The organism is Fictibacillus arsenicus, from assembly GCF_001642935.1.
In the GTDB taxonomy this organism is placed as follows: domain Bacteria; phylum Bacillota; class Bacilli; order Bacillales; family Fictibacillaceae; genus Fictibacillus; species Fictibacillus arsenicus_B.
Map to the genome: position 1 here is coordinate 978,636 of NZ_CP016761.1, position 57,671 is coordinate 1,036,306.

Here is a 57,671-nt window from a genome sequence, read left to right on the forward strand (position 1 = left end):
TAAAGTTTAGAGCGAGAATCGAAATGGCAAATGCAGCTAGCGGCGTGTAAATTACCCATAGATTACCTCGAATCTCATAAATATAAGCACCGATCATACTGGACCATTCGTTAATCATAGAAACGGGCAGCGTATTATTGCTTAGTGGTTCAAGAGTGATAATATCCATTCCGCCGATAAAAACCTTTAAAACTCCTAAATGAGCTACGAGCAAAAGAGTAGAAATTAATTGCTGGCTGTACAAGATGCCTAGGCGAGGTCTTAGAAATGGCAGTACATGTTTAAAGAGTGTATGAAATCTACCGCCTCCGAGTACTTTTACAGATGAGATAAATTCATTTTCTAAGAACTTTTTTGTCTCGCTCGCAACGGTAATCATGAGCGGTGGGACAGCAATTACAACAAGTATTGTTATTGCAAAAATCGTTTGTTCATCACGAGGGAGGGACCACGTGAATATCTGCAGCACTGGAAAGAGTATTAGATATGCAATGATTGTTGCCGGAGCATAATAGAATGCTTCGAAAAGTTTGTTAAACATTCTAAGTATTGATTTAGGCAGCTGACTAAACAGAAGGCCAAGCATGGTTCCGATTAAAAGTCTTGCGAATGCGATCAAAAAGGCAAAACTTAGAGTGTACTTTGCACCATCCAACACTTTATGAAGCATACTTACCCCAAAGCGGTCTGTGCCAAGGGGCATATCTTTAAATGGTGCAATCGGTACAGAATCAATGGGCTTATTATTTTCATCATAACGAATTTGCAAGACAGGCTTTTCTTTGTCGGGTACATAATAAGAATAGATAATGCTCCCGAAAAAAAGTGCGATAATAATAAGGAATCCTGTTAAGAATAAGGGGCTTTTCCATATAGACATCTATGCCGCCTCCTCTTCATTACGGCCAAGTTTAAAGTTAATCGAATAAGAGATGGCTGTAAAAATAATATAGAAAGGAACGAACATTAATAAGACACTTACTGTCACTACATCGGGCGTTGTTGGCCCATTATTCAGCATGAATTTCGTGATACCCGGGATCGCCATTATATATTCGACAATAAAGAGTGTTGATATCATTAGCCAATAGATTGTTTTTGTATGATAAAAAAGGCTGATCAAGGAATTCCTTAACATGTGAACATAAAGGATTAATGAATATTTTATTCCTTTTGCACGAGCAAACTCAACATATATTTTGGAATCTTCATCATCAAGCAAAAAGAGCAAAGTCCTCACGATAAACAATGTTGGCAGTATGGCTAAACAAAGAACAGGCAGAAAGAAAATAGGTTCTTGATTACTATGAACGATAGGCATGAGGAGTTCTCCGGTGTTTCGGTAGATAAGGATAATCATATATTGAATCATGGTTATTAAAAAAATATCCGGTAAAGATTCTAGTGAAAAGAAGAAAAAGCGCACTGCTTTTTGGATTCTGCCGGGTAAGCTTTTTATAAGGAGAGCAAATACAACAGCTGAACCAATAGCTAAGAAAAAAGCACTGACAACCAGTTTAAGTGAAAAATAAAAGTAAGGCAGTATAGTAGGGAACATGTATTTTAACTGCTGGCTTTCGTAGTATTCTACATTTGAAAAAGTCATAATCTTAACCATTAACACGCCAATTTTATGGATATAGGCATCAAAGTAAAATCCTAAGTCCTGGTTTAAAAATAGTGCGTTTTTAAGAGCTCCTGATTGCAATAACCGGGCTACAGCCTCAATGCCTTGTACATTGCTGAAAAACAGATATGGCAATGCCCCAATAAAAAATACACCGATAATAGGCAGCGAGAAATTAAGCCCATGCCGCAGGACAGAGACAACCATGAAATTTTCCCCCTCAATCTTTTTATCTATATCTCTCTTTTATCTAATAAAGTTTCGATAAAAACCATAATTTACCTTTTAAGTATATAAAAAAAAGCTGCCCCATTGACAGCGTTCTTCTTATTTCAAAATGCTTAAATACGATTGCCACGGCCCAACGTCTTTTTTATAACGTTTTGCCATGATTCTTGTAATCTGTGAGATGTGGGTTAAGTCATGAACGGCCCAAGTCGAAAGCAATTCTCTTAATCTAACAGAACCAAATTCAGGATGAAGAGCAGATTGTTCATAATCGTTTATGGCATTAAGCTCATTTTTCAGTAATGCGAGACTCTCTTCCCGGCATTGTTTAAACTCCTGCAATAGCTGCTCAATGTCTTTTTCGCTATTAGATAAATGAGCAAAACGGTCAAATGGTGGAAAGGTATAATTCTCGCCTTTTGTCAGAATCATATTTATACGCGGGATCCAGTTCACCTTTTCTCCTTCAATAAGATGAGCTACAACCTCAAGGACGTTCCATGTGTCACCGCCTTCGTTGCACGTTAACCAGCCAGGAGAAAGGCCGGTTAAAAGGCGGGAGAGCGTTTCAGGTGTACGTTCCAATAGCTCAATAGCTTCATTGATTTTGAAATTCATAGTAGGTATCCTTTCTATTAAAATTCATTGATCATTTTTACAACTCTTTTTACCAAATCAATCGATTCAAGTGTTTGTCCATCGATCTCTAAAGCGTGATTCGCCCCAGGGGGAATAAAGTAATCTATATTTTTGTTTGTCTGTAATTGTTCAAGGCTTTCTTTATTGTAAAAAGAATCCCTGTCTCCGATCATACATAATCCTTTATTTTGACTGTTCAGCATTTCTTCGAATACATTCTTTGCTCTTAATTGTGGTGTTAACCAAACCGTCTTCGCATTACGCAAAGGATAAAAGTTTAACGCTTCTGGCATCGCCAAACATCCAAAGGATTTCCCTACGAGGTAATAAGATTCAAAATCAGCGTCACGTAAAGTTTCATGAAGCACTGTCATCACATCTGCTGCCACTGCGCTTTTTAATTCCTCATATGTAAAATGGTCATAGTGATCTGTGTGGTATTCATAGTTTATATGCAGGACTTCATAACCCCTATTTAAATATGCCCCTGTGGCAAAGTGGAGTATAGGTGATCTAACGGTATAGCTTATACCTGGAAGAATGATTGCCAATCCTTTTGGTTTTTCGGTTTTATTTAAAAACGCATAAGGAACTTTCATCTCCTTGTAGCCCTTTACACTTCCTTCAAGTACGTTCATTCCTGTTGCCTCCATTAGGTTAAATAAAAGTAAAAAAAAATTTTAATTATAATATCGTATCGAACAGCTGAACCTTTAGTTGATTTTTGTTCTCATAATTAAGAAACCGTTCAATATGCCATTTGTTAAGTGCCCTTGAATAGTTATTTTTCATAATCCATTCATGCAGCCTTTCATAGCTGTTTCTGATGTCATGGTTAGATCCTTCATGCGTGATCATTGCATATTTTTGCGGCGGAACAGTGAGCGAAATCATGTCTTCTGGAATGTCCTCATATTTATCGACCTGAACACAAACCCAATAACCATCTTCTGTTTCAGAAGTGGCATCAACGATAAAGGCTCCAATTTGCTGATCAGGTGAGATGACTTGTTTAATATCCATTATCCGATCCTGTAATGCGAGAGATGCTTTCGGAATCTCATTTATGTATTGATCACCATCACACAGTACTCTAAAACCAACTAACTTTAATTCTTCTAACTGTCGAATGCTGATTTTATCTTGAAGAATATTTCTGTTCATAAAAAAAACTCCTTTCAAAGGTCTGCTTATTCTCTTCTATAAAAATGGCTCTCATCCTTTATTTTCCTTCTAGTAGCTTAAATCATAGGATTCCTTCCTTATTTTTTCATTTTAATATTACTTTTTACCTGTAAGTGTCAGAATCATATACACCAAATGACCGAATCTAGTGAAAGGTACTTATTTTGGTTAACGGTAAATGTTAAAATGTTGGTGAAACGTTTCGATTGACGATGATTAAAAAACTGAAAGGGGCAGCATTTTATGAAACCAGCAAAATTAATAAGCTTTCTTTTAATGTTTAGTCTTTTTGCGAACTTGTTTGTAACACCGAAAGCCACAGCGTCTGATCTCGGAGAAGACCTTGCTTTTCAGGTTGAATTGAAAGCGATTGCAAAGAAAACGTATAAATTTTATCAGGACCATACAGATCCTGTTACAGGATTGACGTATGACGAAACGCGTTATACAGCGGAAGGAAAGAAGGATGCAACTCACACATCTCCAACGAATATCGGGATGTACATGATGAGTACGGTTTCTGCCCAGCAGTTAGGAATTATTACAAAGGATGAGGCAATAAAAAGAATTCAAGTTACGTTGAATACACTTGAAAAACTAGAAAAATGGAATGGATTATTTTATAACTGGTACAACACGAAAGACGGATCGATCAAAAAAGATTGGGGACAATTCATCTCTCAAGTGGATAACGGGTGGCTGTCGTCTGGACTAATTGTTGTCGGACAAGCATACGATGAACTCAATCCTCAAACGAGCAAGCTGGTTGAGAACATGAACTACACAACTCTATATGACCCTGAAGTAGGTCAGTTCCGTGGTGGATATGACGTCGCTCAAGGTAAGCTAACGGATCACCATTACGGATTGTTCAATACTGAACCGCGTGTGGCGAGCTATATCTCTATCGGAAAAGGTGATGTTCCAAGTGAGCACTGGTGGAAGATGTACCGTACGATGCCGGCAAGCTGGGATTGGCAGGCTCAAACTCCAGAGGGACATGATGCTGTTTATGATGGAGTAACTGTATTTGAAGGGCATTATGAATATAACGGAGTAAAATTTGTACCGAGCTGGGGCGGAAGCATGTTTGAAAGCCTTATGCCGGGAATCGTTTTAAAAGAGAAGGATTTAGGCAAGAATGCATTAGGCTTAAACAACAAGCGTCATGTTGAACTTCAGCAGGCATTTGCAGAAGAAAAAGGGTATCCTGCATGGGGCTTCTCACCGGCAGCAACTCCTGACGGATATAGTGAATTTGCAGCAACACCGCTTGGTACATCTGGATACAAAGATGGCGCAACAGTAACAGCTCATGCTTCTTTCCTCGCACTTGATTATGATCCAGCAGCGGTTCGGGAAAATATCAAGGCATTAAAAGAGCTAGACACATACAGCACATATGGTTTTTACGATTCAGTAAACGTAGAAACGGGCGAGATCGCAAAAGCATATCTTGCACTGGATCAGGGGATGATCATGGTATCCATCGCTAACTATTTAAAAGATGGCGTAATCCGTGACTACTTCCACCAAGATCCAATCGGTAAAAAACCAGAAGAATTACTTGAAAAAGAAGTGTTTTCGATTCAATAGCTAATGTGAGCACCCGAATCCCGTGTGGATGAGGGTGCTTTTTTAAGTGAAAAAGCTGTTGGAGATCGTCTTGTGCGTGAAAGGAACAAGGTCTTGCGTGAAAAGTAGGAATTCTTGCGAGAAACTTTTTGCGTGGAAAGGATGAGATCGTGCGTGGAACGGAAGAATCTCTGCGTGAACGTGTAACAAATAAAAGAACACGTACCGTTAACAAAAGGGATAATGATAATTTAAGCGAAATAAATCATAAATACTACTAGCGATAAGGAGTGATTTTCATGAACACGGCTTCACAAGAACAAACGAAAAAAGGGAAAAACACATATACATTTGAAGAGTTTCTGCAAAAGCGTCAAAGCCTCGATTGGTACCGCGATGAACCGTATTTACAACAAGCGATGAAACATTTTACGGGGACGGAATTTGAATCCGTACATCATGCAGTCCTCTCTTTTTCTCCTGCCGTTTCTTTAAAGTGGAACCGTTTGGCAGAGCAGAATGCAAGGCCAGAGGTTCGGCCTTACATGCTTCATTATGATGCATTCAATAACCGCATTGATCGGATCGTACGCCCGATGGATTTGCATCAACTCGAAAAAGAAGTGTTCGGAGAAGGTCTTTTTTCTGGCAAAACTGCACCATGGGAAAGCTTCGTGAAACGGATGCTGATCCATCAGCTCGGAGAAGCGGGTGTTGCCTGTCCGCTGACTTGTACGATTGGTCTTATTGCTTTACTCGAGGAATATCCAAATCAAGAGCATCCTGAACTTCAAAAGATTTTGCAGCACACAAAAGAGGGTCTTGAAGGAGATTTTGCAATTGGTGCTCAGTTCATGAGTGAAATGCAGGGAGGATCCGACCTGCCAACAAATGTTCTTGAAGCAGTGCCTGACGGGAAGAACTATCGCTTGTACGGAAACAAGTTCTTCTGTTCTGTAGCACATGCAGATTATTCAGTGGTAACGGCTAAAATTACAGGGTCAGATAAAATCTCAACTTTTATTGTTCCGTCGTGGCTGCCTGGCGATAAAGAGAATGAAAAAAGAAACGGCTATCAAGTTAACCGGATAAAATGGAAGATGGGAACAGCCGAGCTTCCGACAGGTGAGATTCAATATAATGGAGCGCTTGCTTATCCGGTAGGGCCAGAAGGTAAAGGAATTGCTGTAGCGGTGGGTATTGTGCTGACACTATCGAGACTTGAGATCGGAATTGCCTGTGCTGGATTTATGCTTCGTGCTGCACGGGAGGCAAAGTTGTATGGAGATTTCCGGACGGTTTTTGGCAAGAAGGTGAAGGATTATCCTCTATCTGCTAGTACATTAAAACGAATCGAGAATGCTGCTGAACGGACGACCGCGGGTGCCTTTAAAATATACGACCTATTCCTGAAACTGGATCGGCCTTTAAATCCTGGCATACCAAAGGACCAGCCGATCGAATTAAGAAAACAGCTGTTCAACTTAAGAGAGCTCGTTTTATTGCAGAAAATTTGTGCGACCAATGAGGGAGCAGAAGTGTTAAGGGATGCAATTTCAGTGTTTGGCGGACACGGAGTGATGGAGGAATTCTCGTCACTGCCGCGCATCTTCCGGGATGTTGTTGTGAACGAACAATGGGAAGGCCCTCGTAATCTGTTATTAACGCAAATATATCGAGACATTCAAAGAGTGGCAGACTGGTATTCACCGGCAGATTTTGTAGAAAGTGTGCTTCAAGGGGCATCGCAGGAAACAATAGAAGAATATGCAGAAAAATTAACTAATTTGATGCAAAAACCAGTATGCGGGGACGTTTCAGAGGAATCCATCGAGGCTGCAGAAGAATGGGATGCATTTTGTGATGGGTTTTATAAGGTTTATCAGACGGTAGCCCTTCAAGAAATTCATACTGAAGCAAAATGAAATTGCGTTTGAGCGAAAAGTGGTGCTTTTTGAGTGTAGCTAGCTCATTTTGAGCGAAACTCAACCACTTTTGAGCGCAGATTAGAGTTTTTGAGCGTAGGTCTGAATTTTTGAGCGTACGTGTAATAAATATAAGAACACGTACCGTAAAAGTAAAAGCTCCAATATAAAGGAAGGGCTGACATTGACAAGTCAGCCCTTCTTTCTATTTCATACCTGAAATGGTATAGCCTTCGATAATGTGCTTTTGGAAGATGATAAAGATAATTACGATCGGCACGACCATGAAGGTTGAACCAGCCATCTGCAATGCAAAGTTTCCGCCGTATTGTCCCTTCAATAGACTCAAACCAACGGATAGTGTATATAGGCTTTCATCGTTCGCGATAATCAATGGCCATAGGAAGCTGTTCCATCCAGCGATGAATGTCAGGATTCCTTGGACCGCCATAATTGGCTTTGAGATCGGAAGGATAAGCTGCATGAACACGCGGAACTCACTTGCGCCATCCAGACGTGCAGCTTCAAGCAGTTCATCTGGAATCGTGGACATGAACTGTCTGAACAAGAAGATGCTGAACGCTCCAACCAATCCTGGAAGTACAACACCAGCCATCGTGTTCGTTAATCCCATCTGGTTCAAAATCAAGTAGACAGGAATCATCGTAACCTGGCCAGGGATCATCATAGTCGCCAGCACGAGATAAAAGAGCTTGTCTCTGCCTTTGAACTTGTATTTTGCAAATGCATATCCAGCCATTGCGTTAAAGAAAAGTCCGACGAAAGAACAGAGGACAACGATAATTGTATTTTTCAAATAAACACCAAAGTTCATGTTCTCAAACAGATAGATGAAGTTTTCTGTTGTAAAGGTTTCAGGCCACAAGGTAGGCGTAAGCTGAAGTACTTCACTTTCAGGTTTGAAAGCGGAAAGGATCATCCAGATAAATGGAATGGCGACTAACAGACCGCCAAGTGTTAAAACGATTCCTGCTATCCATTGTTGAGTTCTGTATGCTTTTTTAGCATCAGATACTTTTGTTTTCATGTTCTCACCTCACATCTTAAAAGTCGGTTTCTTTCTTTTGCAATCTGAACTGAATCATTGTAATGATAATAATTGCGATAAATAAGACAAATGATCCTGCAGCAGCATAACCAAAGTTGCTTAGCTGGAATCCGTTACGGTAGATAAACAGGGCAACTGAAGTCGTACTGTCTAATGGTCCGCCTTTTGTCATAACAAATGGCTCTTCGAAAAATTGGATCCAGCCGATCATTGTCGTAATCGATACGAAGAAGATCGCATAACGCAGCAATGGAATCGTGATTTTCGTAAGCTGTTTCCAATTATTCGCACCATCTAGCTGTGCTGCTTCATAATATGTTTTTGGAATTCCTTGCAGTGCAGCAAGGAAGATAATCATGTTAACTCCGATTGCGCGCCAGACAGCCAGGGCAATCAAAGAGCCTTTAGCGATCGTTGGATCTTGCAGCCAAGGAATAGCCGGTATGCCGACAAGTCCTAAAAGATAATTGAACAAACCGAATTGCGGGTTGTAAAGATACGTCCAAACAACAGCTACAGCGACTACGTTCGTAATTGAAGGCATATAAAAAACGAGTCGAAAAGCTTTGAAAATTCGTGCTGTACCAAAGTTGATCAATAAGGCAATTCCAAGCGAACATGCTATTACAAGCGGAACACCGAACACTACATAAAAGATGGTGTTTCCGATTGATTTTAAGAAGATCGGATCTTTAAATATATTTAAGTAATTTTCAATTCCTATGAAGCTGATGTTCGAGTAATCAGCTAAACCAGCCAGGTCAATATCTGTAAAACTAATCACCAATGCAACCAGAATCGGGAATAGAGAAAATAAAGCCAATAGAATAAGTGCCGGTCCAATGAAGAGGTAAGGAGTTGATTTTGAATAGCTTTTCATGTTTTTCACATCCTTCAAGGTTGCCCGAGTGTAACAATAAAAAGGTAACGAGCAGGGTTAGCTGCTCGTTATACCTATGTTAGACCGGACTTATTTCTTTAGAATCTCCTCAGACTTCTTGTCGAAAGCATCCATTTCTTTTTGAACATCTGCTCCGCCGCGATAAATTTTCTCGAAGCTCTTCAAGTACGTTTGAGCGATTTCTTCCCATTGTTTAATTACAGGCATCGGCTGTGAGTTTTCCATTTGCTCACCGAATGCTTTGTAATATTCGTTGCCAGTAAGCGACTCGTCTTCCCAAGATTTTTGGGCTGCAGGAAGAGAGTTAGTCATTTCCATCCATTTTAATTGTGTTTCTGGTTTACTCATAAATGCTGCGAATTTCAATGCTTCTTTCTCATGCTTAGTGTGTTCAAATACAGATAAGTTAGATCCGCCAAGTGCAGAAATATTGTTTTCTTTTGTCGGAAGTACAGCTGTTGACCATTTTCCTTTTAGATCAGGTGCCTGGTCGTTGATCAGCTTGATCATCCATGGTCCGCTGATGAACATTGGCAGAATGCCGTCTCCACGGAAACCTTGGATGATGTCCATGCCAAGCTCTTCCTTAGGTGCAGCTCCGCTTTCATAGAAGCTGTTCAAATAATCTACGGCTTCAACAAACTTGGGTTCATTAAATTTAGGATCATTGTTTTCCCCTAGAAGTTCAGCTCCGTTTTGGCGAGCGAACATGAAGGATAAACTTTGTTCTTTAGCATCAATAGAGATACCATATTTTCCTTCACCACGGTCAGCAAGCTTGTCCGCAGCATCTTTCAGCTCATCCCAAGTCTTTGGAGCTTCTTTATAACCTGCTTCTTCAAGCAAGTCAGTACGGTAGTAAAGTACACGTGTGTCAACGTACCAAGGTACACCAACCATTTTATCTTCGTATTTAGTCGTTTCAACAGAACCTTCAAAGAAGTTTTTCGGATCTAATTCAGGATAATCTTTTACGTGAGGCGTTAAGTCTTTTAAAGCTCCTGCTGAAGCGAATTCAGGAATCCATGTTGTTCCCATCTGAAGAACGTCTGGTCCTTTTTTAGATGCAACCGCTGTTAAAAGTTTATCGTGTGCTTGATCCCAAGGAAGAGCTTGCACTTTTACATCGATCTTTGGATTTTCTTTTTCAAATTCTTCTGCGATCTTAGGAAGGGATTTTGCTTCTTCTCCCATACCCCAGACTGTTAAAGTAGTCTTTCCTTCGCTTGAACCTTTTGAGCAGCCTGCAAGTGCACCAGAAAGTACTAATGCTCCAACCATTGAAGTAACCATTGACTTCTTAAACCAATGTTTTTTCATAAGTGTTCCCCCTAAATTTGGCTTTTGATTAGCTGTAAAAATAAATTCCCAACTAATTGAAAAAGCAATCTCGTATTATTATTTTCTTTACTTCTTTTGAAAATTATTGTTGAAACGTTTCGATAAGCACATTATAATTCAAGTTGAAATCGTTTTCAACACCAGAATTCAAAAAAATATAAAACTTCCATTATTTGTTGAAAACAAAGGGTTTTAAAGGGGATTTTTATTTTATGCCAGGGTGAGAAGAAATTGACACTCTCGCAAATACATCATATAATCGCCTTGAATTTAATAGAAACGTTTCGATGGCGTATGACTTCGTTCTTATTTAAAGATTGTTGTTTAATGGATTATTTTTTCTTTCTCCTTTCTCTTCATTGCAAGTTGATTGGAGTGAAAGGTGCGTGCCTACTACCTGAGAAGCTTCTCGCAAGGCATGCGACGAGGGGGCTCACCGCACACCCTGCGGAAAGCGAGCATCCTGAAATGGAAATCAACCCTTTCAAATAACAACAAAGAAATAGCCCTAAATTTTAATAAAACTTATAAGGAGCGCGGGTGAATGAACAATAACCGGATTACATCGTTAATAGAAAAAATGACGGTTCACGAAAAGATCTCCCAGCTGATTCAGCTTGCAACGCCATTCTATGAAGGCGCTGCCAATGGAGGTCAGATTACTGGACCGATGCAGGAGCTTGGTATACAGAAGGAAGATGTTATAAATAGCGGATCTGTATTAGGGGCTTCAGGTGCAAAAGAAGTGAGAAGCATCCAGGAAGCTCATTTAAAGGAAAACAGACTTGGCATTCCGCTCTTAATGATGGCGGACATTGTTCATGGGTACAAAACCATTTTTCCCGTTCCTTTAGCGATTGGCTGTTCATGGGATTTAGAAGACGCTGAAAAAAGTGCTGAGATCGCAGCAAAAGAAGCATCAGTAAGCGGTGTTCATGTTACTTTTGCACCGATGGTTGATTTAGTACGCGACCCCCGCTGGGGAAGAGTTATGGAAAGCACCGGTGAAGATCCCTTCCTGAACAGCGAGTTTGCAAGAGCATTTGTTAGAGGCTTTCAGGGCAATGACCTCTCAAATGAGACAGACCGTGTAGCAGCGTGTGTGAAACACTTCGCAGCATATGGGGCAGCTGAAGGAGGCCGTGATTATAACACGGTAGATATGTCAGAGCGTCAGCTTCGCGAATCCTATCTTCCTGCATATAAAGCGGCACTTGATGAAGGCTGTGAGATGGTGATGACTGCTTTTAACACAGTAGATGGAATTCCTGCTACAGGCAACAAAAGACTGATGCGAGACATGCTTCGCGAAGAGATGGGCTTCAACGGTGTATTGATTTCCGACTGGGGAGCTGTGAAAGAACAGATTCCGCACGGTGTCGCGAGAGATGAAAAGGAAGCTGCTGAAAAAGCGATTCAGGCTGGAGTCGATATCGAAATGATGACTTCGTGCTATGCACATCACTTACAGTCACTTATAGAAGAAGGAAAAGTTGAAGAAAAAACGGTAGATGAAGCTGTTTATCGTATTTTAGAGCTTAAGGAAAAGCTTGGACTCTTTGAAAATCCTTATCGCGGTGCAGATGAAGAGCGTGAGAAAGAAATCGTGCTTTCTGAAACACATCGTGAAGCTGCATACGAACTAGCAGTAAAATCAAGTGTGCTACTCAAGAATGATGGAATTCTTCCTTTAAATAAAGAAAAGAAAATTGCGCTGATCGGACCATTTGCAAAAAGCGGAGATATTTTAGGGCCTTGGTCTTGGTTAGGCTCCAAAGATGAAGCGGTTACTTTATTTGACGGGATTTCCAAAAAAGTCAGCTCCGAAAATCTTTTAGTTGAAAAAGGCTGTAACGTTGAAACAGGATCTGAAGAACTTTTTAATAAGGCGATCTCACAAGCAAAAAAAGCAGATGTCATCGTTCTCGCGCTTGGAGAAGATTCTGAAATGAGCGGTGAAGCAGGGTGTCGTGCAGACATTCGTTTGCCGGAAATTCAGCTGGAACTTATCTCAAAAATGAAAGAGCTTGGAAAACCTGTTGCATTCGTTCTATTTAACGGCCGGCCGCTTGATCTGACTGGAATCGAAGGGCAAGCGGATGCCATTTTAGAAGCTTGGTATCCGGGAACGGAAGGTGGAAATGCTGTTGCAGACCTTCTTTTTGGAGACCGTAATCCATCTGGAAAACTGACGATGTCGTTTCCACATACAGTCGGACAGGTTCCTGTTTATTACAACAATTACAATACAGGACGTCCGAAAGATGCACCTGATGCACAAATCCGTTATGTCTCTCAATACTTGGACATCCCAAATGAGCCATTATATCCGTTTGGTCATGGATTAAGTTATACGAACTATCAATACAGTGAACTAAATCTTTCATCAAACACGATGACAACAGATCAATCACTGAATGTCTCTGTAAACGTGACGAATTCAGGTGATATAACTGGTGATGAGATCGTTCAATTATACGTACGCGACATGGCAGGAGAAGTGGTCCGTCCTTTAAAAGAATTGAAAGCTTTTAAGAAGGTGACACTAGCACCTGGTGAAACAAAAACAGTAGAATTCACGTTGACTGAGGAACAGCTTCGCTATCACCATGTTGACCTCACTTTTTCAAGTGACGCAGGAGAATTTACGGTATTTGTGGGCGGCAGCAGCCGTGATGTATTGAGCGCAGAATTTGAACTTACCAAATAGAGAATTGAGGGGTAACTTATGAAAACTATGACGAAAGGAAACTTTGAAATTAAAGCTGGTGACTATCGATTCGCTTTTCTGAACTCTGGTGATATTTTTGAAGTTTCTCATAATGATACGATGATCAATCAATGGATGAGCAACCCGGTCGACGGCGCTTTGAATAACTTATATCTGCGCCTCTTTCAAAATAATGATATCAAAGTAACTCCGCTATTAGGTGTTCGTTCAAATAGTTCAGTTACTCATACAGACAGCCAAGTGTTCTGGAAAGGATCATTTGAAGGTGTTTCTTACACAGTTTCCTTTTCCTTATCAGAGAAAGGCATCTGGTTCTGGGATGTAGAGTTAGAAGGTTCTGATGTAAGAGCCGACCTCATCTACGGGCAAGACGTTGGTCTTGCTCACAGAGGGGCAGTCCGTACAAATGAGGCCTTCATCGCTCAATATGTTGATCATCGCGTTTTTGAAAAAGAAACATTAGGCTATGTAGTTTGTTCACGCCAGAACCAGCCGAACGGTACAGCATTTCCTTACCTGCAGCAAGGTTCACTGACAAAAGCAGCAGGATATGCGACTGATGGTTTTCAATTTTTTGGCCGCTCTTACAAAGAAACGGATGTACCTGAAGCATTATATAAAGAAAATCTTCCAAATGAAGTCTATCAATACGAGTTTGCTTACATCGCTCTTCAGTCAGAAACGGTTGAACTGCAGGGGAAAGAGCAGTTTGTCTTTTATGGCTGCTTTAAGGAGGATCATCCAGAAGCGATTACTTCCGTTGAATATACTTCAGAAGTGCTTGATGCCTGGAAAGACGTGCAATCTCAAAGTGTAGAAGAAACGATTTCTCTTCCAAAAGTGAGCCTGAGCGAACAGTTTGCAGGAACATTAAAAACAGCAGATCTAACGATTGAAGAAGTAGATCAGCTATTCCCGGAAAGAATTTTAGAAGAATATGAAGGAGACACGTTGCTGTCTTTCTTCACACCTACTTATGAACATATTGTTTTAAAAGAGAAAGAAAGAATCGTAGAACGTCCGCATGGTCACATTCTAGTAACAGGCAACAACGTTCATTTAAAAGAAGATACGATCTCGACAACTTCATATATGTACGGAATCTTCAACTCTCAATTAGTTGTCGGAAACACTTCGTTTCATAAGATGATGACGAATGCCCGTAATGCACTAAATGTAATGAAAACTTCCGGTCAGCGTATTTACGTTGAATTCGAAGGCAAACTTCAACTGTTGACGATGCCATCACTATTTGAAATGGGCTTCAACTATACACGCTGGTTGTATAAAACAGAAGATGAAATGTTTATCATCACAAACTTCACAACGGTTGATACACCTGAAGTAGAGCTGCAAGTGAAGTCAGAGAGCGGAAAGAAATACCGCTTCGTCGTTACAAATCAAGTATCCATGAACAATCAGGAATACGAAGTGCCGTTTAATATGGAAAAAGAAGAGAATGTACTGACGTTCACTGCAGATTCTTCATCAGACAGCGCAAAAACATATGAAAACTTAAGCTATCGTATGAAAGTAACTGGGGCAGAAATGCAAGTGACGGATGAGACGATTTTCGGTGAGAACATCGAGTCTCTGTCAGCTTCGCTCGTTGTTTGTGATCTAGCTCCAGCAAGTGAATGGACGGTTACAGTTCAAGGACTCATTGACGGACAGGCGATTCCATTTACTGAAAAAGAAGCCGATATTGAAATTGAGCGATACCGTGAATTTATCCAAAATACGAATCGCGGCTTCCATTTATCAAAGGGCGGGGAAGAAACAGCAGAACTTCAGAAGATGAACGCACTGGCACACTGGTATACGCATAACATGCTTATTCATTATTCAGTTCCGCACGGATTGGAGCAATATGGCGGTGCAGCTTGGGGTACACGCGATGTTTGCCAGGGACCGACTGAATATTTCTTGGCCACACAGCATTATGACGCAGTTAAAGAGATCTTGCTGACGGTATACTCACATCAATATGAAGAAACAGGGAACTGGCCGCAATGGTTCATGTTTGATCAGTATTTCAAGATTCAGCAGGAAGAATCCCATGGAGATATCATCGTTTGGCCGTTAAAAGCTGTGACTGATTATCTTGCAGCAACGCACGATTTTTCGATTTTAAATGAGGAGATCCCTTATACGGAGAGCTCGTTCGGTTTTACAGAGAAAAAAGCTACTTTGATGGCTCACATACAAAAGCAGATCGACTATATGAAAGCGAATTTCTTGTATGATACTCACTTGTCTTCTTACGGTGATGGGGACTGGGATGATACGCTACAGCCGGCCAATCCTCAGCTAAAAAAATTCATGGTGAGCTCTTGGACAGTCGCTTTAACGTATCAAGTGATGACACAGTTCTCAAGAATGGTGAACAATGTGGACGAAGAGAAGTCTCTCGAATTAGGGAAGCTTGCTGAAAACATTAAAGCAGATTATCAAAAATACATGCTAAGCCATGATGTGATTCCTGGGTTTGTCTATATGGAGAATGCAGATGAGCCAAAGCTTATGCTGCACCCAAGCGATAACACAACGGGAATCAACTACCGATTGCTGCCGATGACCCGCAGCATGATCGCTGAGCTGTTAACACCAGAACAAGCCGAACAGCATCTAAACGTAATCATGGATAAGTTTTATTGTCCAGATGGTGTGAGATTAATGGATAAGCCTGCACATTACAAAGGCGGTGTCAGCACACACTTTAAGCGTGCTGAACAGGCTTCTAACTTTGGACGTGAGATCGGACTTCAATACGTTCACGCACACATTCGTTTTGTAGAAGCAATGGCGAAACTCGGAAAGTCTGGGGAGGTTTGGAGCGGTCTTGAGAAGATCAATCCAGTCATGATTCAAGAAGCCGTTCCTAATGCAGAGAGACGCCAAAGCAATGCCTACTTCAGCAGTTCAGACGGCGATTTCAAAACGCGTTACGAAGCGCAAGAACGTTTCGGCGAGCTGAAAGAAGGCAAGGAGAAAGTAAAAGGCGGATGGCGTATCTATTCTTCAGGTCCTGGAATCTATATGAACCAGTTGATCTCCAATTGTTTAGGGATCCGTCCGCATGGTGAAAATCTTATTATTGACCCTGTGCTTCCAGAAGATATGGACGGATTAGAGTTTGAATATATGCTTGATGAAAAGCCTGTAACGTTTATCTATCGTAATCGTGGAGAAGAAGGAAAGCGTCTTGTTGTTAACGGTAAGGAAGTGAGAGCAGAAATCTATCAAAACCTTTATCGTGATGGCGGATTAGTTGTGAATCGCTCCGAATTTGCCTGCGGATTAACTGAAGAGAAGAATACGGTAGAGATTTATTCATAATCATTCGGTATAATAAAGGAAAACGTTTACAGAAAGAGATAGGAGAGAATTTCGTTGGTAAGTATTAAAGACATTGCGAAAAAAGCAGGTGTTTCCATATCCACGGTCTCCTATGCCTTAAACGGAAGTCCGAAAGTAACGAAGGAAACATCTGAAAGAATTCAAGCAATCGCGAAAGAATTAAATTACATTCCGAGTGCCGCGGCACGTTCTTTGAAAAAAAGAGAAACAAAGATTATCGGAATCTATCTGACAAATTACAGCGGTGCTTTTTACGGGGAGCTGCTTCAGGGAATGATGGAAACTCTCAGTAAAAACGGATATGAGCTGATCGTTTGCAGCGGTAAGGAATCACACCGGTTTTTGCCGGAGCGTATGATTGACGGCGCCATTATTCTAGATGCGACATATGAGACGGAGGAATTGCTAAGTCATGCTGAGCGTGGCCACAAACTTGTGGTGATGGACCGAAGAATGGATCATCCAAACATTTCTCAAGTCCTGCTCGACAACAAAGCGGGTGCAACTCTTGCAATTGATCATTTGGCTGAAAAAGGCCATCGTAAAATTTATGTATTGAAGGGACCTGAAATATCCTTCGATGCCCGTCAAAGACTAGAAGCCGTACAAAAAGCCGTTCAGCGCTATTCCCAGATAGAGTATATTGAACTGGATGGAGATTTTAACAAGCCATCCGGTGAGGCGGCCGGAAAGAAGATTCACCAGGAATTTTCGGAACCAGTCGGAGTATTTTGTCTGAACGATGAGATGGCAATCGGCATGTATAACTATTTTAGCCGGACGAACTTGCGTGTCGGAGAGGACGTCCATATTATCGGGTTTGATAATATTGAAGTGTCTCAATATATCCAGCCTAGACTCGCAACGATCAACTATTCTAAGCACAAATGGGGATCGCTGGCATCAGAGCTTCTGATTAACCTGATCAAAAAGAAAAAGCCAGAACACGAACGGATTAATGTAAGCCTCATTGAAGGAGATTCGGTGAGGAACCGATAATAGGATAAGAATAAAAACAGCTTGGGCCAGTCGCTCAAGCTGTTTTTTGTCGAAAAATCTATTACTACTTAGAAGTGAAAAATTACGGCTTAGAAAAAATATTTACGGCTTATAAATAAAAATTACGGCTTATAAAATAAAATTACAGCTTACAAATTTAAATTACGGTCTAGAAATTAGAAATCCTTAAAAATCAAAAAGCTTGGGCATATCGATCAAGCTTTTTGAATCTAATGAGAACCGCGGTATCTTTTATCGCTCATTGGCTCTTCCGGTTCTGGCTCTATTTTTCTTCTTCTTTTAAGCAGGGTATAACTGTAACAAAAAGCCACGGAACAGGCGATGCTGTAACCGAATATGGCAAAAAGATTGGATTCTGCGAAGTCCATCCAATAAAAGAGTGTGAATCGATAAAGAATGATGAATAATGCTGTTAATAGAATATATAAAATTAAGCGGATTCTAAGCCTAATCCAGAACTTCGTCGCAAGTCCTTCCACGATAAAAGCTGTTGGCAATGTGCAAAAAAGGAAGAAAGGCAGCGTTGTGATTATCCCGAAAAACAGGCTGAATAATACACCTTGCCACTCTACTTCTAACAAATTCCCACCGCCTGGGAGGGCGAAAAACACGAGAGCTCCTAAAAGAACAGATATAACTGATGCAATGATAAATCTCATGACTATCTCCTTACTATAAATTCAAGTTTTTCTTTCTTATATTCTTCATCTTTGTATTCAAACAAACCTAGCCGGTTACCCCAAGGGTCTGAAAAAGTAGCCCATTTTACAGGAACTTCTTCACGTTCATGAATTTCGAACTCCTCAACTTTTAAAATATCCATTAAACGTTTCCTCTCAGCAACAAGATCAACGACACCCAAACGAATCGGACCGTTGCCTTCTGTCGGAATACCTTCAGCAACTTGCAGCCAGCAGTTCGGGATCAGCTCCCATTCAGCAAATCCTTCATGCGGAGTGAAATCTGGCTGCCTGTTAAGCAGTGTTTCATAAAACCGCTGGCCTTCTATTATATCAGAAACACGAACTTGAACCGTCATTTCGTAGATCATATATATGTAAGCCTCCAATTAATGAATTTTATTTTCTATTAAAAACGTTCTTAATGACTCAGAAGTTTCATAACAGACTTTTTTATTTTCTGTACAGATAATTTCTTTTTCAGAGCTATATAGCAGAGTTGCTTCTGTTTGCTCTCTGCTGTACTCCTCGCTTTCTTCAGTCGTTTTTATATGAAATAAATAATTAGGTGCAAGCTTATTCACTGTAATCTCTTTCATTTTACCTAGGCTGTTAGAAAACAGTTCAGGATTTAATACATTAATTGTTTCTTTTTTCTTTAAATCTGTTACTATGACTTGATCTATTAAACCAAATTTTGTCCCAAAAGCTTGGTTGATTTGAACTTCAACGTTTGATCTTAAGGGAGAAGGATCAGAACAACCTGTTAAAACGAAAAAACAAATTATCAATAAAAATTTTGCTTTCAAATGTATGATCATCCTTTAAGTATGTTTTACAATGAATACTTATTTCTCTTATTCAAGAACAGGATTCACCCATTCACACATCACTTCATGGATAATTTTAACACATATAGAAAAGCTAACCCATTTTAGGAGTTAGCTTTTTGCGGGGATTTTTTATTCACCATCATATCCAGAAGAACTTTGTCTGTTGTGCCTGATGTTTCGTTGCCAAGACGGCAGAAGTTTTCGATCGTTCGTTCAACGTCTTCTTCGATGAACCCGTTTGTGGAAGGAATGCATAATCCTTGTGAGGCGAGAATAGCTGACTGTACTGCAGCGCTTGAACATGTCGCGACCTTCATCGCACATCCTGCTTTTGCTCCGTCACAAACCATTCCGCTGACATTACCTAATGTGTTCTGAATGGCAGCTTTAATTTTATTCAGATCGTCACTTAATAGGTAAGTGATCGCAGCAGATGCACTGGCCCCAGCAACGGTAACTCCGCATAGTGCCGACAAACGGCCAAACTTAGACTTCATATAGATCGAGAGCAGATGGCTTAAGGTTACTGCTCTTAGCATTTTTTCTTCAGTTGCTCCGATTTTTTCGGCTGCTGCCACAACCGGCATCGTAACGGCGATTCCTTGATTTCCACTTCCGGAGTTCGCCATGACAGGCATGGTCGATCCAGCCATCCGGGCATCTGAGCCAGCCGCAGAAAGAGCCATGCTGTAAGTTGCGAGATCGTCAGAAAGAATACCTGTTTTAGTTTGGTCATAAAGAGTCTTTCCAACCTTTAAACCATAATCATTTGAAAGACCTTCTTCACAAATCGCCCGGTTCAACTCAACACTACTTTTAACGAGTTCCAATTTATTTAGTGGCACTTCCGTTACGAAAGTGTAAAGGTCATCAACCGAAAGCTCAGGGAACTTTTCTTGTTTTTGAGGTATGGATTTCATTGTGTCAGACTGATCCAGCAGGACTTCACCATTAACTGAGATGTAACTCACATTCGTATGATCACCAGAAATGATTACCTTAATTTTTTCTGTTAGAGTTTCTAAATTAACCTCAATATACAATTTCTCTGGTGTGTCTGCTGTCTCCACTCGTACCTTGCCCTCGCGAACGAGTTGGATCGCAGCCTCTTCATCTGCTTTTGTAACTCCTTCTAAAACTCGAAGCTGTTTAGAAGCATCTCCAGCGACGACACCTAGAGCGGCTGTAAAATCAATACCGGTAAAGCTCATTCCAGGAATTCCTACAGACAATGCATTTTTAATGACATTGCCACTAGCAGAAACCGAGATCGAAGTGACATTTTTTTTCGTATATTTTTTTGCCGTAGCAGCAGCCAGTGAAATGGCAACAGGTTCCGTACAGCCTAAAGCTATCACCAGCTCTTTTTCAAGCAAGTTATAAATCCGCTCCATACCATTCAGCTCCATCCAGATGTTTTTCTCTACTTCTAACAATAATGGGTAGAGATAGGAAAAGGGAAGAGGTAATTATGACCTAATTAAAATAAATAATTTGGATATTTATGTTAAAATTAAGAGGCTGAGGAGTGTGGTTTATGGAATTCTTTATATTTATTATCTTACTTGTATTTATGTTTGATATGGCTAAATTCAGGAAACAAAATCAAACCATTATCGATCAAAATGAAAAAGTAATTTCCCTCTTAGAAGAAATTAAAACCAAGTAAGTGGTGGAGGCTAAATCTATGGATAATCAGGTAGTAGTTTTTATTTTAACGATGATTGGCAGCATTCTTGTTTTTTTAACATTTGGTGCTCTTGTAGGCGGAGAAAATATAGAATTTACTTATGTCACTTTATTCATTGTTCAATTTTCTTTTACAACAGCAATGCTCTTCAAAATTTACGATAAGGTAAAAAAATTAGAAGAGAAGCAAGTTGAAAAGAAAAGAAAAACGATCTAAGTCCTGAAAAAAGGAGATCACGGCTTGAAATTTATTGAATTCGGATTAGGAAACAAATGGTTTATAAGGACAGAAACAGAAATAAACAATGGTGCGGAATTCGAAGAAAAAGGAATCGTTTTGCCTATTAATCTGCAATCGATTTATTTAAGGATCTGGATTAAGAAATCTGTTTTTATTTTGGACTCCAAAGAGGGATATAAAAAGATCAAAAAGAACCGAAAAGATTTCAAAATATTAATTGGAATTAGAAGTCTCTAATTAATCCACTACATACAAATTAAAAAACTGATAATGCCCATCTCCGGTGATCTTTAATATCAGGTTTTCACCGATGGGCTGTAAGAGCTTTTTCTCTTTAAACTGAAGTGATAATTCGTCTGGGAATGCGTCGAATGAAACGGTAAAGGAACCAATTAAAGTTTGTTTTTTATCACTACTAAAAGCTGTACTTAAAGTGAAGGAAAGCTCTTGGGGAAGTTCGGTCTTTGAAAGTTTATGTTTGAGTTTAAGCTGGTTCACCATATTCTTTGTGATGGAAAACTCTGCTTCCCAATAGTCATTTTCACCTTTAAATAAGACAGTGACATCTTTTATTGAGTGCTGTGTCTTTACTGTGGTTTCTGCTTTTTTTACCTGGGAATCTTGTCCTCTTAAAAACGTTGATGCGAAAGCGAATCCAAATAATAAAACAGCTGCTATAAGGAGTTTCTTCTTCAATTTAGATGCCTCCTGTATTCGAATGGAATATTAAAAGGTATTCTTCAATACAGATAAAATTCCTTGAGGTTATGATTTAGAAAGGGAGTAGTGTTCAAAATGACACCGAATATTAAAGTGAGGCGGTTTGAAGATGCTGATTTTGAGACAATTAACCAGTACACTTTACCTGACGAGCAAGCGATCTATACATCCATCCCTTCTCTTATTGTAGAGACTTTTCGGGCAGATAAATGTAACGAGCCGTTTGTGATTTGTTCTGAAGGTCATGTCGTAGGCTGGTTTGCGTTGTACACAGATCAATCAGGAAATATCTACACGAATAATGAAAAAGCTATTCTTTTAAAATCCTTATCGATTGATGCCCGTCATCAAAAGAAGGGCTATGCACTTGAGGCTTTGAGAGGATTGCCTAATTTAGTGAAAGAACAATACAAAGACAAAGACGAAATAATATTAACCGTTCATGAAACGAATTCACCTGCGATAAATTTGTACAAAAAAGCTGGATTTGTTTATAAAGGTGAGAATTACGATGGAGAGTATGGAATTGAATTGATTTTTCATCAAGATCTATTGAAAAAGTGACGGGATATAATCTCGTCACTTTTCGTCGCTATTTCATTTTTCTTCGATACAGATCTCTAGATTTATAACCTTCACCCAAGATGTCTTCCATCTCAAGCAATCGCTTTTCTTGTGTCTCTTCTCGTTGGGCACTGTATACATAACGCGCCCAATCTTTTTGGTATCCGAATGTTAAACTAGTGTAAAAACTTAATAATTCAGCATTTTTTTCTAAATACCTTTTAATATCATCGACATGGACGATATAGTCATCTACGCATTGGCTTTTTTTCGAGGGAGAAGCTGCTTTCTTTTTCTCGGATTTTAAACCAACCACAGTAAAAACATCATTTAAACTGACCATCCTGGAAAACTTCAAATTGCTTTCCGCTACAAAACCATCCTCACCAACATTTATGTAAGGGAAAATCTGATCCCGTTCGATGTATTCTTTATATTGTGGATTATTCTTTTTAGGATAGGCGAAAAAAAGATATCCTTTGTCACTGAGCAGTTGTTTCTCAATAACTTTATGCAACTCGTTTGAGAACTCTTCTAGATTGAACACAAAAGCAAAGATCAGGTCGTATTTTTCTTTTTGAATGGAAGCATCAAAATCAATTTCTTTAAATTCATTGATGTCCCCGGGGAGATTAAGAATCAGCTTGCTTGCATATTTTCTAAGATTTAATTTATCGACGATGGATTTTGTAGAGTTCATGGTTAGACCTCCCAATTTTTTTGTTAATGAATTACTTCAGCAATAAGTCTCTTATATCCTTCACATCTGACACAATGGCATGAGGGGAATGATCGGTTGAAGGAACAGCACCTCGTGAATTAATCCAGATCGCATCGATTCCTGCATCAATGGCTCCTGCTACATCATGAATCCAAGAGTCTCCAATAAAGATCGTTTCATCTGGCTTTATGCCAAAAAATTTCAATGGTGCATGATAAAGCTCCAAATCTGGCTTCCTTAACCCTAATTCTTCCGAACAAAAGATGGTTTCGATTGGAAACACTTTCGATAATCCCATTTGATGCACTTTTTGACGTGGATCATAAAGAGCGTTCGTCACAATGCCAAGTTCGTAATGATTCCTCAAATCCATTAGAAGCTGAATCAGAGATGGATCTTGGTTAATACATGAAAAACCTTTTTGTAAAAACAGATTTTCTATTCCATTGATGATCTCATCGTCAGGTGTCATATCAAAATGAGAAAAGGCATGTTTCCACCGTGCTCTTCGAAATTCCTGAGGCGTAAATTCACGATTCTTAAGCTTTTCGATCAAGTGGGATGGAACACGCAACTTTTTCTCAAGGAAAAGAGCTGCGTCTAAATTTTTCGTTAAAGGATGTTCACTGAGTATTTGAATCAATCCTGTTTTAAACCAGTCTGAATTTAGAAGGGTATCATCTAAATCAAACAAGAGCAGTTTATACTTCTTCATTATGCACCAACTTCTAATGTTTTTTCCGCATAAACCAAACTTTTGTAAACGGTATTTCCTTGCATTAACTCTTCGTGAGTTCCTTGCTCAACTATTGAGCCGTTATCCATTACAAAGATGATATCCGCGTTTTTCACGGTAGATAGTCTATGCGCGATGACGATAGTCGTTTTCCCTTCTCTTACAAGGTCAAAGTTGTATTGAACCAGTCGCTCAGTTTCAAGATCCAGTGCAGACGTTGCTTCATCTAAAATTAACACTTCTGGATTTGAGATGATTGCTCGTGCAAGAGCCAGGCGCTGCCGCTGTCCACCGGAGAGGGTGATGCCTCTTTCTCCAATTTCAGTATCATAACCTTCCGAAAGACCCTCAATGTATTCATGAATTTGAGCCATTTCACAAGCTTTAATCATTTTCTCATGAGAAATCTCTCTTCCTAATAATAGGTTATTCCTTAGTGTGTCTGGAAAAATGTATGGTTCTTGTGTAACGAAACCAATTCGCTTCGTCCAATCTGAGTATACGAGTTCATGAAGGGCATAGCTGTTTACTAAAATCTTTCCTTCTGATGGTTTAAAAAAGCGCATAAGAAGCTGAGCGATTGTGGATTTTCCGCCGCCGCTTGTTCCAACAAAGGCAATCTTCTTTCCAGATGGAATCGTAAACGTTAGATCGTGAAGCACGTTGTTATCAGAATCCTCGCTGTAAGAAAAAGAAACACCACTAAAAGTAATTGATTCAATTTTTTCATTAAAAGGTAGAGAACCATCTTTTTCGGCCGGCGACTCAATCACGGAACGAAGCCTGTCAACGTTGGCATAAATGTTAGACAAATCCATCGAAAATGCAAATAAGCGATGAAGAGAATCCATCAGCTGCCCTGTGAATTGATAAACGATGATAAACATACCGATCGTTAGATTTCCTTGGATAACACTATACCCGCCGTATCCTAACACGATTAGTGAAGCTCCCCATTTTAAAGGTTCACTCGCCAGGATCTGTCTGTTGTTGATTTTGGCCTGCTTCATGACTGCATCAAAATATCGTTTGAAGTGGCGGTTATAGATTGAAGTTTCCCACTCAGTCCGGTTGTACGCCAGTACCTCACGTGTAGAGGAGATACCTTCTTCTATATGTATAAGCAGATCCGTTTTCCGGTCCTGAGCTTCTTTTCCGGCTTTACGAATCAACGGTGAAAAATGTCTGCCCATCATGATATATAATGCACTAAACAGTAAAATCGAAACTAACAGAACAGGGGAAGACAGGAAGATAATGACCGAAAGCACTGTAATCGTAACGAACAACTGGATAAGCCTTGGGATATATCCTCCTATCATGCCGGCTACTTGTGAAACATCATTTGATAAATAATGGACATACTTCGTCACACGTTCATTATGAAAAGTCTTAACGGGAATGCGCTGCATATAGTTCATAAAATCTCTTGTCAGAACATCGATGATTCTCGCCTGAATGCGGTGAAAGGTGTGCGGTGCGATCGTAAAAAGAAGAGCATACGCTATGAAAGCACCAGCGAACATGAGCAAGATCGGAACGAGTTTATCGTATTGCCCGTTTATAAAAACGTCATCGATGATGTATTTTTGCAGTGCTGTAGTCGCGATGATCGACATCGATTCTAAACATAACAACAATAGAGAAAGCAGAAAGAACCACTTAATCTTTTTAATATAATGAAGAAGCCATTTTATATTATCCATCTAACCCCTCCAATTAAACGATTTCTTTTTCAGCAATAGGGAGCTGTGTCCCATGATGTCCTTCAGATAAATGATAAAAGATGCCTTTTCGAGCCATCAATTCTTCATAAGTTCCTTTTTCAGCAGCCTTACCTTGCTCAATGACAACAATCTGATCATAATCTTGTACCGTTGAAAGGCGGTGAGCTACCGTGAAGGTTGTTTTTCCTTTTAAAAGGGTATCCAATGCACGCTGAACTTCAACTTCGCTCACGTTATCTAAAGCAGACGTAGCTTCATCTAACAGGATGATTTTTGGGTCCTTCAAAAACATTCTCGCAAGCGAGATTCGCTGCTTTTGTCCGCCAGAAAGTTTGATGCCCCGCTCACCAATTAAGGTGTCGTAACCATTCTCAAGTTCCAGGATAAAATCATGTGCATATGCCGCTTTGGCGGCGGCTTCAATTTGTTCATCCGTTGCATCAGGGTTACCGAAACGAATGTTTTCACGGATACTCGAACCGAAGAGATAAGTCTCCTGAAAGACATAGCCGATAGAATCACGGATTTGAGAAAGCTTCAAATCTTTTAAAGAAACACCGTCTAGTAAAATATCACCTTTGCTAGGGTCATAAAATCTGCCTAATAGTTTTAGAAGGGTTGATTTTCCGTTTCCGCTCGTACCGACAAAAGCAATCCTTTCACCAGGTTTAACATTTAAATTGAATCCTTTTAAAATGTCGTCTGAAGCAGGATAGCGAAAATGAACGTCCTCGAACTCTACGTGTCCTTTTACTTCTGATAATAATGATGGCCGCTCAGGATCGTTCACGTCAGGTTTAATATTGACCATTTGATAGATTTTATCCACTTGATACATGAGTACCCTTTGTTCAGTCATTGAGGTGATAACAGCGGTTAAGCGGTGCATAGCGGTAAAATAGTATAATAAAAATGCAGAAAACTCACCGACAGTAAGACTGTTAGAACGCACAAGGATAGACCCATAGATTAAGATCGCGATAGCCCCTGCATAATAGGATAGGCGACGGACGGTTCCACGGATATAAGCATAAAGATAGGCTTTAATCATGCTCTTGTTATAGGTAATTACTTTATCGTTCAGCCGGCCGTACTCCCATTTTTCAGAAGAATAGGCACGCACTTCGAGCAATGAGCTGATTGTTTCATAGATTTTCTTGTTTAGTGCAATCCGGTTCGTACTTAATTCTTTACTAAGAAGGGATGCTTTTCGTTCAAAGCGCGGACCGATTAAATAATACAGAAGAAATGCAGGAATGATGATTAGTGCAAGTTTTACATTCATCGTAAAAAGAATAAAGATCGCGATAATTGAGAAGATAGCTTCTTGAATCATAAAAGGAATGAATTGGCGGTATAGATTTTGAACAGCAGTTACTTCTGTATTCATTAAGGAAAGGGTATCTCCGATAGGGGTCTTTTCAAAATAGGAAAACCCTAATTTTCTAAGATGCGAAAAAATATTGAAGTGTATGTCTCTTGAAGCTTTTTCTTGTACAATGCGCTGAAGGTTATTTCTTACTGTGCTGAGGTAGATCATGATCGCGAGCAATCCAGTTGTTGCGCCTAAAAGTGAGAAGAATAGTTTAGTGTTCTTTTCTGGCACGATCACATCAATAAAATATTGAATGAATTTCGGGATTAAGAGTTCAATTCCCGTGATAAAAATACTGCTAAGAATAACGAGAGAAAAAAGCCATTTATAAGGCTTCAAAAAAGATAATGTCCAAAGATACACTTTAAATAAATGAGAGGCTTTGAGCGTTTCCATAAATCAGCTCCTAACATATTTTGTTATTTTAAAATGAGCGGAAGTTTAATTTTACAACAAGTTTGACAGCGTTTCCATAACTATTTTCTGATTTAGAAATGTTATAATCGATATCATATATATGGTGAGTTTAGGGAATGAAGGGGATAGATGAAACGAATTGCAAACAGGAGGTTTTAGTATTGAAAGATGAAGCAGAATTAGTTTTGCCAGTGAAAGCCGATCTTGGCGAAGGGCCATGCTGGGACTCACAAAATGGTGTATTGTACTGGGTGAATATTTTAGGTGAAACAGTGAATATATACAATCCAGAGACGAATGAAAATAGAGAGATTGATGTGAATCAGTTAGTAGGGACCGTCGTTCCGAGGAAATCTGGCGGACTTGCTCTTGCTTTGGAAAAAGGGTTTTATTTCTTGGACTTAGAGACCGAACAGTTAACTGAAATTGTTGATCCGGAAAGTCAGCTGCCAGAGAATCGATTTAATGATGGAAAATGTGATCCGTACGGTCGGTTCTGGGCGGGGACATTGAGTTTGAGCGAAGAGCAAGGGAAGGGATCGCTTTACTGTTTACATTCGGATTTTAAAGTGGAAAAGAAAGTAGGAGACCTTACGATATCCAATGGCCTTGCTTGGTCGCCTGATCATAAATTCATGTACTTAATCGATACGCCAACCAAGAAGGTAACTCGATTTGATTATGATGGGGAAACCGGAGCAATAGAAAATCCGGTTGCTGTCATCGAGTTTAAAGAAGGACAAGGATATCCTGATGGAATGACGATTGATGATGAGGGAATGCTTTGGATAGCGCATTGGGCTGGCGCACAAGTCTCACGCTGGAATCCTGAGACTGGCGAACAATTGATCTCGATACCAATTCCAGCACTGAATGTTACATCATGCACGTTTGGTGGTGCTGACTTGAAGACACTCTATATCACGACAGCAAGAAAAAATATGACGGAAGAGGAGCTGGAGAAATATCCGCTCACAGGAGGTCTCTTTAAAATAGAGATAGATGTAAAAGGAAGCCCCGCGTATTCATTTGGCGGTTAAAAACTAAATCATTTTTACAAGAAGTCAATAAGGTGAGCCGGTAGCAGATACTTTTGCGGTTTAACTTGTTGGCTTTTTACTTTGTAAAAACCTTTAGTATCTGTCTATGAGCCGAAACATAAGGTCTATGAACTTAACTAGTTACTCTATGAGTCAAGCTTTGGAATCTATGAGTCAAAATAAAAGCTCTATGAACCAAACGGATTTCTATGAGCCAAAAGGAATGCCCTATGAGTCAAACCGAACCGTCTATGAACTGTTATAAAAATGAAAATCAATTTACTCAATTTTCTAGGCAATAGCAAATAATTTAAAAACTTCTGAAAATTTTATTTACTTTTTTACCCATATGAATTACAATGTTTTAGGTAAGGAAAATATTTCAAATGAAGGAGGCGTTGGACATGATTCAATTTAATTATGAAACGATGAAAACAATTAACGTCCAATACACAACCTTCTATATGGTATCCGTTTAATTTTAGTTACGTGAATCGGAGCCCCAGGATGTGTATGCATTCTGGGGCCTTTTTGTGCATTTTTTAGTGTATCCAAAAGGTCATCAGCATTCTGGTGGCCTTTTTTATTTTTTATAAAAGGGGTGCTGACGATGATACAGTTCAGAAAATCGCGTGATAAAAGGTGGAATCGCTAAAACATAGGAATTAAAAAACGACTGGAGGCAACAAAAATGGAAGTAATAAAACAATCAGTAATCGATCAAATTACAATCGTAGAATATGATCCTAGCTACGCGGGAAAAGTCGCTGAAATGTGGAACAACAGTCGTGACGGCTGGGGCGGCGGCAACACCATCAGAACAGAAGAACAAGTCTTAAAACAAGAAGCAAACTCAACAAACCTCCATTTATACTTAGCCCTTGATGGCGATAAAGTCGTCGGTTATTGCAGCCTAGGTGAGTACCGCGAAGATGAAGGCGCGCTTTATATTCCTCTTTTAAACGTGAGTGGAGATTACCATGGAAAAAAGATAGGTAAGAAGCTTGTTCTAAAAGCACTTGAGAGAGCGATTGAAATGAAGTGGCCGCGTCTCGACCTTTATACGTGGCCCGGAAATACAAAAGCAGTTCCGCTTTATAAAAAATGCGGATTCTTTTGGGAAGATCGTGATGACACAACACACCTCATGAACTTCATGGCGTCCGTTATGCAAACCGAGGCAATAACAGATTTTTTCAATAAAGTTAACTGGTATGAAAGCAGCACCCGAAAGATTGAAGTTTTACCTGATGGAAATAAGGACAATAACTTCCATTATTATGAGTACTCTTGGGAAACAAAGAACCAAGAGAAATTAAGAATGGAGTTTGAACGTTTTGGAAGGGGACTCCGATTAATTGAAACGGATGACTATCTGATCTCTGCTACAGTTGAAGACTTTAATCTTGTATTTGGTTCAGAATATAAGATCCAATATGGTGTTATCAATAAGTCAGGCAAACCATTAACGGTAGCGATTGAAGGGATGAACGACAAAAATATCGAGTTTCAGGTCTCTAGAGAGACAACGGTAAAAGGTGAAGAGACCATTGAAGTGCCTTTTACAGTAAATCCGATCGATGAAGAACAGAGCGTTTGGCGGACACATCCAACAGTATCTGCAATGCTGACAATCAACGGTAAAAAAGCATTGTTTAAAGTGGGTATCAGACCCAAATTCCCATTGAATCTGAGCTGTAAATTTTCAGATGCATTGACGTTTGCAGGGAACTCATCGACGTTCTATATGGATCTAGAAAATAATTTTAATGAAGAGGCAGCGTTTTCCTTTGAACTGCCTGAATCAGAATTAATCGATATGGAAAACCGCAAATTCCTTGTTACGTTAGCACCGAACGCAAAACAATCCGTACCTGTGAATTTTTCATTGATCAAGCATGGATTCTATTCAGCTGATCTAGAGATTACAGCAACGAAAAAAGATGGAAGCTCTGTGGTTTTCTCAAAGAAAATAGGAACCGCCTTAAAAGGGATCGGAACAAAATTTACAGGAGAATGTAATGATTATTATCACGTGTACAACAGTCAATATCATTTAATCCATGAGAAATTCAACAACTGGATCAAGCCTGGTAAAGGAAGTAAAGACTACAAACTGGCATTGATGAGTCCGAAGCTCGGCAAACCATTTTCGGAAGAACTGTCACGCATTCGTCCCTTGCGTGTGGAGCCGATCTTGGAAGAGGGATATGCTGGTATGAAGGCTGTCTATCGTTCAAATGCATTTCCTGGTCTTGAGCTTGCTTCCATTGTGAAATTATTCAGTGAAGGTTTGGTTGAGCAGCATTTTGAGATCACGAATACAGAAGACACAGAAACAGCAGAAGAAGTTTGGCTGAACAATCCAATTTTTAGCCGTCTCTTAGAGAGAGCGATAATGCCTTATGAGGGAGAAATTTTGGAACTTAACGATTCGATGGGATCTTTTCTGGACTATTGGAAAAGCCAAAATCTTTCTGAAAACTGGATCTTCTTAAGAGGACAGAACAATCCTCGAGGGATCTCATGGTCAAAAGACGAAAGCATTCATTTTGCTTCATGGTTTATGTATTTTGAACACAACGCTGGAAAATTAGCTGCACATCAAACGGTACAGACCAAACCGGTTGTGTTTTCAATCGGTGCATTTCATGACTGGCAGTCGTTCCGTGAATACGCGGTGCAAAAGAGCAATATGCCTGCTACGAGCCTTACGAATCATATGACGTTCTCCATCAATGATGGGAACCCATTTGTGAGCGGGACTGAAGTAAAGGCTGTAGTTAAAGATTATAAATCAGCGTTCTTTAACGGCATGATTGAAATTAAGCTGGACGATGAAATTCTGCAAAGCCACCTGTTCGCTTCAGATGAGGAGATGACGAGTGCATCGTTTGATATTCCGCTGGCTGCTGAGGAACCGGTTCACGTTTTAACATCCAAAATGAGTTTAGATTCTATCGATGTTACGCGTCAAACTGCGGCTTTTGTCATGAAGGACACACAGGTTTATTACGAGAAGAGTATTAAGAGTGATTTAGAAGTTTTGTCTGTTGAAAACGGAGAAATTAAGATTTCAGCTTCTGGCCAATTTGCACCAAGTTTGTTTTCTCTAACGTACAAAGGTCAGGAATGGATGGATTCACCATTTCCAAAACCGGCTCCGAAATCCTGGTGGAATCCATGGTTTGGAGGAATCGTAGGGCTTGTTGAAGGCACGAGTCTGAACTCTCTTTTAAAAGAGGAAAGTACCGTAGCGTTTGCTGAGAAAGAGGACAGCAAAGGAAACGTGTGGAAGGGCTTGAAGATATCCACAAAATACGAAAAGCATGAAACCTTTAAGGGGCTTGAGATCCATCAGTACTTCTTAATGCTGCCGGGGGTTCCAGTTCTTTGCCACACTTCAGAAATTGTTCAAACGATGGGTAATTATCTGCAGGGTAAGAATTTCTATACCGGATGCTTCTTAAATTCGGGACCTGAACTCACAAAGAACTGGGCCAGCTTCCAAAGTGAAACAGGTGAATGGGCGATGGTTTATGGAGGAAAAGGCGAACAGGAGATGGCGGTTGATCGAAGCGTTGTGTTCGGTAGTGATGATCACGAGAATCTTCTTCAAATTGTAGCTAATAAAAACGCCACATTTGTGGATTCTTATATCAACAAAGAAGTAATTGAGCTTGGTTATGCTGAGAAACTTCACTTAGCGCATGGTTCTAAGCATTTTACAGCGCCAGTATTTTATCTTTTCAATAATAAGGTAGTTCCAGACACAGCTCTAGAAGATTTAAAGAAGATTCGTTTTTGCTAACATCGACAAGGGAGAGAGTCCATGAAAATCATCGACGCACATATGCATTATTCGAACATTGAAAGCTTTAAACAAACAGCGAATGATCTGTCCAAACTGGACTATTCCTATGACGGAATTATAAAAGAATATAAAGAAGCGGGCGTAGTGCTCGGCATAGCGATGGGCCTAACAGAGAAAGAAGTTGAGGGGTTTCCGGACCCCTTGACTGCTACACCGATGGGAATCGATTTAGAAGATAGAATTCCTGAGAACGTCGTGTACTGTGCAGGCATCAATCCGCATCATTTAGGTGAGAAGGAACTAGCAGAACTTGAAGAAACGGTGCAAAAGCCGGAAGTGGTCGGTTTAAAAATCTACTTAGGCTATTATCCATTCTATGCGTATGATGAAGTGTACCAGCCGGTGTATAAGCTTGCGGCGAAATACGGTCTGCCGGTTGTGTTTCATACGGGGGACACATATTCAGAGCGCGGATTGCTGAAGTATTCTCATCCGTTAACGCTGGATGAAATAGCTGTAATGCACCGCGATGTGAATTTTATGATGGCTCATTTCGGTGACCCGTGGACACTGGACGGAGCCGAGGTAGTTTACAAGAATCGCAACATGTACGCGGATCTCTCCGGGCTAGTCGTTGGAACGAGAGACGATATTAATAGATACAAAGATTCTCCGAGGTTCTTTAACCACCTGAAGCATGCGCTGACTTTTACGGATAACTATGAGAAGTTTTTGTTCGGAACAGACTGGCCCCTCGTGCCAATCCAACCGTACATCGATTTTGTGAAGGAGATCATATCTGAGGAGCATCATGAGGATGTTTTTTACAATACGGCGGTGAAAATTTTTCCGAAGATCAGGCCGTTTTTAAAATAACTGATCGAGAGTGAGAGGGGGTGATGTCTTTGGTATATGTTGTTGCTGGAATTTTTCAAAAGAAGTTTACTAGAAAACAAACAGAAAGAAGGGATCACCCCCATGATTACAGGGAAAAAGTAGAGTTGCGGCCGGTATCATTAGAAGACCATAAACGATCGTACCATTGGCGGAACGATGAAGAAACAGCAAGGCTGGAAGCGGGTTCTGGTATGTATCGATATAGTCATACACCGCTCGAACAAATTGAAGCCAGCTATGAAAAAGATATTCGTACCATTGATAAGCGAGAGGTAGGAGAATTCTCGATTTATACCCTCGGAGAAGAATCGCGGCATATCGGTTCGATCGGGTATCGGAATCTTGATATTGTTTCACGGCGGTGCGTAGTCGGTCTTGGAATTGGAGAAAAAGAGCTGTGGGGCAAGGGCTATGGAACAGATGCGCTAAAAGCTTTAATCAACTATCTGTTTAAGACGATGAATTTAAGAAGGATTCAACTGGATACGTGGAGCGGCAACACGCGTGCGGTTCGTTCCTATGAAAAATGCGGTTTTACGATCGAAGGACGTCTGAGAGAAGATACTTTTATTGATGGAAAGTACTATGACACCATTGTGATGGGGCTATTAAGAGAAGAATTTCAATACGAATCTTAATCTCACATCAATTTTTCGGTTGATCACATAATTTTAGCGGCTCATCACATAATTTCTGCGGTCAATCACATAAAAAAGTGGCAACATCACATAATTTAACATAATGTGGGAATTGAAGGTGAGCGTTATAGCTCACCTCTTCCTATGAACAGGAGAGATAAGATGCTGAGAGTAATAGATTTGGAAGAAAGAGATCACGAACTCATTCGTGCAGCTGAACAAGTCATCGAAAAAAATTACATATACGGCAAGCATCATATTGGAGCGGCAGTCCGTACAAAATCAGGAAGAATTCATGCAGGTGTTCACTTAGAAGCAAACGTAGGCAGAATTGCGGTTTGCGGTGAAGCGATAGCGCTAGGGAAATCAATATCTGAAGGCGATCATGATATCGAAACGATTGTAGCTGTTGCGCATCCTCATCCGCACGAGGATATAGAAAAGTGTTGGGTCGTCGCGCCATGCGGAATGTGCCGTGAACTAATCAGTGACTATGGTAAAGACACGATGGTTATCTTGCCGTATCACGGAAAGAATGTGAAATGCAATGTGATGGAGCTTCTGCCGGAAAAATATAACAGCGGAGATTAATAGTTTATTAAAGAAAGCAGATGATAAAATGGATTACTTATTATTGATATTAATTTTTGCAGCCATGTTTGCCATTTATGATGCAATTAGAAAAGTTAACAATAATATATTGAAACAGACAGAAGAAATTAAGAAACTGAATGAACATTTTATTCAAAGTACCAATAAGTCATCATCATTATAAAAGGATTTTTAGAGGGGAAATGAACAAGGGGAAAATTATTTTATTAAATGGTGTATCCAGTCCAGGAAAATCTACTTTAGCAAAAGAATTGGTAAAAAAGCTGCCGGATTATTTTCACTTCAGTATTGATGATTTTGACACCATTATCGAAAAGATGGAGGCCCGGGATAGCGATCATCTGATTCCGGTTCCAACCGAACATTTTTTTCATCGCAACATTGCGATGTTCTCTGATAAAGGCGTTAATCTAGTCGTTGATCAAATTTTACATAACGAAGATACAACAAAGGATTGTTATGAAATATTGAAGGATTATCCTGTATTATTTGTCGGTGTTCATTGCTCACTTACTGAACTTGAAAAAAGAGAGAAAGACAGAGGGGACAGGCCGGTTGGACAGGCAAAATCACAGCTGAACTATGTGCATAAGCAGGGTGAAGTTTATGATATCGAAGTGGATACGAGCGAAGGGATTGACTCTGCTGCTAATGCTATTCTTAATAAATTGCCCGGATCCAACTCCCAAATAGGATGGGAATCTACGCTTGAACAATATTTTGCAAAAAGCCTTTGACATCTGTAAGAAATCTTCGTATACTAATAAAAATTTAACAATAATTGGCTATGAAGAGAACGAGTAATTAAGCTGTATTATTTCCAGAGAGCTCTTGGTTGGTGTGAAAGAGCAATAATCGTCTTAATGAAAAAAGCCTCCGAGCTTTGTACGGATGCGAGGGGAACCTTGCTGATACTACAACGGGATCTCTCGTTACAGAGATAGGGTATATGCGAGTAATTATTTTTCATTGCCGTACCTGAAGAGGTTGGCATGGCGACATGTTAACAAACTGAGGTGGTACCGCGAATGCTTATAAGCTCTCGTCCTCAAGATGAACAATCTTGGGGGTGAGGGCTTTTTTGTTGTTTCTTGGCAGGGTATCAAAGCGGTGAGTTTTGTCAGAATTAGTCGACTTGTGGTTATTTTTAAAATAACGTGCGATTTTTGTAATTAACGTGAGAAAAAAGCCAATTAACGTGCGATTATTTCAATTTATCGTGGGATTCCTTGTAGGAATACCCAGTGAGGTAATAGTAAAAGCCGGTTCCACTCATTGGAACTGTCACTAACGAGGTGATGAAAGATGCATTGGGCATATCGAATAGCAGAAGAATTAATTAGAAAACATCCGAATCACGATACTTTTGTTTGTGCTTCGGGAATCAGTCCATCGGGTTCCGTACACATCGGTAACTTTCGTGAAGTTGTTACAACATATTTTGTAGTAAAAGCATTGCAGCAGATGGGGAAGAAAACACGCTTCATTTTTTCATGGGATGATTTTGACCGTTTTAGAAAAGTGCCAAAGAATTTGGATCCCTCTTTTGAACAATACATCGGAATGCCATACGCTGAGATACCTTGTCCATTTGGATGCCATAGCACATATGCGGAACATTTTGAAAAAGAGTTTGAAGAGTCGCTCCTACAATTTGGTATTGTTCCAGAATTCATTTATCAAAGCGAAGAATATCGAGCAAAAAGGTACAACGTTCAGATTTTGCATGTATTAGAAAACAGAAAACAGATCTACGATATTTTGATGGCTTATAAAACGGCAAAGCCAAATGAACAGGAACGAGAAAACTTTTATCCTGTAAATGTGTATTGCGATCGCTGCCGAAAAGATACGGTGAGTATTACAAGCTTTCAAGAATGTCATTTAAGCTATACGTGTTCATGCGGTCATTCGAACACAGTAGAGATCATGGAAGCAACCAATATGAAATTAAACTGGAAAGTAGACTGGCCGATGCGATGGATGGTTGAGAATGTTGTGTTTGAACCAGGTGGGAGAGATCACTCTTCTGAAACTGGAAGTTATCGGGTATCAAAGGAAATTGCCATTGAGATTTTTTACCACCAAGCACCCACTTATAAGCCTTATGAATTTATCAGTATAAAAGGGACTGGGGAGAAGATGTCGAGTTCATCAGGGAACAACATCACTCCTGAAGAATTATTAAGGGTATACACACCGGAAATCATTCTGTTCATGTTTGCTAAATATCAACCGAATTCTGCTTTTCATATTGGTTTGGATGAGGATGTCATTCGAAACTATACGGAATATGAGCGTTTTAGAGAAGTTGATCCAGCTCAATTAAAAGAAGAGATAAAGGCTGCTTTATATTTCTCGGTTAAAAAAGAAAAACTGTTAAACGGTCCAAAATTCGCTCAAGTAGCCAGCATCTTGCCCCTTGTAAACTTTGATGCATTGCTAGTAAAAGATGTGCTAAACAGAATAGGGGAAGCTTTTTCTTTAGATGAAATTCAGAAAGTTTGTGAACGAGCGGAGTATTGGCTGCGAAATTGGTGTCCAGAAAAAGTATTGAATATCAATAATCAAAAATACCATGTTTATTATGAGATGTTGACTAGTGTGGAGAAAGAATGGGTGCATGGTTTTACCGAAGTGTTGAAAAATGGTCCAGCGCTAGACGAAGAATTGATGAGAAACGTGTACGATATTTGCCACGACGATAATCCAAAAGTGAAAAGAAACAACCAAAAAAGGTTGTTTCAAATCATTTATCAGCTCATTTTGAATAACAACAGTGGTCCTCGAATTCCATTGTTGGTGCATGCAGTAGGTAAAGAGCGGTTACTATCATTGCTTGACTTTTAATCGCATTTTTTACAGGGGAATTCTAAATTCACCTTGGTATTAATGGGGTATCCGGGATATTCCGCAAAATATCCACATAACTAAATTTATCTGATTTTCGACAAACTACAACCTAAGTAAGAACACAAAAAAGATGACCCTGAAAATGAGGGTCATCTCTTCTTTATTTCTTCAATTCCTGTCCCATGCCTTTTAAGAAGTGAAGGCCAAAACCGATCGCTCGGTTAATATCAGGGTCTTTGAGTGATTTCACTAAATCGAATGCGCCAATCTTTTGTTCACTTTCCACAAAAGTTTCGCCTTGCTTCAAACCGGATACGACGCTGTCGAGCAGTTTTGTTGTTGCTTCTGGATCCATCTTCGTTAAAACGCCAGCGGCACCCATCACGTTGTTGATCATGTTCGTTACCGGTTCGCGTGAAGCCTGGCCGAGTGCGATGCTGGCAATCTTGTCTTTTGCTTCAAGCATCGCATTCGCTGCTTCCAACGCACCGATTTTATCGAGCTCTCCAATAAAATCAAGCGCCTTTGTTAAGGCGGCATCTTTTTCAGCTAAGGCTTTTTGGAGTTCAGCGAGTTTTTCTTTCTGGATCTGTTCTTCTGTTTTCACATTCTTCTTAACGACTGTAATCGGTTGTGCCATATTGAATCAGTCCTCCTATACTTCATCCGTCAGATGGACATAGCCAGGACGGTTCCATTTTCGCTGTACTTCTGCGCCATTTTGAGGATGTCGCTTTTTATTCCTTGGATTATTGCCAGGGAGCTTCACTTCACCTTGACGGCTTATGATTTCCATCCTTACTTTGGTCTGCTTATAAGCAGGCGTATGCGTGCGGTGGTCAACGGCAGGTCCCGTCAAGAAGTTGATGGCACTTTCGTTATCCACCGAGTTCATAGGGAGGAAAAGCTCGTTATTTTTTACACGGTCAGTCACCAATGCATTTAATTTTACTGCACCAAATGGAGAGATGAGCCGGACAACTGAACCATCAATCAAACCGCGTTCTTCAGCAAGAGCAGGCGACACTTCAACAAAAACATCAGGCACTTTATGCTGAATGCCTTTCGATTTGTTCGTCAGATTACCTTCATGGAAGTGCTCGAGCATACGTCCGTTGTTAATATTCAGATCGAACTCTTCAGGGAACTCTGCCGGCAGCATCCAATCAGAAAGGGCAAAGCGTGCTTTTTTATCAGGGAAGTTAAAGCCTTCTGTATAAAGAAGCGGTGTGCTCTTTCCGCTGAAGTCTCCCCAAAGGAAGCTGCCCCAGCCTTTAAGGGCTTCATAGTTCGCTTCACCAAACAATGGAGCAAGTGATGCCATCTCAGCAAAAATCTCACTAGGATGTGAGTAGTTCCAATCCGCACCCATGCGAATTGCGATCGCCTGAATGATCTCCCAGTCTGGTCGTGACCCGCCAGTTGTAGGCAAGGCTTGATACAATCGCTGTACACGGCGTTCCGTATTCGTAAACGTTCCTTCTTTTTCTAGTGAAGGAGCAGCAGGTAAAATGACATCTGCATACTGAGCCGTCTTGGATAAGAAAATATCTTGAACCACGAAGAAATCAAGCTGTGACAGCATGTCATGGACATGGTTCGAGTTGGAGTCCACTAAAGCCATATCTTCACCGACTAAGTACATCGCTTTGATCTCGCCCTTCCCGATTCCCTCTACCATTTGGATGTTGTCTTTTCCTGGTTTAGCGTCGATCGATACACCATACGCTTTTTCAAATTTTGCACGGGCAACATCATCGGTAATGTGCTGATAGCCAGGCAGCCATGCTGGAAGGCTACCCATGTCACAAGCGCCTTGAACGTTGTTATGTCCACGAAGCGGATAAGCTCCAGCACCAGGTCGGCGATAGTTTCCAGTTGCTAAAAGGAGGTTCGAAATGGCAGCTGACGTATCACTTCCGCCCGTGTTCTGTGTCACTCCCATGCCCCAAAGGACACATGTGCCATCCGCGTCACGAATCATTTTCGCTACGTCAATAAGCATCTCTTGAGATAGGCCAGTAATTTCTTCGGCGTATTCTAACGTGTATTTCTCTAAAACTTCTTTAAATTCATCAAGATAGTGAACGTTTTCGTCAATAAATTTCTGATCGTGCCAGCCCTGGTCAATGATGTATTTTGTTACGGCCATGAGCCACACTTGGTCGGTTCCTTGCTTTGGACTGATAAAAATGTCAGAGCGTTCAGCGAGTTCGTGTTTGCGAAGGTCAGCAACGATCAGTTTTTGACCATGAAGTTTGTGTGCACGTTTCACGCGAGTCGCGAGTACCGGATGCCCTTCTGTCGGGTTCGCACCGACTACGATCACAAGTCCAGCTTCAGCGATATCTTGAATCGTACCGGCATCACCACCCATTCCAACTGTACGGAATAAGCCGTCTGTTGCAGGCGACTGGCAATAACGCGAGCAGTTATCCACGTTGTTCGTTCCAAATACTTGGCGAGCGAGCTTCTGCATCAAGTAGTTTTCTTCGTTCGTAATTTTAGACGAAGATACAAAGCCTAGGGCGTTGCTTCCATAATCTTGTTTGATCTGACCCATCTTGCTCGCAATTAGGCTTAGTGCTTCATCCCACGTGGATTCAACAAATACGCCGTCTTTACGGATAAGAGGTGTAGTCAGGCGTTCCTCAGAGTTAACGAAATCCCAGCCGAATTTCCCTTTTACACACGTAGAAATCGCGTTTACTGGACCTTCACTCGGCTCCACTTTTAATATTTTTCTGCCTTTCGTCCATACTTCGAACGAACAGCCAACACCGCAGAACGTACAAACCGTTTTCGTCTTTTTCGTACGCGTCTCACGCATAGCAGCTTCCACTTCAGACACAGCAAAAATACCGCTGTAGCCTGGTTCAACTTCTTTTACAAGTTCGACCATCGGCTCAAGAAGATCTTCCTTCAATCCGGTCATGAAACCGGCTTCACCGAGCATGGATTTTTCCATAAGTGCGTTACACGGACAAACCGTCACGCATTGGCCGCAGCTGACACAAGAGGACTCATCGATACTCGATCCAGCGTCCCAAATTACACGCGGGCGTTCACGTTCCCAGTCGATCGAAAGTGTCTCGTTTACCTGCAGGTTCTGACACACCTCAACACATTGTCCACACGTGATGCACTGGTTCGCATCATAACGGTAGAACGGGTGAGACATATCGATATCCACCGTTTCTTCTTTTGGCGAATAGGGAATAGACTGATGTTCGATTTGCATCAGTTCAGCCGTGTTATGCAATTTGCAGTTTCCGTTGTTGTTATCACAGACTGTGCAATAGAGAAGGTGATTTTCCAAGAGGCGGTCCATCGCCTGATTTTGTGCATCCTTCGCTCGAGAGGAGGAGCGCTCAATGCTCATGCCGTCTAGTGCCATCGTCGAGCACGAACGCATCAGTTTGCCATCTACCTCAACGATACATGTGTCACACGTCTCGATTGGATCAACTTGAGGGGTGTAGCAGATTTGCGGATGAGGCAATTCGTTGTTGTTGATGATATCAAGAATAGATGTGCCTGACGGAGCTTCGTACGCCTTTCCGTCGATCTTGATTTGAATCATTTTATCCATTTTAGACCTTCCTTTCAATTATGAAAGTACAAAAAAATCCACCACGAAAGCACAGATTCTATGAAGTACAGAAAATGTGTATCATGGTGGAATAGTTTAATAGCAGGGCTTACTATTGAGCCAGTCCAACATATTATGTAATTCGGTAAGAGGGAAGAAGAATAAAAAGGTTATTCCCGCATCCAACTTTTCTTCTCTTATTATAGCGTTTTCATAGAAAAAGAACAATGAATCTTCAAAACTCGTTATTTTTAAGTAGTGATATTACTTTGAACTACTTTTTAATGGAGTTTTTTCGGGTAAAGAGAGCCATGGGGCGAAAACAAGGGCGCATCGGGTGAAACGGATAAGTTTCGGGGTGGAAGTAAGTCATATTGGGTGGAACGAGCCTTCTGAAGGGTGAAACTCCACCTAGACCGGGCGAACATGTAATAAATAAAAGAACACGTACCGTAAAAAGTATCTAGTCTCAAACAAAAAGCTGCATAGCAATAATAAGAATTTTTCACGTGCGAAAAGTAAGTACATCATGTATGATTAGTAAAAAATGGAGAAACAGTGGTGATGGTTTAAATGTCTAAAAAGGTACACGACTTCAATGATATTATCCGAAAGCTGCGTAAGAACCTGTTAGGAAAAGGACCGGAGAAAATACATACGGTATTTATAGAAAATATGGCGATCTCAACTATGTACGGAAACTTGACTCCGACTGAGAAGTTTATTGCGAGAACATCTGAAGGCAAAGAGATGGTTCATGCGGCTAGAACGCGCCTGATCCAGGATATTTATGCAACAGCACCGCCTGAAGGATTAGAAGATGTGACGGGTGCAAAGTTTGTCTATCTGTTTTCAGATTTTAAAGTAGATGAGGACATGGCAGTATCCGTATTTGTTTTCGATAAACCCATCGCTTAAGGAGGGAACGCGACTCATGAAACCTGTTGTAACAAAGCGTGAAGTTTTTCATTTTAAAAATGGCGAGATGTCTCAAGTTGAAGACACCATTGTGACTGAACTTCCGGTGACTATTAAAATTAACGGGGAAGAATTCGTGACGATGGTTTGCAGTCCCGAATACATAGAAGACATGGTTGTCGGCTATCTCGCCTCTGAAGGCATTATACGAAACTATAAAGATATTAAAGACATCTGGGTGCAAGAGGATGGTAGCTATGTTCATTTGACGACGGACAAGCTCAATCCCCTTTATCAAAACCTGCAGAATAAAAGATACATAACCTCGTGCTGCGGGATGAGCAGACAAGGATTTGTCTTTGCGAATGATGCACTCACAGCAAAAAGCATGACCGACGTCCGGGTGAGAGTGACGCCTGAGGACTGTTTTCGATTAATGAAGGAGATGCAGGGAACAGCTGGTGTTTTTCAAGAAACAGGCGGTGTTCATAACGCAGCACTTTGTGATGTGAACGGAATCGTGCTGAGCCGGATGGACATTGGACGCCATAATGCTCTTGATAAAATCTACGGCTATTGCCTGAAGAATGATATTTTCATAGGGGATAAGATCCTTGTTTTCAGCGGGCGAATTTCATCAGAGATCTTGTTGAAGGTAGCGAAGATCGGATGCGAGATCGTGCTGTCCAAATCTGCGCCAACAGAATTTGCCCTGCAGTCGGCAGAAGAACTCGGAATTACGACGGTTGGATTTATCAGGGGTGACTCGATGAATGTGTATACGCGGCCGGAGAGGATTAGTACAGAATGAAGAAGTTCTTTCAAAGATATTCACATTGGTTAGCTCTTTTTGTTATAAGTTTCAGCTTTCTTTCGATGTTTATTAATCTTGAATTAGAAAAACTAGATACGATAGCTATTATTTTTGGAGGTATCGGTTTTCTGTCTGTAGCCTATCTTGCCATTATGACCGAGCAGCATATTAGGAATAAGAGTAAAGAGAAATGAGCAGTCCACCGTTAGGTGTGACTGCTTTTTTGAATTAATTGTGTACTTGGAGTTTATTTCCGCTAGGATCAAAGAAATGAAAATAGCTGTGCCCGTTGTCTTCTTGCATCTCATCTACTTTCACATTTTGATTTGTTAAATATGTATGCAGCTCCTTGATATTTGAAGATGTAAATCCGATAGAAAACTCGGCTTGTCCGTTTATGGTGAAATGCCCTCTGGAATCCGGGTCTCCCTGTACTAAAATCAGTAATGGACCGGACTTCAGTTCTATAACAGCAAGCTTTCCATCGCTATGCCTTAATTGAAATCCTAAACATTCTGTGTACCATGTTATTGACTCTTGAAGGTCCAAGACAGGTATCCTAAAATAATGCATCTCATGAATTAATGATTTGCTCATTGTTATCTCTCCTTATGAATTTCTAACAACATATTTCGGCAATATGTGTCTTATCCCTTCAAAAAAATAAAAGCAGTTCTGCTACAAAAAGCAGAGCTGCTTCATGCTTTTACCAGCTGCGCTGTTCCCACTGGCTCTCGGTTACTTCTAATCTCTCTTTATTTCCTTCAGAATCCGTAGCGTACACATCATCTACATACCAGCCTCTGCCGTTTACAGAACCGTCTGTTTGATAGAGGAAGCGAACGAATTGTGTTCCATCAGGAAGCTCTACTTTTTCGCGCGACCATTTTTCATCCTTACCTGTGTAAACGTCAGGCAAGTTCGTCCACGTTTCACCGTCTTCAGAAACCTGAACCAGCCCTTTGTCACTGCCAGTTTCGATGCTGAACCAGTTTTGGAAGTGAAGTGTATTCTGATCCTCTTCAAGTTTAAAAGTTAAATTTTTTGCAAGTTTGTCGCCATACCCCGCAAACCATGCTTTATCTTTTTGTCCCATAGCGACTGATATCGAATCTCCAGCTAGACGAGCCACTTCACGTCTGATTGGATTCATCGAAACGGTAGCACGAGATGGATGGACACGATTTGTTAACGTTAAAACGATCATTTGATTTTTCGGCGATACGACCATTGACGTTCCTGTATATCCCGTATGACCAAGAGTCTCTTCGTTTGCTAACGAGTCCATGTACCAGCCTTGATTTAATTCCCAGCCGAGTCCGTGTGAGTTGCTAGGGAATTGAGGAAGCTGGTTTTCAGTTAATAAGCGAACAGTTTCTGGCTCAAGAATTTGAGTCGAACCATACTTTCCTTTTTGTAAAATCATGTGGCCAAAAACTGCGAGGTCTTTCGCAGTTGAGAAAACTCCGGCATGACCTGCTACACCGTCAAGGCTCCATGCGTTTTCGTCATGAACACTGCCCCAAACCATGCCTCGTCCGATGTTCGGCTGATATTCGGTAGCTGCCACCCGGTCACGAAGTTCAGCAGGAGGGTTGTACATCGTATCTTTCATTCCGAGCGGCTCAGTGATGTTTTCTTTTACAAACTCATCAAGTCTTTGACCAGACAATCTTTCAACTAAAACGCCAAGTGTGATTAAATTCAGGTCACTGTATGTATAAGTAGTGCCAGGCTGATTTTTTAACTGGTATTTTAACGCAATCTGCAACCTGTCTTCACGTTTCGTTCCCATGTTGTAAAGAGGTATCCACGCTGTGAAACCAGAGGTATGCGTCATGATCTGCCTGATCGTAACCGATTCTTTTCCGTTCTCGTTAAACTCTGGAATATATTTTCCTACAGGATCATCCAGCTCGAATTTTCCTTGTTCATACAGCTGCATCGCTGCAGTTGTAGTAAAAAGCTTTGAGATGGAGGCGATGTCGAAAATAGTATCCTTTTTCATCTCTACAGGGTTGTCCATCTCAGTAAACTGATCATCGGTATACAGAGCAGAGTACCCATAAACATCATGCTTTGCGATGCTTCCGCTGCGTGCAACAAGAACAACCGCACCTGGCATCGTCCGTTTCTCCATTTCACTCTCGATAAAAGAATCGATCTTCTGAAGCGGCTCTCTTTTGAGTGAAGCGCTTTCAGGTGTTCCCGGGTGAAGGACAGCAGACGGCTGAACAGGACGGTTCCAGTCTCCTGGTTTTATTTGATTGTTGATTGAAGAATCTTCGGCAAAAATTGCAGGGGTTACACTGGATAAAAGCATGGCTGTACTTAGCATGGTACAAACTAAAACACGTTTTCCTCTCATATGCACATCTCCTTATTCTGAAAATTCTTACACTTTATTACAGTATCAATCCAGAATAGGACTGTCCATCACTCAGAAGACCCACAGCACAAGGACCTATAGAATTGTCAGAATTGTTTGGGGACTGTCCCGGGACAGACCCCTTTTTATTTTGAAGGAACATTTTGCCTTTTATCGAATTCTATATAAATGGCAAACTTGAAAGGAGATTATCGTGCTTCTACAGCTAACCCCTGCACTTATAACGTTTTTATTAACGGTTCTTATAGCACCTATGTTGATCTTCACTTTAAAGAAATTAAAATTAACACAGCCAATTAGAGTGGAACTCCCAGCAGATCATCAAGAAAAGAAGGGAACACCCCTCATGGCGGGGAGTGTGTTCTTCGTTGGAATCATAGTCGCTTTGTTTTATTACACAAGTCCCAGCATGCTCTTTTTGGTAGGTACATTTATATTATTTAGTTTCATCGGTTTTCTTGATGACTTTTGGAAAGCGTCAAAACAAGATCCTGGCGGGGTGTCAGGAAGAACAAAACTTATCTTTCAATTTGGATTTACGATTTTGCTTTTATATATTGGAATCGATCTGTTCAACATTGATACAAGCATCAGGGTGACGGAATCCTTCCACATTGTCTTGCCATACATTCCTTACCTTGTGATTATCACACTATTTATTGTAGGTACCGCCAACGCGATCAATTTTACTGACGGGATGGACGGGCTTCTGGGCATGGTAGCAATCCCTACATACTTCTTTTTCTTCGTGATCACGGAGAATATGGAAGTGAAAGCTTTTTGTCTAATGATGATCGCGACCATTCTTGGTTTTTTGATCTATAACTTATATCCGGCAAAAGCGTTTATGGGGGATACAGGTTCTTTAGCGATAGGAGGGACGTTATCATTTCTCGCAATCATTGAAAACGTAGAAATCTTGATTCCAATCCTATTTATCATCTATCTTGCCGAACAGCTATCAGTTATCATCCAAGTAGCTTATTTTAAACGGACGAAAAAGAAATTGTTCCGCTTTACTCCAATACATTACCATTACGGAATAAAATATGGCTGGTCCGAAAATATGATCGTCACCGTATTTGCTATGGTCTCATGGGCTGCGTGCGGAATATGCCTGTTCTATTTTGAAGTGTTTATGTAGTTTGATAGATTTTAAGATTCATACCCCTTCTTTTTCCATACAGGAGGGGTTTTCTGTATAATTGGAAATGGTTAGAAAAGGGGGATAACATGAGTGGAGAACTAATTGAGATCAGAGGAAAAAAACTTTATGTAGAATGCATTGGCTCGTTGGATAAACCACCTGTTCTATATCTTCACGGTGGTCCAGGAGAAAGCTGTCACGATTTTTCATATCATCAATCTAAGAGATTGGGAGAACATTTCAGATTGATAGCTATTGATCAAAGAGGCGTTTGCCGGTCAGAGATTATCCATGAGAACGAAGAATTTGGATTAAATGATCTTGTAGAAGATTGCGAAGCGCTGAGAGAGCACCTCAATATTGAAAAATGGTCAGTGATTGGACATTCTTTTGGCGGATTCCTTTCACTTTTGTACGTTTCAAAATATCCTGAATCTATAGACAAGGTGATTTTTGAAGGTCCTACCTTTGATTTTGAACTAACTTCGAGAAGTTTGATTAGAAAAACAGCCAGGTTATTAAAAGAACACGGGAAACCTGAATTGCATGATAAAGGGTTAATTCTTGCAGAAAGTGATTTGTCCATTCGTGAACTAACAGAAAAATATATGGAACTAAGTGATGAACTGGGAGAAAACAGAATGGAGATATATAGACATAATCATAACAATCCCACGGATTATTACTCGTTCTACTCGGAAAAAGAGTGGGATGAATTCTATGATCGGTCAGAAATACACTATAACTTATTAAGAGAAGAAGGGGAGATTTTCAAGTCTCTGCTTCCTAAAATTAAAGAGATAACGAACCCTATGCTGCTGGCTGTTGGAAAATACGATGCGGCTACTTGTGAAAAACACTTCGAAATCTTTAGGAAAGATGCCATAGATGGGGAAGTTTATATCTTCGAAAATAGCGGTCATACTCCACACTACGAAGAAGCAGATCTTTTTAAGGACATCGCAGTTGGATTCTTATCTCGCAATTAAAAATATGAGCTAAACAATAAGGAGGAACAAATATGACAACCACTACCGGTAAAAAGGAATTGTCACTCGAACAGCGTGAAGAATTACTACAAACATTGAAAACCCGTTTTGAGAAAAACATGGACCGTCATAAAGATCTTGAGTGGGAAAAAGTCCAAGCAAAGCTGGAAGCTAATTCTGAAAAGCTGTGGTCACTCAATGAAATGGAAAGAACTGAAGGGGAACCAGATGTTGTTGATTACGATAAAAAGAATGATGAATACGTTTTTTATGACTGTTCGGCAGAGAGTCCTAAAGGCCGCAGAAGTCTTTGTTACGACCGTGAAGCACTGGAAGCGAGAAAAAAACATAAACCAGAAAACAGCGCTATTGATATGGCAGCTGAAATGGGCATTGAACTTTTAACGGAAGACCAATATCGAGCATTGCAGAAACTTGGAAACTTTGATAAGAAAACGTCCAGTTGGGTAGAAACCCCTTCAGATATAAGAAAACTAGGCGGAGCTCTTTTTTGCGATTATCGTTTCGGACATGTCTTCGTATACCACAATGGAGCTGATTCCTACTATGCTGCAAGGGGTTTCCGCGGATTGCTAACAGTTTAAACCAAAAATAAAGTAAAAAAACGCTTGGATTTTTTAGTCCAAGCGTTTTTGCTATTTGTTTACCAGATCTCCTCAACCCACTCCGGATGGTCGATGAACGGATTTCGGTTGTGCTGATAATCGTTATAGATGATGTTATTGCGATTGCGCTCCCAGTTATCAACAGGATCTTCTAAATGCCACTGAAGCAGTACAGACATTTTACCGTGATATGGAGCCGTTCCGTTGTTTACGTTGTTGTTTAATTCTAGCTGCGGCTCGCCGCTGTCGCCTTCATAACGTACTGCCATGTAGAACAGCATTCGTGCAACATCACCTTTTACTGCATCTCTCGGTTCCCACGAATCACTGTCATAATAGTTTCCTAATGCTTCAGAATGCTGTGTGCCTCCATTGTCAAAATCAAGGTTGCTTCTTGAACTGTTTACCGTTACATCAGTCGGACGAAGGTGGTGGATGTCTGTTCCTGGTCCCATGGTCGTTCCGAAATCGCCATGAGATTTTGCCCAAACGTGTTCACGGTTCCAGTCGTTCACGTTGCCTCCGTTCGTTGTTTTGCTTTGAGAACGGCCAGTGTATAACAAAATTACGTTGCTGCTGTTGTTTGGATCTTCATCAGTCTCTTTTAATGCTTCCCAAACTTCAGAATAGGAAAGTTCAGTGTGATCGTCGATGATGTTGTGAAGAGCTGTTTTTAAAGCTGCACCTGTTTTTCCTCTGGCTGAATCATAATAAGAATCGTCATAAGGTGGCGGATCACCAGGATCTTCTGGGTCACCGGGATCTCCAGGGTCAGTACCTGATGCTTTTTCCATAGCAGTTGCGTTCTTTACCCCGGCGTGTGAAAAATAAGCGGTTAAGTTCCCGGTAACTTTAATCGATTGTCCTTTTAAATTTGGATTCGATTGTAAGCCGAATTCTGAACGGAACGATGAAGGAATTTGAACATACACCATGTTGGCCGTGTTTGTTTCCGATGCACTGTCCGCTAGTGCGAGCGCATAGTCGTTCGGATAGTTGCTTGTTACGACGGTATTGGTAGCAGTAGGCTGCCCGACCACATAGCCTTGAACCGTTTTTACACTGTTGTTCTGATTGGAATTGGCTTGCGATACTGAGTACGGGCTTGACCAGGAACCATCACCGGCAGCCAGAAGAGGGGGAATGAATGCCAAGGTACTGATCACTAAAGCAATGACTACTGAAAAAAGAGAAAGAAACTTCTTGTTTCCATGTCTTTTCATCATCAACGCCTCCATTATTTTATTTTTCTATCGATGAACTTAAAACTGCTTTTATTTTACAATCATTCTATTAACTTCATTTTACAGACTTGTAAAAAATGAACCTAGCTACGAAGGTACGAACTATTTAGTTGGAAAAAACAGTTAGAAATGCCTATCTGTATACAAGATGCAGTAAGAAAGTTTGCAAATCTGATAGTATAGAGATAAAAAGGAATAAAAAATGGAGGGTTAAATGGAAAGCCGAGGATATTTCAAAGAGAGTAAAGTATGTCCGATCTGTACCGGGGTAAATAACTGTGCGATCTCAAACGGTGAACAACCGGAATCATGCTGGTGCATGACGATAACCATTCCCTCCGAGCTTTTGGAAAAATCGCCGGATAATAGCCGTTGTATATGCGAAAAATGTGTAAATGAGTACATAAGAGTAATTAATGATGAAAGCTGACCGAAACATCATGCTTGTTTGTGAGCTTTTTTAGTGGAAATAAGGTCTTTGGGCGAAACTAAAGCTTCATCGGGTGAAACCAAAGAATGACAGGGCGAAACATCAGGTACTCGGGGTGCAACTCAAGGTAGTTGGGGCGAAAACCGAAACAATTGGGGCGAACGTGTAATAGATATAAGAACACGTACCGTAAAAATAGAAAAAGCCGGCTTAGCAGCCAGCTCTTAATCTATTCAAATTTAAAAATCGCCATGTTTTGCTCGTAACTGCTTCATCTTCTTCATTAATTCGGTACCGATCTCCTCTTCAAACTCCTTCCAAACCGGCTCCCACTGATCTGACCATATCTTCCTCTCTTGATCTGTCAGGGTATTTATTTCAATGCCTGACTGTTTTTCAATCAAGCGCAGCTGCTCTTTGTTCATCTCAAACGAATGGGTCTGGTTCCACTCTGTCGTTTCTTTCATAGATTCAGAGAGGATTTCTCGTTCATCCTTAGAAAGTTTCTTCCAAAAATCCTCGTTCATGATAACGGCGTAGCCTAGGAAACCATGGTTGCTGAATGTAAGATGACTTTGAACATCAAAGAACTTTTTCGAGTAGATATTAGAAATCGTATTCTCTTCACCATTCAGCTCACCGGATTCTAGCAATTTGTAAGTTTCGTTAAAATCTAGGCCGACCGCTTTTGCGCCAGCCAGCTGAAACTGCTTTTCCAAGACAGGACTTGGCATGATACGGAGAGTCTGCCCTTTTAAATCAGAGGGTTTTTTAATTGGTCCATCGTTCGTTGTTATCTGCTTAAAGCCATTCGTCCAAAAGGTGAGTCCTCTCATATTGTCTTTTTCAATAGACCGAAGAAGCGTTTTGCCGATGTCACCGTTTAATGCTTCAATAATGCTTTCATGGTTCGGCATTGCATAAGGGAGATCCAGCACCTGAAACTTAGGAGAGACTGTGCGTAGTTTCGTAGTGGCAGGTGCTATCATTTGAACATCTCCGCGCTTTAGGGCTTCAAGTTCTTCTTGATCCGAATACAGTCCGCCGTTTGGAATCACTTCAACTTTTATCCGGCCATTGGATTTCTCATCAACAAGCTTTGCAAATCGCTGAGCGGCAAGCCCTTTAGGTGTATTCTCTGCAACAACATGGCTGAACTTGATCACTACTTGATCATTAATTCCATTTTGATCATCGTCAAAAGGCAGTGTAACTTCTGAAAGCTTCGTATGAAAACCAATCCATATGGATACAGCCAAGCCGGCGATTAATAATAACGCAATACTTAAGAACGATTTCATCTTTTAAACCCCGAATCCGTCATTTTTTAAATAGTCTAACATATGCGGACCGTAATGATACAATAGGGACAAGATCAAGGGAGGAAGCTTAGCCATGAAGATGAAACGACTGCCTATTCGGACTAAAATCATGATACTAACATTTGGCATCATACTTTATGCCATCCTCATCGGCGGAGTCGTTATTATCGGCAAGATCCTTGACATTCAGGAAGAGGAGCTTGGCAAACGTGCCATGATTACCTCACGGACCGTTGCACAGCTTCCTGAGGTAAAGACAAATATCCAAGAAAATGATGGCTGGGAGACAATAGAACCAGTCGTTGAAAAAATTCGAGTGATAAATGAGGCAGATTACGTTGTTGTCATGAATATGGAGGGTGTGCGATATTCTCATCCCGTAAGAGGTATGCTCGGCACTAAGTCGGAAGGCAAAGACGAGAGTGCCGCTTTTGCAGATCATACATTTATCTCTAAGGCAAAAGGGGAAATGGGAACAGCCGTAAGAGCTTTCGTTCCGATCAAAAATGAAAACCTTGAGCAGATCGGAGTTGTGGTGGTTGGTCATGTTATACCTGGTTTTAATGAAGTATTTCATGATCTAAAAGATGAAATGACCCTAATTCTTTTACTTGTGCTATCTTTTGGAATCATTGGTTCTTGGCTACTTGCACGGCACCTTAAGCAGCAAATGTTTTATCTGGAACCGCATGAAATCGTCCGCATGCTCCAAGAACGGACGGCAACCTTCCATTCGATGCATGAAGGGGTTATTGCGATCGATAACAAGGAGCATATTTCTATCTTTAACGAAAAAGCAAAACGTATTTTTAATGTTTCTGGGGATGTAATCGGTAAACCGATCCGAGAAGTCATTCCGGATACACGGTTGCCGGAGATCATTGAGCTGAGCAGACCTGTCTATAACCAGGAGATTCGCGTAAGCGGGAAAGTTATCATGAGTAACCGCGTTCCGATCAAAGTCAACGACCAGATAGTCGGTGCCGTAGCCATTTTCCAAGATCGTACGGAAGTTGCCAAAATGGCAGAAGAACTAACAGGGGTAAAAGCTTTTGTTGAAGCACTAAGGGTTCAGAATCATGAACATATGAACAAGCTGCACACCATTGCAGGACTTCTTCAATTAGGAAAAATAAAAAAGGCGATGGAGTATGTTTTTCAAGTATCTGAAGAAAAAGGAACACTTACTAGATTTTTAAATCAGCGTATAAAAAATGAGAGTTTAGCAGGACTTTTGTTGAGCAAAGTCGGTCGTGGAAAAGAACTGGGGATAAAGGTTGCCATCGACAAGGAGAGCCGTCTTGAAGTGTTTCCGGAACATCTCGATCAACACGATCTCGTGATGATACTTGGTAATTTAATCGAGAATGCTTTCGATTCTTTATCAGGAATCTCAAATGGACGAATTGATGTAAGTATTGCGCAAGATTCTGAGGTCTGTGCCATTTTAGTAGAAGATAATGGCTCTGGGATGACAGAGGACATTCAAGAGCACATATTCGAAAGAGGATACACGACAAAAGGAGACAACGGTTCTGGAATCGGACTTTTTCTTATTAAGCAGATCGTGGAAAAAGGAAAGGGTGAAATCGAGGTGACTTCCAAAGTGAATCAAGGAACCAGCTTCGTTATTGCGTTTCCGATGGGAGACAGGGGTGAAGATGTATGAGTGAATTAAAAGTCTTATTAATAGAAGACGATCCTATGGTCCAGGAGATCAACAAGGCATTTATCGAAAAAGTAAAAGGATTTAAAGTAATTTCGTGTGCTTCCAACGGGACGGAAGGCATGGAACAAGTAAGAAAATTAAAGCCTGATCTTGTTGTCCTTGATATTTACATGCCTGGCCTGGATGGTGTAAAAACCCTCCAGCAGATTAGAAATGAAAAGATTCAAGTTGATGTCATCATTATTACAGCGGCAAACGATCTGGACACAATACGGTCTATGCTGCAAAACGGTGCGTTTGATTATATCATTAAACCGTTTAATTTTGAGCGGATAAAAAAAGCGCTTGATAAATACAAAGACTTTCACGCTACTATTTCTCCTTCAGGATCGGTTACCCAAAAAGATCTTGATAATCTTTTCTTTTCGGAAAAGAGGGACGCTCTAAATACGGCTGATCTTCCAAAGGGACTAAATGAGCTTACATTAAAACAGATTGAAGGTTTTCTAAATACACAAACAGAATCCAAATCCGCTGAGGAAGTGGCAGAAGGAGTGGGAATCGCGCGTGTTACAGCCCGGAGATACCTCGACTATCTCGTGAAAAACGGCAGCATTCAGATGGACATTCAATATGGCACAATAGGCCGCCCGGTTAATCGTTATTTATTAAAAAAATAGGATTCATTTTACTAGTTAATTGGATGGAAAAAGGATATTATTTACTATTGTGTGGGAAATCACGATAGGAGGATTATTGATGTCAAAACACAAAGCGGTAGTTCGTCTTGTACGAGTAGAAGATGCTGAAGCTGTCTTATCCATTCAGCGTGAAGTCGTTGGAGAAAGAGATTATTTTATTGCTGTTTCAGAAGAGTTTAATAAAACAACTGAAGAGCATCAAGAATGGATTCAAAAGATTATTGAGCACGAAAGAGAGACCATGTTTTTAGCAGAAGTTGAAGGTGAAGCAGCAGGTTGGATCGTCTTCAAATCACAAGAGCGTAAGAGAATGCATCACACAGGTTCTTTTGCGATCATTATTAAAAAAGATTACCGAAATAAAGGAATTGGTAAACTCCTAATCAACGAATTACTCCAATGGGCAGAAAAGCATCCCATCATTGAAAAAGTTTCATTAGGTACATTCTCGACGAATACAAGAGCAATTGAACTATATAAGAAGCTAGGTTTTGTTGAAGAAGGACGTAAAATCAATGAGTTAAAGTTCAGTGAAAAGGAATACGTCGATGATGTTTTGATGTACAAGATGGTTAAGGGTTAATCTGAGACCAAAAAGACCAAAACGTCCAATAAGTTCATAATATTCTAACAAAATATTGAAAGCGTTATCATTACATTACAAATGTTGATAGCGCTTTTTTATTTTGAATTGTGTCTGAATTGACTGGGGTCTGTCCCGGGACAGACCCCAGTCAATTTCAGGCACTTATCACGAAAGGAGAAGAACAAACATGAAGAAGTTATTTAAGAACTTAACGTTTCAAGTATTAACTGCCATTGCAGTTGGTGTGCTTGTTGGATTGATATGGCCAGAAGTAGGAAAGCAGATGAAGCCTGTTGGCGATACATTCATCAACGCCGTAAAAATGGTCATCGCCCCAATTATTTTCTTAACGATCGTACTTGGGATCGCAAAAATGGGAGACATGAAGAAAGTAGGAAAGGTTGGAGGAAAGGCTTTTATCTATTTTGAAGTCGTTACAACTTTGGCACTTGTTATCGGTCTAATCGTTGTTAATGTGCTTAAACCGGGTGCAGGACTTGATTTTGATAAACTTGAAAAAGGTGATGTTTCCGAGTATACGTCCGAAGGCGGCGGAAAGATCGACTGGATTGAGTTTGTCACACACATCGTTCCTAGCAACATGGTTGACGCTTTTGCAAAAGGTGATATCCTTCAAGTGCTGTTCTTTTCCATCCTTTTTGGTGTAGGACTTACAGCACTCGGAAACAGCGGGAAAATTATTATTGAGTTCTTTGAAAAACTACTCAACGTCTTTTTCAAAATCGTCGGCTATATCATGAAGGCTGCGCCTCTAGGTGCATTTGGTGCGATGGCTTTTACAATTGGGAACTACGGGCTAGAGTCACTCGTTCCACTTGGAAAACTTATGATAGCCGTTTATACGACGATGTTCTGTTTTGTCTTTATCGTGTTGAATCTAATCTGTAAAATGTATGGCTTCAGTCTGTGGAAGTATTTAAAGTTTATTAAAGACGAACTTCTGATTGTTCTCGGGACAAGCTCTTCAGAATCCGTACTTCCTCGGATGATGAACAAGATGGAAAAGTTCGGATGCTCGAAGTCAGTAGTTGGTCTTGTTATTCCTACTGGTTATTCGTTCAACCTGGATGGTACATCCATCTATCTGTCGATGGCTGTTGTATTCCTTGCTCAAGTGTTTGGCATAGACCTTAGTTTGACTCAGCAGCTTACGATCATTGCGGTATTGATGCTCACGTCAAAAGGTGCGGCAGCTGTTACAGGCGGGGGCTTTATCGTACTTGCTTCAACTTTGACTGCAATGCAGGTTATTCCTGTAGAAGGTCTTGCCCTATTGCTCGGGGTTGACCGTTTCATGAGTGAAGCTCGTGCAATTGTTAACTTGATCGGAAACGGAATCGCAACAATCGTAGTTTCAAAGAGTGAGAATGAATTTGATGAAGGTAAGAGCGAGGAAGCGATCCAGGAAATGTATGAAAACAGAAAAATTGCCGTGTAATACAAATAGAGCTTTGGTCAAAACAGACTAAAGCTCTTTCTTTTTGATATGATTTAGAAAAAGCATGTGGAGGGAGAGCAAGATATGATCTGTAAAAGACTCAACATCAAATACCCCATTATCCAGGCAGGAATGGCAGGCGGTCCGACAACTTCGGAGCTTGTAGCCGCGGTCAGCAATGCAGGTGCTCTTGGAACATTAGGAGCGGGGTATATGACACCAGAAGATATACGAAATGTACTCTCACAAATTATGAAACTAACGAAAAAACCTTTTGCCGTGAATCTCTTTCTTCCACAAGTCTATGAAAAAAATGAACAGCAGATCTTGAGTATGCAGAAATACTTGAATAAGTACCGGAAACAGCTCGGCATTCCGGAAGTCTATTCTGTTCCGGATATCCAGGATCTTTTTGAACAGCAGCTTAACGTGGTGATTGAAGCGGAAGTGAAAATTGTAAGCTTTACGTTCAACAAACCTTCTGCTGGTTTAATAGAAAAATTGCATAATAGCGGAATTACGGTGATCGCCACAGCAACAACTTTAAAAGAAGCGAAAGAACTAGAGTCACTCGGTGTTGATATGATCGTTGCACAGGGAAGTGAGGCGGGTGGTCATAGAGGAACGTTCTTGGATGTTGAAGACGAGGCGTTGATCGGCACGATGGCATTGGTTCCCCAAATTGTAGATGCTGTTCAATGCCCTGTAATCGCAGCTGGCGGCATAATGGACGGCAGAGGGATGGCGGCAGCCTTCTCGCTGGGAGCATCAGCTGTACAGCTAGGAACAGCATTTTTAACCGTTCAAGAAAGCGGGGCAAGCGAGATTCACAAGTCAGCCATCCTAACAAGCAAGGATACAGATACAAAAATAACCCAGGCGTTCTCAGGAAAAAGCGCAAGAGGATTTAAGAATGAAATGATGTTGAGTTTAGAGAGCGCCCCCAGCTTGCCACCTTATCCGATCCAACACGTGTTAACATCAGACATCAGAAAAGAAGCGGCAAAGCAGGGAAACAAAGAGTTGGTTTCTATGTGGGCAGGGCAGGCATCTGCATTAAGCAAGAAACAAACTGCTAAGGAATTAATTGAATGCCTTGTACATGAGTACAGAACAACGATTTCAAAGATTCTAACTGAATGGAACTAAGGCAGCATCACATATCGCGATGCTGTTTTTTATTTTTTGCTGCTGTTCTTTTATTTAATCCATAAAAATATATTGTGAATAAGCAGTACAATACAGTGAAAGGGGTGACAGTCATGGATTTTGCGAGTATGGCAGCAGATTTTTCACCGTATGTCGGTCTGGCTGTGATTTTATATGCGATTCGTCAAACAGAACGAGTGTCGAATAAATACATCCCCATTGTAGCTATCGTATTAGGAGTCCTTTATTCTTTTTGGGAATCTGGAGGAGCAAGTCCGGGTGCCACATTAGAAGGATTGAAATATGCACTGCTTGGAATCGGTACAGTTGCGGGTGTGAAGTATTCCATTGAAAACAAGTCAAAGAAATAATATTAGAGCAGTACTGTATATATGTAACGGGTTCTCTTTTGGAGTACAAAACAGAAAAAAGCAATACAAATAGCAAGCTAATTTGCATATGAATTAGCTTGCTTATTTTTGTTGCTATATCAATGTTTATTGGGTTTTTATGTTCGAATTAGCACCCTAATTCGCATAGCTTTTAGCAGGATGACAATAACTACGCTGCGATTTGGTATGCGAATTCACTTGTTAAAAGACTTACCAATTTTGGCGGAAAAGGATTAGACGACGGCTAAATCGAATATATAATTAGATTAAAAGTATGCTGTTCTTATTCAACGTAGCAGGTTAGTAAAAAAGGATACTTACATATTAATAACCAATTGTTGATGAACAGAGTAAAGAAGAATAGTGATAAAAATGAAATTCAGACCGTGTATAGACATTCAATAGTGACAAATTATATTTGTAGGATGATAAGTCGATGATAGGAATAAGCATAGCAACGAAGTGGGAATACGAAGCAACATTGGAATACTTTAGCATAAAAGATAACGAACGTTTTGGTTATCCATATGGCGAGTATTTCATAAGAACAATTAATGATACTGAACTTGTTTTTTATAGTACAGGTGTAAGAAAAGTAAATGGTGTTGGTGGTAATCAGTATATGATTTCTAAATTTAATTTAACTAAAGTAATCGTTGCTGGAACATGTGCAGGAATAGATGATAAGTTTAGTAATTTAGATATTTTTGTACCCGATAAAGCCGTTCAATATGATTGCACAGTAAAAGAAATCGAGCCTCTTATTAAACAATCCTTCATAGTTAATTTTGATCTATCAAAATATGGAAATGATTTTTGTAACGGAACAATTGGCACCGCTGATAAAGCAGTAGTTATGTGGAAGGACTATTTAGAACTTAAAAAAAACGAAATAACAATAGCCGATACAGAAGCGGGTGCAATTGCTTATATCTGTAAGAAGAATGATGTTGAATGCATTATTATTAAAGGGATATCTGATTTTCCAACAGATGAAAGAAACTCTGATAAATTCGAATCGAACATTGAACAAATTAATGTTTATTTAGAAAACACCCCCAAAGTTATGAACAAAATATTTGGCGA

General features: G+C 40.4%; 52 protein-coding genes and 1 other annotated feature (2 of these 53 cut by a window edge). Of the genes, 29 read left to right on the forward strand and 23 right to left on the reverse strand.

Annotated elements, in window-relative coordinates:
* The 5 genes from ABE41_RS05220 to ABE41_RS05240 all read right to left on the reverse strand — a co-directional run.
* On the reverse strand, positions 1–880 hold the 5' portion of the coding sequence (locus tag ABE41_RS05220; protein ID WP_066287199.1) for a hypothetical protein. Its footprint begins 152 nt before the window's first position; only the first 880 of its 1,032 coding nucleotides appear in the window; its start codon is at positions 878–880; its stop codon lies off the left edge, out of view.
* Positions 881–1,834, reverse strand: coding sequence for an ABC transporter permease subunit (locus ABE41_RS05225; RefSeq protein WP_066287201.1), 954 nt, complete (start codon positions 1,832–1,834; stop codon positions 881–883). It lies immediately after the preceding gene.
* A 120-nt stretch (positions 1,835–1,954) separates the two neighbouring features.
* Complete coding sequence (locus ABE41_RS05230; protein ID WP_066287206.1) at positions 1,955–2,473, reverse strand: DinB family protein; 519 nt, start codon at positions 2,471–2,473, stop codon at positions 1,955–1,957.
* Between the two features lie 17 nt (positions 2,474–2,490).
* Positions 2,491–3,132: an alpha/beta fold hydrolase gene (locus ABE41_RS05235; RefSeq protein WP_066287208.1), complete on the reverse strand. Its 642-nt coding sequence runs from the start codon at positions 3,130–3,132 to the stop codon at positions 2,491–2,493.
* 46 nt (positions 3,133–3,178) lie between these two features.
* Positions 3,179–3,658 carry a GyrI-like domain-containing protein gene (locus ABE41_RS05240; protein ID WP_083207669.1) on the reverse strand — a complete coding sequence of 160 codons (480 nt, stop codon included), beginning with the start codon at positions 3,656–3,658 and terminating at the stop codon, positions 3,179–3,181.
* Between the two features lie 264 nt (positions 3,659–3,922).
* On the opposite strand from ABE41_RS05240, the gene ABE41_RS05245 reads away from it, so the two are divergent.
* Positions 3,923–5,275, forward strand: a complete 1,353-nt coding sequence (locus tag ABE41_RS05245; RefSeq protein WP_066287210.1) for a glucoamylase family protein — start codon at positions 3,923–3,925, stop codon at positions 5,273–5,275.
* 278 nt (positions 5,276–5,553) lie between these two features.
* Positions 5,554–7,179 carry an acyl-CoA dehydrogenase family protein gene (locus tag ABE41_RS05250; RefSeq protein WP_066287212.1) on the forward strand — a complete coding sequence of 542 codons (1,626 nt, stop codon included), beginning with the start codon at positions 5,554–5,556 and terminating at the stop codon, positions 7,177–7,179.
* A 205-nt stretch (positions 7,180–7,384) separates the two neighbouring features.
* Here ABE41_RS05250 and ABE41_RS05255 read toward each other — a convergent pair whose 3' ends face one another.
* The 3 genes from ABE41_RS05255 to ABE41_RS05265 all read right to left on the reverse strand — a co-directional run bounded on the left by ABE41_RS05255 (position 7,385) and on the right by ABE41_RS05265 (position 10,469).
* Entirely contained in the window at positions 7,385–8,227 is an 843-nt protein-coding gene (locus tag ABE41_RS05255) for a carbohydrate ABC transporter permease (protein ID WP_066287214.1), read from the reverse strand.
* A gap of 16 nt (positions 8,228–8,243) precedes the next feature.
* Positions 8,244–9,128 carry a carbohydrate ABC transporter permease gene (locus tag ABE41_RS05260; RefSeq protein WP_066287216.1) on the reverse strand — a complete coding sequence of 295 codons (885 nt, stop codon included), beginning with the start codon at positions 9,126–9,128 and terminating at the stop codon, positions 8,244–8,246.
* Positions 9,129–9,218: 90 nt separating this feature from the next.
* On the reverse strand, positions 9,219–10,469 hold the full coding sequence (locus ABE41_RS05265) for a sugar ABC transporter substrate-binding protein (protein WP_066287218.1): 1,251 nt from the start codon (positions 10,467–10,469) through the stop codon (positions 9,219–9,221).
* 565 nt (positions 10,470–11,034) lie between these two features.
* On the opposite strand from ABE41_RS05265, the gene ABE41_RS05270 reads away from it, so the two are divergent.
* Genes ABE41_RS05270 through ABE41_RS05280 form a run of 3 tightly spaced genes read left to right on the forward strand, consistent with a single transcriptional unit; the run spans position 11,035 to position 17,580 of the window.
* Positions 11,035–13,200, forward strand: a complete 2,166-nt coding sequence (locus ABE41_RS05270; protein ID WP_066287221.1) for a glycoside hydrolase family 3 N-terminal domain-containing protein — start codon at positions 11,035–11,037, stop codon at positions 13,198–13,200.
* Positions 13,201–13,218: 18 nt separating this feature from the next.
* Complete coding sequence (locus tag ABE41_RS05275; protein WP_066287223.1) at positions 13,219–16,560, forward strand: GH36-type glycosyl hydrolase domain-containing protein; 3,342 nt, start codon at positions 13,219–13,221, stop codon at positions 16,558–16,560.
* A 54-nt stretch (positions 16,561–16,614) separates the two neighbouring features.
* The gene (locus ABE41_RS05280; RefSeq protein ID WP_066287226.1) at positions 16,615–17,580 is read left to right on the forward strand and encodes a LacI family DNA-binding transcriptional regulator; all 966 of its coding nucleotides are present in this window, start codon (positions 16,615–16,617) and stop codon (positions 17,578–17,580) included.
* Between the two features lie 230 nt (positions 17,581–17,810).
* On the opposite strand, the gene ABE41_RS05285 is transcribed toward ABE41_RS05280, so the two are convergent.
* From ABE41_RS05285 to ABE41_RS05300, 4 genes are all read right to left on the reverse strand, one after another.
* Positions 17,811–18,260: a hypothetical protein gene (locus tag ABE41_RS05285; protein WP_066287228.1), complete on the reverse strand. Its 450-nt coding sequence runs from the start codon at positions 18,258–18,260 to the stop codon at positions 17,811–17,813.
* A 2-nt stretch (positions 18,261–18,262) separates the two neighbouring features.
* A complete protein-coding gene (locus ABE41_RS05290; protein ID WP_066287229.1) occupies positions 18,263–18,652 on the reverse strand; it encodes a VOC family protein in 390 nt (129 codons plus the stop codon).
* An 18-nt stretch (positions 18,653–18,670) separates the two neighbouring features.
* Complete coding sequence (locus ABE41_RS05295) at positions 18,671–19,090, reverse strand: hypothetical protein (RefSeq protein ID WP_066287231.1); 420 nt, start codon at positions 19,088–19,090, stop codon at positions 18,671–18,673.
* 125 nt (positions 19,091–19,215) lie between these two features.
* Positions 19,216–20,508 carry an L-cysteine desulfidase family protein gene (locus ABE41_RS05300; protein WP_437435461.1) on the reverse strand — a complete coding sequence of 431 codons (1,293 nt, stop codon included), beginning with the start codon at positions 20,506–20,508 and terminating at the stop codon, positions 19,216–19,218.
* A 293-nt stretch (positions 20,509–20,801) separates the two neighbouring features.
* Between ABE41_RS05300 and ABE41_RS05305 the strand changes: the two genes are divergently transcribed.
* Both ABE41_RS05305 and ABE41_RS05310 read left to right on the forward strand, forming a co-directional pair.
* A complete protein-coding gene (locus tag ABE41_RS05305) occupies positions 20,802–21,020 on the forward strand; it encodes a hypothetical protein (protein WP_066287235.1) in 219 nt (72 codons plus the stop codon).
* A 24-nt stretch (positions 21,021–21,044) separates the two neighbouring features.
* Positions 21,045–21,281, forward strand: a complete 237-nt coding sequence (locus ABE41_RS05310) for a DUF3977 family protein (RefSeq protein WP_066287237.1) — start codon at positions 21,045–21,047, stop codon at positions 21,279–21,281.
* Here the strand turns inward: ABE41_RS05310 and ABE41_RS05315 are convergent, their stop codons facing one another.
* A complete protein-coding gene (locus tag ABE41_RS05315; RefSeq protein ID WP_066287239.1) occupies positions 21,282–21,740 on the reverse strand; it encodes a hypothetical protein in 459 nt (152 codons plus the stop codon). It lies immediately after the preceding gene.
* 99 nt (positions 21,741–21,839) lie between these two features.
* On the opposite strand from ABE41_RS05315, the gene ABE41_RS05320 reads away from it, so the two are divergent.
* Positions 21,840–22,328 (forward strand): GNAT family N-acetyltransferase, encoded by a 489-nt coding sequence (locus ABE41_RS05320; RefSeq protein WP_066287241.1) that lies wholly within the window; start codon positions 21,840–21,842, stop codon positions 22,326–22,328.
* 28 nt (positions 22,329–22,356) lie between these two features.
* Here the strand turns inward: ABE41_RS05320 and ABE41_RS05325 are convergent, their stop codons facing one another.
* From ABE41_RS05325 to ABE41_RS05340, 4 genes are read right to left on the reverse strand one after another with little or no spacing between them, the layout of a single operon-like run.
* Positions 22,357–23,028 carry a YdeI/OmpD-associated family protein gene (locus ABE41_RS05325; protein ID WP_066287242.1) on the reverse strand — a complete coding sequence of 224 codons (672 nt, stop codon included), beginning with the start codon at positions 23,026–23,028 and terminating at the stop codon, positions 22,357–22,359.
* Positions 23,029–23,059: 31 nt separating this feature from the next.
* Positions 23,060–23,764, reverse strand: a complete 705-nt coding sequence (locus ABE41_RS05330) for an HAD family hydrolase (RefSeq protein ID WP_083207670.1) — start codon at positions 23,762–23,764, stop codon at positions 23,060–23,062.
* The gene (locus ABE41_RS05335; RefSeq protein ID WP_066287243.1) at positions 23,764–25,491 is read right to left on the reverse strand and encodes an ABC transporter ATP-binding protein; all 1,728 of its coding nucleotides are present in this window, start codon (positions 25,489–25,491) and stop codon (positions 23,764–23,766) included. Before ABE41_RS05335 ends, ABE41_RS05330 begins: the two co-directional genes overlap by 1 nt.
* Positions 25,492–25,504: 13 nt before the next feature.
* On the reverse strand, positions 25,505–27,283 hold the full coding sequence (locus tag ABE41_RS05340) for an ABC transporter ATP-binding protein (protein ID WP_066287244.1): 1,779 nt from the start codon (positions 27,281–27,283) through the stop codon (positions 25,505–25,507).
* A 182-nt stretch (positions 27,284–27,465) separates the two neighbouring features.
* Here ABE41_RS05340 and ABE41_RS05345 point away from each other — a divergent pair, with 182 nt between their 5' ends.
* The 7 genes from ABE41_RS05345 to lysS all read left to right on the forward strand — a co-directional run bounded on the left by ABE41_RS05345 (position 27,466) and on the right by lysS (position 37,155).
* Positions 27,466–28,344 carry an SMP-30/gluconolactonase/LRE family protein gene (locus ABE41_RS05345; protein WP_253805439.1) on the forward strand — a complete coding sequence of 293 codons (879 nt, stop codon included), beginning with the start codon at positions 27,466–27,468 and terminating at the stop codon, positions 28,342–28,344.
* A 691-nt stretch (positions 28,345–29,035) separates the two neighbouring features.
* On the forward strand, positions 29,036–32,155 hold the full coding sequence (locus ABE41_RS05350) for a GNAT family N-acetyltransferase (protein WP_066287252.1): 3,120 nt from the start codon (positions 29,036–29,038) through the stop codon (positions 32,153–32,155).
* 21 nt (positions 32,156–32,176) lie between these two features.
* The gene (locus ABE41_RS05355) at positions 32,177–33,034 is read left to right on the forward strand and encodes an amidohydrolase family protein (RefSeq protein ID WP_066287254.1); all 858 of its coding nucleotides are present in this window, start codon (positions 32,177–32,179) and stop codon (positions 33,032–33,034) included.
* Between the two features lie 29 nt (positions 33,035–33,063).
* Positions 33,064–33,693: a GNAT family N-acetyltransferase gene (locus ABE41_RS05360; protein ID WP_253805440.1), complete on the forward strand. Its 630-nt coding sequence runs from the start codon at positions 33,064–33,066 to the stop codon at positions 33,691–33,693.
* 162 nt (positions 33,694–33,855) lie between these two features.
* Positions 33,856–34,284 (forward strand): cytidine deaminase, encoded by a 429-nt coding sequence (locus ABE41_RS05365; RefSeq protein WP_066287256.1) that lies wholly within the window; start codon positions 33,856–33,858, stop codon positions 34,282–34,284.
* 203 nt (positions 34,285–34,487) lie between these two features.
* Complete coding sequence (locus ABE41_RS05370) at positions 34,488–35,042, forward strand: chloramphenicol phosphotransferase CPT family protein (RefSeq protein WP_066287258.1); 555 nt, start codon at positions 34,488–34,490, stop codon at positions 35,040–35,042.
* Between the two features lie 41 nt (positions 35,043–35,083).
* Positions 35,084–35,358: a binding site (T-box leader), on the forward strand.
* Between the two features lie 252 nt (positions 35,359–35,610).
* The gene (gene lysS, locus ABE41_RS05375) at positions 35,611–37,155 is read left to right on the forward strand and encodes a lysine--tRNA ligase (protein ID WP_066287259.1); all 1,545 of its coding nucleotides are present in this window, start codon (positions 35,611–35,613) and stop codon (positions 37,153–37,155) included.
* 163 nt (positions 37,156–37,318) lie between these two features.
* On the opposite strand, the gene ABE41_RS05380 is transcribed toward lysS, so the two are convergent.
* Both ABE41_RS05380 and fdhF read right to left on the reverse strand, forming a co-directional pair.
* Complete coding sequence (locus tag ABE41_RS05380; RefSeq protein ID WP_066287261.1) at positions 37,319–37,798, reverse strand: helical membrane plugin domain-containing protein; 480 nt, start codon at positions 37,796–37,798, stop codon at positions 37,319–37,321.
* A gap of 15 nt (positions 37,799–37,813) precedes the next feature.
* Positions 37,814–40,741, reverse strand: a complete 2,928-nt coding sequence (fdhF, locus tag ABE41_RS05385) for a formate dehydrogenase subunit alpha (protein WP_083207925.1) — start codon at positions 40,739–40,741, stop codon at positions 37,814–37,816.
* 582 nt (positions 40,742–41,323) lie between these two features.
* Here fdhF and ABE41_RS05390 point away from each other — a divergent pair.
* The 3 genes from ABE41_RS05390 to ABE41_RS05400 all read left to right on the forward strand — a co-directional run bounded on the left by ABE41_RS05390 (position 41,324) and on the right by ABE41_RS05400 (position 42,676).
* A complete protein-coding gene (locus ABE41_RS05390) occupies positions 41,324–41,668 on the forward strand; it encodes a Na-translocating system protein MpsC family protein (RefSeq protein WP_066287265.1) in 345 nt (114 codons plus the stop codon).
* 67 nt (positions 41,669–41,735) lie between these two features.
* A complete protein-coding gene (gene fdhD, locus ABE41_RS05395; RefSeq protein WP_437435469.1) occupies positions 41,736–42,479 on the forward strand; it encodes a formate dehydrogenase accessory sulfurtransferase FdhD in 744 nt (247 codons plus the stop codon).
* Complete coding sequence (locus ABE41_RS05400) at positions 42,476–42,676, forward strand: hypothetical protein (RefSeq protein WP_066287269.1); 201 nt, start codon at positions 42,476–42,478, stop codon at positions 42,674–42,676. Before fdhD ends, ABE41_RS05400 begins: the two co-directional genes overlap by 4 nt.
* 34 nt (positions 42,677–42,710) lie before the next feature.
* Here ABE41_RS05400 and ABE41_RS05405 read toward each other — a convergent pair whose 3' ends face one another.
* Together ABE41_RS05405 and ABE41_RS05410 are read right to left on the reverse strand one after the other, a co-directional pair.
* The gene (locus ABE41_RS05405) at positions 42,711–43,079 is read right to left on the reverse strand and encodes a VOC family protein (protein ID WP_066287271.1); all 369 of its coding nucleotides are present in this window, start codon (positions 43,077–43,079) and stop codon (positions 42,711–42,713) included.
* 109 nt (positions 43,080–43,188) lie between these two features.
* Positions 43,189–44,850 carry a serine hydrolase domain-containing protein gene (locus ABE41_RS05410; RefSeq protein ID WP_066287273.1) on the reverse strand — a complete coding sequence of 554 codons (1,662 nt, stop codon included), beginning with the start codon at positions 44,848–44,850 and terminating at the stop codon, positions 43,189–43,191.
* Positions 44,851–45,064: 214 nt separating this feature from the next.
* Between ABE41_RS05410 and mraY the strand changes: the two genes are divergently transcribed.
* From mraY to ABE41_RS05425, 3 genes are all read left to right on the forward strand, one after another.
* On the forward strand, positions 45,065–46,015 hold the full coding sequence (mraY, locus tag ABE41_RS05415; protein WP_066287274.1) for a phospho-N-acetylmuramoyl-pentapeptide-transferase: 951 nt from the start codon (positions 45,065–45,067) through the stop codon (positions 46,013–46,015).
* Positions 46,016–46,104: 89 nt separating this feature from the next.
* Positions 46,105–47,007 (forward strand): alpha/beta fold hydrolase, encoded by a 903-nt coding sequence (locus ABE41_RS05420; protein ID WP_066287276.1) that lies wholly within the window; start codon positions 46,105–46,107, stop codon positions 47,005–47,007.
* A 32-nt stretch (positions 47,008–47,039) separates the two neighbouring features.
* Positions 47,040–47,612 carry a DUF4256 domain-containing protein gene (locus ABE41_RS05425; protein ID WP_066287278.1) on the forward strand — a complete coding sequence of 191 codons (573 nt, stop codon included), beginning with the start codon at positions 47,040–47,042 and terminating at the stop codon, positions 47,610–47,612.
* Positions 47,613–47,671: 59 nt separating this feature from the next.
* Here the strand turns inward: ABE41_RS05425 and ABE41_RS05430 are convergent, their stop codons facing one another.
* Positions 47,672–48,856 carry an endonuclease gene (locus tag ABE41_RS05430; RefSeq protein WP_066287280.1) on the reverse strand — a complete coding sequence of 395 codons (1,185 nt, stop codon included), beginning with the start codon at positions 48,854–48,856 and terminating at the stop codon, positions 47,672–47,674.
* A 235-nt stretch (positions 48,857–49,091) separates the two neighbouring features.
* On the opposite strand from ABE41_RS05430, the gene ABE41_RS21505 reads away from it, so the two are divergent.
* Positions 49,092–49,307 (forward strand): cysteine-rich CWC family protein, encoded by a 216-nt coding sequence (locus tag ABE41_RS21505; RefSeq protein ID WP_083207673.1) that lies wholly within the window; start codon positions 49,092–49,094, stop codon positions 49,305–49,307.
* A 239-nt stretch (positions 49,308–49,546) separates the two neighbouring features.
* On the opposite strand, the gene ABE41_RS05435 is transcribed toward ABE41_RS21505, so the two are convergent.
* Positions 49,547–50,608 carry a DctP family TRAP transporter solute-binding subunit gene (locus ABE41_RS05435; RefSeq protein WP_066287281.1) on the reverse strand — a complete coding sequence of 354 codons (1,062 nt, stop codon included), beginning with the start codon at positions 50,606–50,608 and terminating at the stop codon, positions 49,547–49,549.
* Between the two features lie 94 nt (positions 50,609–50,702).
* On the opposite strand from ABE41_RS05435, the gene ABE41_RS05440 reads away from it, so the two are divergent.
* The 7 genes from ABE41_RS05440 to ABE41_RS05470 all read left to right on the forward strand — a co-directional run.
* Entirely contained in the window at positions 50,703–52,298 is a 1,596-nt protein-coding gene (locus ABE41_RS05440; RefSeq protein ID WP_066287283.1) for an ATP-binding protein, read from the forward strand.
* Positions 52,295–52,978 (forward strand): response regulator, encoded by a 684-nt coding sequence (locus ABE41_RS05445; RefSeq protein WP_066287284.1) that lies wholly within the window; start codon positions 52,295–52,297, stop codon positions 52,976–52,978. The genes ABE41_RS05440 and ABE41_RS05445 overlap by 4 nt, the downstream gene beginning before the upstream one ends.
* A 79-nt stretch (positions 52,979–53,057) precedes the next feature.
* Complete coding sequence (locus tag ABE41_RS05450) at positions 53,058–53,582, forward strand: GNAT family N-acetyltransferase (RefSeq protein ID WP_066287286.1); 525 nt, start codon at positions 53,058–53,060, stop codon at positions 53,580–53,582.
* Between the two features lie 190 nt (positions 53,583–53,772).
* The gene (dctP, locus tag ABE41_RS05455) at positions 53,773–55,044 is read left to right on the forward strand and encodes a C4-dicarboxylate transporter DctP (RefSeq protein ID WP_066287288.1); all 1,272 of its coding nucleotides are present in this window, start codon (positions 53,773–53,775) and stop codon (positions 55,042–55,044) included.
* An 84-nt stretch (positions 55,045–55,128) separates the two neighbouring features.
* Positions 55,129–56,193, forward strand: coding sequence for an NAD(P)H-dependent flavin oxidoreductase (locus ABE41_RS05460; protein ID WP_066287292.1), 1,065 nt, complete (start codon positions 55,129–55,131; stop codon positions 56,191–56,193).
* A 113-nt stretch (positions 56,194–56,306) separates the two neighbouring features.
* Entirely contained in the window at positions 56,307–56,564 is a 258-nt protein-coding gene (locus ABE41_RS05465; RefSeq protein WP_066287294.1) for a phage holin family protein, read from the forward strand.
* A gap of 457 nt (positions 56,565–57,021) precedes the next feature.
* On the forward strand, positions 57,022–57,671 hold the 5' portion of the coding sequence (locus ABE41_RS05470) for a 5'-methylthioadenosine/S-adenosylhomocysteine nucleosidase family protein (RefSeq protein WP_066287296.1). 22 nt of this gene lie beyond the right edge of the window; 650 of the gene's 672 nt are visible here — the first part of the coding sequence; the start codon lies at positions 57,022–57,024; the stop codon falls past the right edge of the window.

What these genes read in the sequence shown, in the direction of transcription:
- ABE41_RS05270 (WP_066287221.1), top strand. Translation starts at nt 11,035, where the DNA reads ATGAACAATAACCGGATTACATCGTTAATAGAAAAAATGACGGTTCAC.
- ABE41_RS05265 (WP_066287218.1), bottom strand. Translation starts at nt 10,469, where the DNA reads ATGAAAAAACATTGGTTTAAGAAGTCAATGGTTACTTCAATGGTTGGA.
- ABE41_RS21505 (WP_083207673.1), top strand. Translation starts at nt 49,092, where the DNA reads ATGGAAAGCCGAGGATATTTCAAAGAGAGTAAAGTATGTCCGATCTGT.
- ABE41_RS05275 (WP_066287223.1), top strand. Translation starts at nt 13,219, where the DNA reads ATGAAAACTATGACGAAAGGAAACTTTGAAATTAAAGCTGGTGACTAT.
- ABE41_RS05325 (WP_066287242.1), bottom strand. Translation starts at nt 23,028, where the DNA reads ATGAACTCTACAAAATCCATCGTCGATAAATTAAATCTTAGAAAATAT.
- ABE41_RS05230 (WP_066287206.1), bottom strand. Translation starts at nt 2,473, where the DNA reads ATGAATTTCAAAATCAATGAAGCTATTGAGCTATTGGAACGTACACCT.
- ABE41_RS05450 (WP_066287286.1), top strand. Translation starts at nt 53,058, where the DNA reads ATGTCAAAACACAAAGCGGTAGTTCGTCTTGTACGAGTAGAAGATGCT.
- ABE41_RS05235 (WP_066287208.1), bottom strand. Translation starts at nt 3,132, where the DNA reads ATGAACGTACTTGAAGGAAGTGTAAAGGGCTACAAGGAGATGAAAGTT.
- fdhD (WP_437435469.1), top strand. Translation starts at nt 41,736, where the DNA reads ATGTCTCAAGTTGAAGACACCATTGTGACTGAACTTCCGGTGACTATT.
- ABE41_RS05365 (WP_066287256.1), top strand. Translation starts at nt 33,856, where the DNA reads ATGCTGAGAGTAATAGATTTGGAAGAAAGAGATCACGAACTCATTCGT.
- ABE41_RS05255 (WP_066287214.1), bottom strand. Translation starts at nt 8,227, where the DNA reads ATGAAAACAAAAGTATCTGATGCTAAAAAAGCATACAGAACTCAACAA.
- ABE41_RS05355 (WP_066287254.1), top strand. Translation starts at nt 32,177, where the DNA reads ATGAAAATCATCGACGCACATATGCATTATTCGAACATTGAAAGCTTT.
- fdhF (WP_083207925.1), bottom strand. Translation starts at nt 40,741, where the DNA reads ATGATTCAAATCAAGATCGACGGAAAGGCGTACGAAGCTCCGTCAGGC.
- ABE41_RS05390 (WP_066287265.1), top strand. Translation starts at nt 41,324, where the DNA reads ATGTCTAAAAAGGTACACGACTTCAATGATATTATCCGAAAGCTGCGT.
- lysS (WP_066287259.1), top strand. Translation starts at nt 35,611, where the DNA reads ATGCATTGGGCATATCGAATAGCAGAAGAATTAATTAGAAAACATCCG.
- ABE41_RS05285 (WP_066287228.1), bottom strand. Translation starts at nt 18,260, where the DNA reads ATGAGATTTATCATTGCATCAGTTATATCTGTTCTTTTAGGAGCTCTC.
- ABE41_RS05290 (WP_066287229.1), bottom strand. Translation starts at nt 18,652, where the DNA reads ATGATCTACGAAATGACGGTTCAAGTTCGTGTTTCTGATATAATAGAA.
- ABE41_RS05335 (WP_066287243.1), bottom strand. Translation starts at nt 25,491, where the DNA reads ATGGATAATATAAAATGGCTTCTTCATTATATTAAAAAGATTAAGTGG.
- ABE41_RS05405 (WP_066287271.1), bottom strand. Translation starts at nt 43,079, where the DNA reads ATGAGCAAATCATTAATTCATGAGATGCATTATTTTAGGATACCTGTC.
- ABE41_RS05330 (WP_083207670.1), bottom strand. Translation starts at nt 23,764, where the DNA reads ATGAAGAAGTATAAACTGCTCTTGTTTGATTTAGATGATACCCTTCTA.
- ABE41_RS05460 (WP_066287292.1), top strand. Translation starts at nt 55,129, where the DNA reads ATGATCTGTAAAAGACTCAACATCAAATACCCCATTATCCAGGCAGGA.
- ABE41_RS05350 (WP_066287252.1), top strand. Translation starts at nt 29,036, where the DNA reads ATGGAAGTAATAAAACAATCAGTAATCGATCAAATTACAATCGTAGAA.
- ABE41_RS05420 (WP_066287276.1), top strand. Translation starts at nt 46,105, where the DNA reads ATGAGTGGAGAACTAATTGAGATCAGAGGAAAAAAACTTTATGTAGAA.
- ABE41_RS05225 (WP_066287201.1), bottom strand. Translation starts at nt 1,834, where the DNA reads ATGGTTGTCTCTGTCCTGCGGCATGGGCTTAATTTCTCGCTGCCTATT.
- ABE41_RS05445 (WP_066287284.1), top strand. Translation starts at nt 52,295, where the DNA reads ATGAGTGAATTAAAAGTCTTATTAATAGAAGACGATCCTATGGTCCAG.
- ABE41_RS05250 (WP_066287212.1), top strand. Translation starts at nt 5,554, where the DNA reads ATGAACACGGCTTCACAAGAACAAACGAAAAAAGGGAAAAACACATAT.
- ABE41_RS05430 (WP_066287280.1), bottom strand. Translation starts at nt 48,856, where the DNA reads ATGAAAAGACATGGAAACAAGAAGTTTCTTTCTCTTTTTTCAGTAGTC.
- ABE41_RS05465 (WP_066287294.1), top strand. Translation starts at nt 56,307, where the DNA reads ATGGATTTTGCGAGTATGGCAGCAGATTTTTCACCGTATGTCGGTCTG.
- ABE41_RS05435 (WP_066287281.1), bottom strand. Translation starts at nt 50,608, where the DNA reads ATGAAATCGTTCTTAAGTATTGCGTTATTATTAATCGCCGGCTTGGCT.
- dctP (WP_066287288.1), top strand. Translation starts at nt 53,773, where the DNA reads ATGAAGAAGTTATTTAAGAACTTAACGTTTCAAGTATTAACTGCCATT.
- ABE41_RS05300 (WP_437435461.1), bottom strand. Translation starts at nt 20,508, where the DNA reads ATGGAGCGGATTTATAACTTGCTTGAAAAAGAGCTGGTGATAGCTTTA.
- ABE41_RS05245 (WP_066287210.1), top strand. Translation starts at nt 3,923, where the DNA reads ATGAAACCAGCAAAATTAATAAGCTTTCTTTTAATGTTTAGTCTTTTT.
- ABE41_RS05370 (WP_066287258.1), top strand. Translation starts at nt 34,488, where the DNA reads ATGAACAAGGGGAAAATTATTTTATTAAATGGTGTATCCAGTCCAGGA.
- ABE41_RS05425 (WP_066287278.1), top strand. Translation starts at nt 47,040, where the DNA reads ATGACAACCACTACCGGTAAAAAGGAATTGTCACTCGAACAGCGTGAA.
- ABE41_RS05240 (WP_083207669.1), bottom strand. Translation starts at nt 3,658, where the DNA reads ATGAACAGAAATATTCTTCAAGATAAAATCAGCATTCGACAGTTAGAA.
- ABE41_RS05380 (WP_066287261.1), bottom strand. Translation starts at nt 37,798, where the DNA reads ATGGCACAACCGATTACAGTCGTTAAGAAGAATGTGAAAACAGAAGAA.
- ABE41_RS05340 (WP_066287244.1), bottom strand. Translation starts at nt 27,283, where the DNA reads ATGGAAACGCTCAAAGCCTCTCATTTATTTAAAGTGTATCTTTGGACA.
- ABE41_RS05440 (WP_066287283.1), top strand. Translation starts at nt 50,703, where the DNA reads ATGAAGATGAAACGACTGCCTATTCGGACTAAAATCATGATACTAACA.
- ABE41_RS05260 (WP_066287216.1), bottom strand. Translation starts at nt 9,128, where the DNA reads ATGAAAAGCTATTCAAAATCAACTCCTTACCTCTTCATTGGACCGGCA.
- ABE41_RS05320 (WP_066287241.1), top strand. Translation starts at nt 21,840, where the DNA reads ATGACACCGAATATTAAAGTGAGGCGGTTTGAAGATGCTGATTTTGAG.
- ABE41_RS05410 (WP_066287273.1), bottom strand. Translation starts at nt 44,850, where the DNA reads ATGAGAGGAAAACGTGTTTTAGTTTGTACCATGCTAAGTACAGCCATG.
- ABE41_RS05400 (WP_066287269.1), top strand. Translation starts at nt 42,476, where the DNA reads ATGAAGAAGTTCTTTCAAAGATATTCACATTGGTTAGCTCTTTTTGTT.
- ABE41_RS05305 (WP_066287235.1), top strand. Translation starts at nt 20,802, where the DNA reads ATGGATAATCAGGTAGTAGTTTTTATTTTAACGATGATTGGCAGCATT.